Origin of the sequence: Candidatus Erwinia haradaeae (assembly GCF_900698855.1) — a bacterium.
Taxonomy (GTDB): domain Bacteria; phylum Pseudomonadota; class Gammaproteobacteria; order Enterobacterales; family Enterobacteriaceae; genus Erwinia_E; species Erwinia_E haradaeae_F.
This window is the reverse complement of sequence record NZ_LR217698.1, coordinates 1-57,671: the sequence shown is the minus strand read 5'-3', so window position 1 is coordinate 57,671 and position 57,671 is coordinate 1. Positions and strand designations below refer to the sequence as shown.

General features: G+C 31.2%; 37 protein-coding genes and 1 pseudogene (1 of these 38 running past the window's edge). 23 read left to right on the top strand and 15 right to left on the bottom strand.

The window, feature by feature from the left end; translation table 11 throughout:
* On the bottom strand, window positions 1-946 hold the 5' portion of the coding sequence (prmB, locus tag HACICURT3053_RS00190) for a 50S ribosomal protein L3 N(5)-glutamine methyltransferase (RefSeq protein WP_157991764.1). The gene continues 2 nt to the left of window position 1, outside the view; the window shows 946 of its 948 coding nt (coding positions 1-946); the start codon lies at window positions 944-946; only part of the stop codon is in view: it crosses the left edge, with 1 base visible at window position 1.
* 1,566 nt (window positions 947-2,512) lie between these two features.
* On the opposite strand from prmB, the gene rsxA reads away from it, so the two are divergent.
* The 5 genes and pseudogenes from rsxA (at window position 2,513) to rsxG (ending at window position 7,212) form a co-directional block, all read left to right on the top strand.
* Window positions 2,513-3,094, top strand: coding sequence for an electron transport complex subunit RsxA (gene rsxA, locus HACICURT3053_RS00185; protein WP_157991763.1), 582 nt, complete (start codon window positions 2,513-2,515; stop codon window positions 3,092-3,094).
* Window positions 3,094-3,618, top strand: coding sequence for an electron transport complex subunit RsxB (gene rsxB, locus HACICURT3053_RS00180; protein WP_157992281.1), 525 nt, complete (start codon window positions 3,094-3,096; stop codon window positions 3,616-3,618). The genes rsxA and rsxB overlap by 1 nt, the downstream gene beginning before the upstream one ends.
* 40 nt (window positions 3,619-3,658) lie before the next feature.
* A pseudogene (gene rsxC, locus HACICURT3053_RS00175) lies at window positions 3,659-5,074 on the top strand (electron transport complex subunit RsxC); the annotation flags it as partial.
* A gap of 436 nt (window positions 5,075-5,510) precedes the next feature.
* A complete protein-coding gene (gene rsxD, locus HACICURT3053_RS00170) occupies window positions 5,511-6,578 on the top strand; it encodes an electron transport complex subunit RsxD (protein WP_157991761.1) in 1,068 nt (355 codons plus the stop codon).
* Between the two features lie 4 nt (window positions 6,579-6,582).
* A complete protein-coding gene (gene rsxG / locus HACICURT3053_RS00165) occupies window positions 6,583-7,212 on the top strand; it encodes an electron transport complex subunit RsxG (protein WP_157991760.1) in 630 nt (209 codons plus the stop codon).
* 934 nt (window positions 7,213-8,146) lie between these two features.
* Here the strand turns inward: rsxG and gntU are convergent.
* Window positions 8,147-9,487 (bottom strand): gluconate transporter, encoded by a 1,341-nt coding sequence (gene gntU, locus HACICURT3053_RS00160; protein WP_157991759.1) that lies wholly within the window; start codon window positions 9,485-9,487, stop codon window positions 8,147-8,149.
* The gene (gene gntK, locus HACICURT3053_RS00155) at window positions 9,484-10,044 is read right to left on the bottom strand and encodes a gluconokinase (protein ID WP_157991758.1); all 561 of its coding nucleotides are present in this window, start codon (window positions 10,042-10,044) and stop codon (window positions 9,484-9,486) included. The genes gntU and gntK overlap by 4 nt, the downstream gene beginning before the upstream one ends.
* A 1,672-nt stretch (window positions 10,045-11,716) precedes the next feature.
* Here gntK and atpB point away from each other — a divergent pair.
* From atpB to groL, 10 genes are all read left to right on the top strand, one after another.
* Window positions 11,717-12,538: a F0F1 ATP synthase subunit A gene (gene atpB / locus HACICURT3053_RS00150; protein WP_157991757.1), complete on the top strand. Its 822-nt coding sequence runs from the start codon at window positions 11,717-11,719 to the stop codon at window positions 12,536-12,538.
* 110 nt (window positions 12,539-12,648) lie between these two features.
* Window positions 12,649-12,891, top strand: a complete 243-nt coding sequence (atpE, locus tag HACICURT3053_RS00145; protein WP_157991756.1) for a F0F1 ATP synthase subunit C — start codon at window positions 12,649-12,651, stop codon at window positions 12,889-12,891.
* A 106-nt stretch (window positions 12,892-12,997) separates the two neighbouring features.
* Window positions 12,998-13,471 (top strand): F0F1 ATP synthase subunit B, encoded by a 474-nt coding sequence (locus HACICURT3053_RS00140; RefSeq protein ID WP_157991755.1) that lies wholly within the window; start codon window positions 12,998-13,000, stop codon window positions 13,469-13,471.
* Between the two features lie 15 nt (window positions 13,472-13,486).
* A complete protein-coding gene (locus HACICURT3053_RS00135; protein WP_157991754.1) occupies window positions 13,487-14,032 on the top strand; it encodes a F0F1 ATP synthase subunit delta in 546 nt (181 codons plus the stop codon).
* 13 nt (window positions 14,033-14,045) lie between these two features.
* Window positions 14,046-15,587, top strand: coding sequence for a F0F1 ATP synthase subunit alpha (gene atpA / locus HACICURT3053_RS00130; RefSeq protein WP_157991753.1), 1,542 nt, complete (start codon window positions 14,046-14,048; stop codon window positions 15,585-15,587).
* A 54-nt stretch (window positions 15,588-15,641) separates the two neighbouring features.
* Entirely contained in the window at window positions 15,642-16,511 is an 870-nt protein-coding gene (gene atpG, locus HACICURT3053_RS00125; protein ID WP_157991752.1) for a F0F1 ATP synthase subunit gamma, read from the top strand.
* Window positions 16,512-16,684: 173 nt separating this feature from the next.
* Window positions 16,685-18,067 (top strand): F0F1 ATP synthase subunit beta, encoded by a 1,383-nt coding sequence (gene atpD / locus HACICURT3053_RS00120; protein ID WP_157991751.1) that lies wholly within the window; start codon window positions 16,685-16,687, stop codon window positions 18,065-18,067.
* Between the two features lie 85 nt (window positions 18,068-18,152).
* Window positions 18,153-18,605, top strand: a complete 453-nt coding sequence (locus HACICURT3053_RS00115) for a F0F1 ATP synthase subunit epsilon (protein ID WP_157991750.1) — start codon at window positions 18,153-18,155, stop codon at window positions 18,603-18,605.
* A 523-nt stretch (window positions 18,606-19,128) separates the two neighbouring features.
* Window positions 19,129-19,422 (top strand): co-chaperone GroES, encoded by a 294-nt coding sequence (locus HACICURT3053_RS00110; RefSeq protein WP_157991749.1) that lies wholly within the window; start codon window positions 19,129-19,131, stop codon window positions 19,420-19,422.
* Between the two features lie 43 nt (window positions 19,423-19,465).
* On the top strand, window positions 19,466-21,103 hold the full coding sequence (gene groL, locus HACICURT3053_RS00105; RefSeq protein WP_157991748.1) for a chaperonin GroEL: 1,638 nt from the start codon (window positions 19,466-19,468) through the stop codon (window positions 21,101-21,103).
* 339 nt (window positions 21,104-21,442) lie between these two features.
* Here groL and ansA read toward each other — a convergent pair whose 3' ends face one another.
* Both ansA and sppA read right to left on the bottom strand, forming a co-directional pair.
* Complete coding sequence (ansA, locus tag HACICURT3053_RS00100; protein WP_157991747.1) at window positions 21,443-22,480, bottom strand: asparaginase; 1,038 nt, start codon at window positions 22,478-22,480, stop codon at window positions 21,443-21,445.
* A gap of 108 nt (window positions 22,481-22,588) precedes the next feature.
* Window positions 22,589-24,457, bottom strand: a complete 1,869-nt coding sequence (gene sppA / locus HACICURT3053_RS00095; RefSeq protein WP_157991746.1) for a signal peptide peptidase SppA — start codon at window positions 24,455-24,457, stop codon at window positions 22,589-22,591.
* Between the two features lie 2,746 nt (window positions 24,458-27,203).
* Here sppA and tcdA point away from each other — a divergent pair.
* Complete coding sequence (gene tcdA, locus HACICURT3053_RS00090; protein WP_157991745.1) at window positions 27,204-28,007, top strand: tRNA cyclic N6-threonylcarbamoyladenosine(37) synthase TcdA; 804 nt, start codon at window positions 27,204-27,206, stop codon at window positions 28,005-28,007.
* Window positions 28,008-28,637: 630 nt separating this feature from the next.
* Here tcdA and purN read toward each other — a convergent pair.
* The 5 genes from purN to rpiA form a co-directional block, all read right to left on the bottom strand.
* Window positions 28,638-29,270 carry a phosphoribosylglycinamide formyltransferase gene (gene purN / locus HACICURT3053_RS00085; RefSeq protein ID WP_157991744.1) on the bottom strand — a complete coding sequence of 211 codons (633 nt, stop codon included), beginning with the start codon at window positions 29,268-29,270 and terminating at the stop codon, window positions 28,638-28,640.
* On the bottom strand, window positions 29,267-30,307 hold the full coding sequence (gene purM, locus HACICURT3053_RS00080; protein ID WP_157992280.1) for a phosphoribosylformylglycinamidine cyclo-ligase: 1,041 nt from the start codon (window positions 30,305-30,307) through the stop codon (window positions 29,267-29,269). The genes purN and purM overlap by 4 nt, the downstream gene beginning before the upstream one ends.
* A 282-nt stretch (window positions 30,308-30,589) precedes the next feature.
* Window positions 30,590-33,385, bottom strand: coding sequence for a DNA polymerase I (polA, locus tag HACICURT3053_RS00075; protein ID WP_157991743.1), 2,796 nt, complete (start codon window positions 33,383-33,385; stop codon window positions 30,590-30,592).
* Between the two features lie 967 nt (window positions 33,386-34,352).
* Window positions 34,353-35,207 carry a prolipoprotein diacylglyceryl transferase gene (gene lgt, locus HACICURT3053_RS00070; protein WP_157991742.1) on the bottom strand — a complete coding sequence of 285 codons (855 nt, stop codon included), beginning with the start codon at window positions 35,205-35,207 and terminating at the stop codon, window positions 34,353-34,355.
* A 220-nt stretch (window positions 35,208-35,427) separates the two neighbouring features.
* Complete coding sequence (gene rpiA / locus HACICURT3053_RS00065; RefSeq protein WP_157991741.1) at window positions 35,428-36,087, bottom strand: ribose-5-phosphate isomerase RpiA; 660 nt, start codon at window positions 36,085-36,087, stop codon at window positions 35,428-35,430.
* A 1,506-nt stretch (window positions 36,088-37,593) separates the two neighbouring features.
* Here rpiA and tadA point away from each other — a divergent pair.
* The 7 genes from tadA to apaH all read left to right on the top strand — a co-directional run bounded on the left by tadA (window position 37,594) and on the right by apaH (window position 47,931).
* Window positions 37,594-38,043, top strand: coding sequence for a tRNA adenosine(34) deaminase TadA (tadA, locus tag HACICURT3053_RS00060; protein ID WP_174233914.1), 450 nt, complete (start codon window positions 37,594-37,596; stop codon window positions 38,041-38,043).
* A gap of 1,876 nt (window positions 38,044-39,919) precedes the next feature.
* Entirely contained in the window at window positions 39,920-43,813 is a 3,894-nt protein-coding gene (gene purL, locus HACICURT3053_RS00055) for a phosphoribosylformylglycinamidine synthase (protein ID WP_157991740.1), read from the top strand.
* Between the two features lie 234 nt (window positions 43,814-44,047).
* The gene (gene rpsP, locus HACICURT3053_RS00050) at window positions 44,048-44,302 is read left to right on the top strand and encodes a 30S ribosomal protein S16 (RefSeq protein WP_157991739.1); all 255 of its coding nucleotides are present in this window, start codon (window positions 44,048-44,050) and stop codon (window positions 44,300-44,302) included.
* Window positions 44,303-44,305: 3 nt separating this feature from the next.
* Window positions 44,306-44,866 carry a ribosome maturation factor RimM gene (gene rimM / locus HACICURT3053_RS00045; protein WP_157991738.1) on the top strand — a complete coding sequence of 187 codons (561 nt, stop codon included), beginning with the start codon at window positions 44,306-44,308 and terminating at the stop codon, window positions 44,864-44,866.
* 38 nt (window positions 44,867-44,904) lie between these two features.
* The gene (gene trmD, locus HACICURT3053_RS00040; RefSeq protein WP_157992278.1) at window positions 44,905-45,657 is read left to right on the top strand and encodes a tRNA (guanosine(37)-N1)-methyltransferase TrmD; all 753 of its coding nucleotides are present in this window, start codon (window positions 44,905-44,907) and stop codon (window positions 45,655-45,657) included.
* A 58-nt stretch (window positions 45,658-45,715) separates the two neighbouring features.
* Window positions 45,716-46,063, top strand: a complete 348-nt coding sequence (gene rplS / locus HACICURT3053_RS00035) for a 50S ribosomal protein L19 (protein ID WP_157991737.1) — start codon at window positions 45,716-45,718, stop codon at window positions 46,061-46,063.
* Window positions 46,064-47,100: 1,037 nt separating this feature from the next.
* The gene (apaH, locus tag HACICURT3053_RS00030; RefSeq protein ID WP_157991736.1) at window positions 47,101-47,931 is read left to right on the top strand and encodes a bis(5'-nucleosyl)-tetraphosphatase (symmetrical) ApaH; all 831 of its coding nucleotides are present in this window, start codon (window positions 47,101-47,103) and stop codon (window positions 47,929-47,931) included.
* 717 nt (window positions 47,932-48,648) lie between these two features.
* Here apaH and rho read toward each other — a convergent pair.
* From rho to mnmG, 5 genes are all read right to left on the bottom strand, one after another.
* Window positions 48,649-49,908, bottom strand: a complete 1,260-nt coding sequence (gene rho, locus HACICURT3053_RS00025; RefSeq protein ID WP_157991735.1) for a transcription termination factor Rho — start codon at window positions 49,906-49,908, stop codon at window positions 48,649-48,651.
* 398 nt (window positions 49,909-50,306) lie between these two features.
* A complete protein-coding gene (trxA, locus tag HACICURT3053_RS00020) occupies window positions 50,307-50,636 on the bottom strand; it encodes a thioredoxin TrxA (protein WP_157991734.1) in 330 nt (109 codons plus the stop codon).
* A gap of 255 nt (window positions 50,637-50,891) precedes the next feature.
* A complete protein-coding gene (eno, locus tag HACICURT3053_RS00015; protein ID WP_157991733.1) occupies window positions 50,892-52,190 on the bottom strand; it encodes a phosphopyruvate hydratase in 1,299 nt (432 codons plus the stop codon).
* A gap of 56 nt (window positions 52,191-52,246) precedes the next feature.
* Complete coding sequence (locus tag HACICURT3053_RS00010; protein WP_157991732.1) at window positions 52,247-53,917, bottom strand: CTP synthase; 1,671 nt, start codon at window positions 53,915-53,917, stop codon at window positions 52,247-52,249.
* A 1,606-nt stretch (window positions 53,918-55,523) separates the two neighbouring features.
* The gene (mnmG, locus tag HACICURT3053_RS00005) at window positions 55,524-57,419 is read right to left on the bottom strand and encodes a tRNA uridine-5-carboxymethylaminomethyl(34) synthesis enzyme MnmG (RefSeq protein WP_157991731.1); all 1,896 of its coding nucleotides are present in this window, start codon (window positions 57,417-57,419) and stop codon (window positions 55,524-55,526) included.
* Window positions 57,420-57,671 lie beyond the last annotated feature (252 nt).

The window sequence follows — 57,671 nt, the reverse complement described above, 5'->3', positions numbered from 1 at the left end:
ATACTAAAAATGATTCATCTTGTAATATTGGGTATAAATTGATCAAATTAATAATTTGCTCCCTAGTCATCCTAAAGACACCGCCGCCACCCTGGTCAAAATCTATCCATGTACACGGTATATCTGGAAACAATATAATTAAATCGGACATACTACCACCAACTTCGCAAATAAAAACTCCATCATGCGCCAAATAATCTTTTACGTCACTTAAAATACGAAGAACTAATATTAAAGCATTATCTCCAGCAATTAAACCCAGTGTAGGTTCATGAAGATATTCATCCGGTAAACACTGAACATCATTCCTACTAACATACGGTGGATTTGTTATGATTAAATCATAATTTTTATGAGACACCTCAGAAAAAAGATCCGATAATATTGTCGTAACATGTTGTTTCAAACCATATTTGAAAATATTTTTTTTAGCAACAATTAACGCATCCTCTGAAATATCTACAGCATCAACCTCGGCATCAGGAAAAACTAAAGAACAAGAAATGGCTATACAACCACTACCTGTACACATATCAAGAATCTTTTTAGGTTGACAAGAAACAAGACCAGAAAACTTTTGACTAATCAACTCCGCAATAGGGGATCGTGGTATGACTACGCGTTTATCAACATAAAATTCTTGACCACAAAACCAAGACTTATTAGTAAGATAAGAAATCGGAATACGTTCATTGACTCGACGCTCTACAAGTTTAACAACCCGCTGCCTTTCGCTATAAGTAAGACGTCCATTAGACATATCCACATTACTATCTATCGGCAAAAAAAGAATAGGTAACACCAGCTGCACAGCTTCGTCCCAGGCATTATCTGTTCCGTGACCATACCAGAGATTAGCTTCCGAAAAACAACTTACTGACCAACGCAACAAATCATGAATAGTCTTAAGCTCTTGAATAGCCTCATTAAAAATAATTTTTTCCACTTACCTCTCCAGGTATCATTTAATTGATCCAAAATTGTTATATCATAGTGATCAAGGCAAAATATGAATACAACCACATTCAAATACAGTAAAATAATATTGTTAATATTCATAACTAATTCATTTATACTACGAATATGGCAGTTACACGATAAAAATGCAATTGCCTATGTATCTTGTCAAGATAATTAGAATATAATTCATTCTCTTTCATCAATAATATAAACCATGTATAAAAAAATTCAGAGTATATACTGTAATTAGATATAATATAGATGAACTGAACAATACAATTCTTTCTTTAAAAACAAACTTAAGAGGTTAAGATATAGATATACAACATTTAGCAGAGTTGATACATTAATTAACGATTATAAATAAAAAAACATGAAGTAACCCAACAAAAACAAAACTCTGATACAAAAAAAGCCTAATGAATCTCATTTTCATCTTAACGATTAATATAATATACCTACTTATTTAATAACATTAAAAATACCAGCATTCTATCTTTGTAAAACAATTTAATTGTCATTGCCATCTATATCGTGTTCTCAAAAAATCTACGAACAGGATTTAAAAAAACGAGACAAACGCTTTAATAAAGGAATATTATCTCAATAAAATTATAATCTCCAAAGTGAACATCCTAAATAAGTCCTGCCCACTTATTACCGCTTTAATTTCTATTACTCCAAGATAAAAAATATAAAAATAAACATAAATACTCCTTTAGATTCCGAAAAAGAAGCTCAAGGAATCATAGTTTAAAACTGATCATTTTTAGAAAAGATCAATGTAGTTAGTATTAAAGCACAACGCTTCTTATTATATCCTGAACCTTGGTCTCTATCAATAATAATCCAATACTATACAAACAAAATGACTTGATTCTATCAATCACTCATAATCTATACTATAATAAAAACATATTTTTATATAAAAATTAGATTTTTTATATATCGGAAGAAAATTAGATTTTAAAATAAAAATATTACTTATAGATAAATATTGTGATTTATATATCAAATCAATAACGAACAATTTTAACTAACAAGTTAATAATATAAATATAGAAATCAGAGGTATTATTAGTTTTTGCTTCTAAAAATTCATAACTAAGGTTATAGTTTAAAAAAACTGACTTAACCTGATATAAATCTCTATGTACCACATCTGTCTATAACAATCTATTGCAATATGCAATGACTATTATCAAATAATAATATAAAGAATATTACCAAGTTGTCTGTTAGAACAAGTCTACATAAATAGAATCACTTAATAACATAAATAGAACCAAGATAGTGTAATATACCATCCTATAATATCTATAATCATCACATCTATGCAATTTGATGCAAAATAACTCTCATCCATAAAAATATTTATAATTCTTCCCATTAAGTACAATAATACATAAAATATTAATTTTTAATCACAACTAAATTCAGCAACCTATTACTATTCTAATTTTAAGAATATGAAACCACTTAATTATAAAAAGGACATACCCTATATCTATAATATAGATAGCATAATATTGTGCTATATCAAGGTGTATATATGACTAAATACTTACTAATTTTTAGTAGTACAGTTTTAATGAATAATTTTGTATTAGTAAAATTTCTTGGCCTTTGCCCCTTCATGGGGGTTTCTAAAAAATTAGAAGCCGCGATTGGAATGGGACTAGCGACAACATTTGTTATTACGCTCTCTTCAATGTTATCTTGGATAGTTAATTATCTTATTTTGACACCACTTCATCTACACTACTTACGTACAATAACATATATTCTTCTTATTGCTAGCGTTGTTCAATTTACTGAACTTATGGTTCATAAAACTAGCCCCAATCTCTATCGAGTTCTAGGTATTTTTCTTCCGCTTATTACAACTAATTGTTCTGTGCTGGGTGTGCCATTATTAAGCATGAATCTCCGCTATAATTTTATAGAATCTGCTATCTACGGATTCAGTGGATCTATCAGCTTCTTATTAATTATAGTCTTATTTGCTGGAATGAGAGAACACTTAGTATGTGCAGACGTTCCAGAGCCATTTAAGGGATCATCTATTATCCTTATCACTGCTGGCTTGATGGCAGTGTCATTTATGGGCTTTACCGGTCTTGTCAAGTCATGATATATACACTGTGTATAGCAATAGGAGCGCTGAGCGCATTGAGCTTAATATGTGGTGCTCTACTCGGTTACGCATCCAGGTATTTTATAGTAAAAAAAGACCCAATTATCGATCAAATTGACAATTTACTACCACAAAGTCAATGTGGGCAATGTGGTTATCCCGGTTGTCTCCCTTATGCCAATGCTATTAGTGTTAATAATGCAAATATTAATAAATGTGTACCAGGTGGTACTGAGACTATGCTGAAAATAGCAGATATGCTTAATATTGAGCCACAACCTCTATCTAATAGCAACACAAAAAAATACCAAAATAGCGTTGCATGGATTAATGAGAATAACTGTATTGGATGTACTAAATGTATTCATGTCTGCCCAGTAGATGCCATCATTGGGTCTAAGAGAGTTATACACACAGTCTTTAGCGATATCTGCACCGGCTGTCAAAAATGTATATCTCATTGTCCGACCCAGTGTATTGAAATTCACCCGCGCATAACCAAACCTCATTATTGGCAATAAAACCCCCTTTCTACTTAAAAAAATTACTTTGGTATAAACAATGTGGAATATGTTTAAAAAAATTAAAAAAAATAAAATATGGGATTTTCCAGGAGGAATTCATCCACCAGCAATGAAAGAAAAATCTAGCAATATACCTCTCCGCCAAATACCACTACCAAAAGAATTTATTGTACCACTAAGACAACATCGCGGCCCTGAAGGTGAGCTTAGCGTTCGACCTGGAGATACAGTATTACGTGGCCAACCTCTGACAATCGGCCATTCTCAAGCTCTACCAGTACATGCTCCAACCTCTGGAACTATTATTAAAATACAAACACATACGACAGCATTTCCCTCTCCTCGATCAGAAATGTGTATATTTATAGAATCAGATGGTCAAGATCGCTGGTGTGCTATGCATTCACTTAATAACTATCAAAAATTTAAGAGAGAAGAAATAATAACACGCCTACATGAATCAGGCATAGCTGGACTAGGAGGAGCTGGTTTTCCAACGGATAGAAAACTACGAGATAATATCAAAAAAGTTCATACATTAATCATTAACGCTGCCGAATGTGAACCATATATTACTTCTGATGACCGTTTAATACAGGAACATGCACATGAAATTGTAGAAGGTATTCGTATATTAGCATGGATTTTACTTGCTAAAAGGGTCCTGATAGGAATAGAAGATAATAAATTAAAATCTATTACCTCCCTGAAAACCGCAATAAATAACAGTACCAATCTACATGTCTGCGTTATACCAACTAAATACCCATCAGGAGGAGCAAAACAAATTACAAAAATTCTAACCGGAAAAGAAGTTTCTCACACAAATCACACCTCTGATATTGGTGTATTAGTACAAAATGTTAGCACTGTGTTTGCAATAAAAAGAGCCATAATAAACGGAGAGCCTCTAACAGAACGCGTTGTAACTCTTAGTGGAAACTCTCTGAGAAACCCAGGGAATATCTGGGCACGACTTGGAACACCAATTAACCATCTACTAAAACATACTGGTTTTACCCCTGAAAATAAACAAATAATAATCATAGGCGGCCCACTCATGGGATTTACTATACCTATTGATAACATTCCACTAGTTAAGACAATAAATTGTATTTTTACTCCTTCTACTAACGAAATTGGTAAAGATAAAATAGAAAAAAACTGCATTCGTTGTGGAATTTGTGCTGATGCTTGCCCCGCTTTATTATTACCGCAGCAACTGTACTGGTTTAGTAAAGGGAAAGAACATGAGAAAGCCCGTCAATATCATATTAACGACTGTATTGAATGTGGTGCTTGTTCTTATGTATGTCCTAGCAAAATTCCATTAGTACGATACTTCCGTCAGGAAAAAGAAGCTATTGGCACCATGGAATCAGAAAAACAACGTGCTGCACTTGCTAAAATCCGTTTTATATCCCGAATAGAACGAATAGAAAAGGAAAATATAAAAAATAAAAAAAATCTATGTTAGGTGGTTTATGATACAAAAATTGATTAATGTCTCTTTATCCAAGAGATCTTGATACACTGCAGATCATTCGAGAAAATTTATTTTATAAAATATAAATATAGACTAAAATCAAATCATTACATACAAATTTATTAGATCTTTTACCTTTGAGCAATCCATCTGCTATCCCCATGATCGAGAACCCAAATAATCAACATATTATAGACCCAATATTACAGACCCAAAACAAAAAAACTAAGATATAATGTCTAAAATTATCAAAAATAAAAAACAATTTAAACACTAATACAACTAGAAAGATATCAATATAGAATCATCAATTTTTCTACAAATGAATAAATCAAACGAACTATCCATATCTAGAATACTTAAACAATACTTAAATTAAATATCCTCTAGGACAATAAATTACATGGCTTTTCGTATTGTTAGTCCCCCTTATACGCGTAACCAGAACAAAACTAGCCGAATAATGCTATTTGTTCTACTTGCTGCACTGCCTGGAATCATTACACAATACTACTTCTTCGGTTGGGGTAACCTTATACAAATATTGATTGCCAGTATTATTGCCACTATAGCAGAAACGGTTGTTCTTTACCTGCGTCAATATCCAATTATGGAGACATTAAAAGACAATTCAGCGCTCCTGACCGCTTTACTACTTGGTGTGAGCATCCCCCCTTTAGCCCCATGGTGGGTCATAACCATTGGTACTCTATGCGCTATAGTCATTGCTAAACACCTTTATGGAGGTCTTGGCCAGAATCCATTTAATCCTGCTATGGTTGGTTATGTCATACTATTGATTTCATTTCCTGTACAAATGACCAACTGGCTACCCTTTAAGAGTCCCAATCATATCACAGCCAGTTTGACTAAAAGTCTAGATATAATTTTTGATCTTGACACTATTGATATCCCAATTATCACACCAAAATTTCAGTTAAATATTGATGGTTTTAGTCAAGCGACACCATTAGACAACTTTAAAACCAATCTCCATTCTGAGCATATCCAAGAACAACTTTTAACACAGTCGATTAATAAAAAAAGAATGACAGTTAATTTAGAATATGGATGGATAAATGCTGCTTTTTTATGCGGAGGCCTTTTCTTATTAATAACACGCATAATCTACTGGCAAATTCCAGCGGGATTTATTGGATCACTAACCCTTTTTTCTGAACTAGGATACTTTTATGACCCAGAAATTTTACTGCCACCAATTACACACCTCTTTTCTGGCGCCACAATGTTAGGTGCATTCTTCATTGCCACGGATCCAGTGACTGCTTCTACTACTAATTATGGTCGCTTGATCTACGCTATATTAATTGGCTTGATCACATGGCTAATTCGAAGTTATGGAGGGTATCCAGATGGTGTAGCCTTTGCAGTATTATTAGCAAATATTTGCGTACCTTTACTTGATTATTACACAAAACCTCGCGCTTTCGGTCACTCTCGAAAAAAATAAAATCATGATAAATACTATAAGAAAAAACGGCCTCACATTAGCAATTTTTGCTGCAATCACTACAGGGTTTACAACCATAATTCATGAATTAACTTATCCTATTATTCAGAATCAAACAATTCTAAAAAAACAACACCTTCTAGATCAAGTTATTCCCCCTGGATTATACAATAATCATTTACAAAACGCCTGTTATTTTGTATCCAACCCCGCGTTAGGGAATAACGAATCACACCGTTTATATATAGCGCGCATGAATTCAATACCTGTTGCTGTAGCAATTGAAACCACCGCTCCAAACGGTTACTCAGGCAATATTAAAATGATTATAGGAGCTAATTTTGAGGGCGTTATATACGGAACTCGTGTGATAGAACATCATGAAACACCAGGACTAGGTGATAAAATTGAATTACGTCTTTCTAATTGGATTACCAGCTTCAATGGTAAAACAGTCTTTGATCATAAAAACAATCGGTTTGCAATAAAAAAAGACGGAGGTGATTTTGATCAATTCACTGGAGCTACAATTACCCCGCGCGCAGTCGTAAATTCAGTCAAAAAAACAGCTATTTACATTAAAACCTTACCACCCCAACTAAATTCACTTCCCAGATGTCCCGAGCCAAAATAGTAAAAAATCAAATAATTATATTATAGATATCCATCTGTTCTAACTAATTCTATTAATGCTTACACAATTGATAAAATTCACTAAAAGAAGGAGATTTTTATGAAACAATGATATCCTAATTATTTTTACATGATGCCAATAAAATGCACAATACTAATATAATTAGTCAATATAAAAGTTACTTATATTTCATATATCGATACTGTATTAATTATCAGTAATAACAATTTATTATTAATTTTAGCTATCTATTCTACACTAATTTAGTGATACTATCTTAGATGTAGTAAACAAGATGTATATTTTGTAAAAACAATTTGATCTATATTAAATTCATTTGATAATTATTATCTGTAATAACGATGTATTAAAAATAAATCTATTAATCTATCCTATAACCTATATCATAATATACTAAGTTAATTCATTAGTTGGTCTAGTCTATGAAATAGATGCCAAAAATATGAAGCCTGTGTTATTTTATACATAAAATTACTATTATTAATTCTAACAAACTTTTAATAAATATATTAGACTAGTACACCATCTGCATATCTAGTATGTATATCTAAATATATACACGTCACAATAAGACAAAATAGTAAAAATAAAAACCATTGTTCATTCAATATTAAAAAATAATTAAGATAATTAAAGTTATATATCGATCTTAGATATACAATCTCATTCATATGATTAAATATTTAAGAACACTGGCTTCTCTTGGAACTCATTATTGATCATTGTAAAATATTATAATCTATTAAAATAAGCAGATAATTGCAATCTAATGCCTTTTCGCCTAGATTAAGATTATTTTTTAAAAATAAATATTGAATACTAATACCTTCAAATTAATTCTAAACTAATACTCACAACGAATACCAAGAAGTCCTTCTCTAAAATACATCAATATTTTTACTGTCCAACTCCTTTATGAAAACAACGAAAAAGCAATCATACCAACCATCGACCCAACGAGTCCTAAGATAGTTTCCATGATAGTCCATGTGATTAATGTTTCTCCTTCAGTGGCACCAGTAAAACGAGAAAATAACCAAAAACCGGCATCATTTACATGACTACATACAATCGAGCCACCGGCTATACAAATAGCCAAAGCCGCCATTTGTGCACCAGAATAATGCAATAATTCAATTACTGGCATAAGCAGACCAACTGCAGTGAGACACGCAACTGTTGCAGAACCTTGAATAATTCGCACTGCACCAGCTAATAAAAAGCATGATATTGACACTGGTAACCCAATACCAGTTAATAAATTACCGAGTTCTGGACCAACACCAGAATCTATCAATATCTGCTTAAATACACCACCAGCCCCAATTACTAAAAGAATCACACCAGCAGGTTGTAGTGCTGTGGTGCAAATCTGCATGATCTCTTCTTTTTTGATCCCTTGATAAGGAGCTAATCCGTAAATGGCTACTAAACAAGAAAGTAAAATAGCTGCAAATGGATGACCAATGAGCTGAAACCACGCATACAGATTAGTACCAGAAGGAACCCAATATAAACCAAAAGTTTTAATAGCCACTAGAATAAGAGGAAATAAAAGTAATGCTATACTCCAGCCAAATGAAGGAAGTCTTCTAACATCTATCTGAGATTGGTTATCTAGATCTAACTGAATAAACTTAACACGATGACTAATATAATGACCAAATACAGGGCCTGCAATTAACATGCCTGGAATTGCTGCACACAAACCTAATAATAACATCCAACTCAAATCTACATGCATCTGTGATGCTAACAACATTGGAGCAGGACCCGGAACCAAAAAGGCAGCAGCAGCAGCAACTCCAGCAAACAAAGGAATCACTAACTTAACCAAATTTTCACCAGTACGGTTTGCTACTGCAAATGCAATACTAATTAATAATACCACCGCAACTTCAAAAAATAACGGAAGAGCGCAAATTAACCCAGCACAACCCATAGCATAAGGTGAGTGACGTGCACCAAATCTCTTTAATATATACAATGCAATTTGATTAACCACACCACATTCATATAATATTTTTCCAAAAATAGCGCCTAAGGCTACAACAATAGAAAGAAAACCAAGAGTACCACTCATACCTTTTTGCATAGTATTTCCAATCTGTTCTAACGGCATGCCAGACAGCACCCCTGCAAAAAACGATACAAGTATTAATGCTACAAAAGCATGCATACGTGCTCTCATAACTAAAAAAAATAAAAAAAACACTGAACCAGCTGCAGTTAATAGTAAACTAAATATATTCATGCAACCTCACTATGTATTGTATTATGATTTTTAATTATTTCTTCGATAGTTTTTAATGTAATAGAAATCACTTTATCTATAGGTGGATAAATATCAATAGAGAATACATCTTTTTCTTCAGCCTCAGGAGGCTCCAAAACGGCGAATTGAGTTCGGAGCATTTGTGGTTGAAAAAAGTGCCCTTTTCGTGTCTGAAGACGTGACTTTATGACATTAAAATCACCCCTAAGATAAATAAAAAAAAGATTGGAATGACCAAATCGTAAAATATTTCGATAACTTTTTTTTAATGCAGAACAGACAATCAATGAAATCTGATTAGTGCATTGCATAGCAAATGCAGCAGCATTTATGGATTCTAACCATGGACGTCGGTCATCATCGTTAAGCGGACAACCCGAAGCCATTTTTTTTATATTAGATCGAGGGTGAAGAAAATCACCATCAAGCACAGCGGCTTGTAACTTATAGGCAACTGTATTTGCAACAGTTGATTTACCACTTCCAGATACACCCATAAATACAAAAAGATAATGATCTAAAAAGACTGTATGCATTATTATTGCTCCGGTATGATTCTCGACTACATGCTCGAAGATACTACCGATTATAATGTTTAGGGTAAAGTTAAGAAGATAACTAAGGAGATAACTAAGAATTTACATATATCAAGAAAAATGCAATAAAACATATAATAAATTAAAATAACAAATAAGATGAAAAATTAAAAGATAAATTAAAATAATATAAAGTTATGTATCATTTTTAAAATAAACCATGAATCCATATCCGTATTTACTTATGATAAATGATCAATTAATAAACAAGAAGCATTTACCATCAACCCATGAAAGACATATTTTTCTAAACAACTATAATTATCATGTAGATAATTAATAATCCTCAACCAATGTTTAACAATTTTCTTTTTTTTAAGTTGTATAATATTTTGAATCCTAAATGCTAATGATGATTAAGCTTAAGTGTACTTTAAGATAAACGCGTTATCTAAATTAGAGATATCACATAATAAGGTTGTATCCTCATAACAAATTCAAGATAAATACATGTTATGTCTAATCCATGCCAAACATGCATACATGATTCATATTATACTGATTTTTAACTAAGTAATTTAGACCGTATATATGGAATCTTAAAGACAAATTAATGATTAAACAATAAAAAATTAAAAAATAATCTGATCGAGATTTTTCTCTTGACTCTTGATATTGATGAATACATGAATCTAAAATTGAGTTGAGATTCGTGAGTTAAGCTTAAAATATTGAAGTTTATTAGCCTAATACAATTCATTATAAAATACATAGAAAACAATCCTCTCAAATATGTGGACTATTATTAATGACCTTTGTTTACTGATTAAAAAGATTTTGAATCGAATTGATATAGTTAGATTACAATTATCAATATTAAAGACCACAGAAACAATATACAAATATTAGATCAAACCAAACATTATTCAATTAATACTTTAAAACAAACTATACAAATCCAATTGCTCTGTGCAAAAATACAGAAAAGAATAAATCATATATAAATAAGATGATAATAAAATTATCAATCCCGTTGGATAACGTAGACAAGTAATCTTTATATGAACTATGATCAAATAATAATAAACTTAATACTTAAAACGTCATAATAAACATTATGTTCTTGAATGAATCAACAATGTACTACTAATCATTATCTGAACCCCTAATCTAAATATAAAAATAATTAAGTAATTCCGCTAATCTAAACTCTAGTTTCTGTTGCAATATAATAACAGATTAAAAATCTTGATTTTATAAAACTTCACTTATTTTAAGTAAATCTACTTTAGAATCGATTCTAACTGTATTAAATTAAATCTCACTTAAAAAAACTAGAACACACTTTGTTCTACTTAAAAAATTTGTTATCCTTGAGTTTTCGTAAAATTATAGTAATAGTTTTTGAAAAAAAGAAACGATAATTGCTACACTAAATAAATAAATAAATAAATTATAAACTACTCGTTAATAGACTATTTAAGAATCTATGATTAAAAATAATTAATAATAATCCTTTAATGAGATGTAAAAAAAATAAAAATTAAAATCTGAATTAAAGATTATTAATGATTATTAATGATTGACTAAAATTCTATAAAAAGTATATTTATGTCTTATGAGTCTGCATGCTCAAATCAACTCACATCAATGACGCAGGGTAAGGTACATTATGTCTGTAGAAGAAATCTCTACATCACCGAAGGAATACATTACTCATCATCTAGAGCATCTTCGAATCAATCTGAATAATCTAAAGGTTATGCATTCAAATGATGAAATAACCACATTTTGGATCTTAAATATTGACTCTATATTTTTCTCTGTTATATTAGGTATATTTTTTTTGGCTTTATTTCGTTATGCAGCTAAATTCGCAACGACTGGCGTACCTGGAAAGCTGCAGGCTTGTATTGAATTAATAATTCATTTCATCGACAAAAACGTACGCGAAATGTACCATGGAAAAAGTACAATAATTGCTCCTCTATCTTTAACTATTTTTGTCTGGGTATTCCTAATGAATTTAATGGATATATTGCCAATAGACCTGCTACCGTCGATGGGAGAACATGTCTTATTTCACCTTCCAGCATTAAGAATAGTCCCTTCTGCAGATGTTAATGTTACCCTTTCTATGGCAATAGGAATATTTCTATTAATGTTATTTTATAGTTTAAAAATAAAAGGAATAAGAGGTTTTAGTACAGAACTAATACGCAAGCCATTTACCCACCCAATTTTTATTCCAATTAATCTTATTTTAGAAGGTGTTAGCCTTTTATCTAAACCTATATCTCTCGGTTTGAGACTTTTTGGTAACATGTATGCAGGAGAATTAATCTTTATCTTGATTGCAGGTTTACTTCCATGGTGGTCACAATGGCTACTCAGCGTGCCATGGGCAATCTTTCATATCCTCATTATTTCTCTTCAAGCATTTCTGTTTATGGTTCTAACGATTGTCTATCTTTCAATGGCGTCCGAAGAATAAGAATATTAATGTAATATTCTAAAAGAAATATAGCTCTATAATAATAAAAGAATATATGATTGAATCTTAGTTTAATTTATTTAAAAAAATATAAAAACATGGAGATTATGATGGCAAACTTCAATATGGATCTATTATACATGTCTGCTGCTATTATGATGGGTCTTGCAGCTATTGGTGCTGCAATTGGTATTGGCATGTTGGGAGGAAAATTTCTAGAAGGTGCTGCGCGTCAACCAGACTTAATACCACTCCTTCGTACACAATTTTTTGTGATTATGGGTTTGGTTGACGCTATCCCAATGATAGCAGTAGGATTGGGATTATACATGATGTTTGCCGTTGTATCATAAACATCAGTTTACGTAGTCTAATTCTCTAACCTTACCACGATTAATAATGCCACGACCCTAATACAGAAAAAAGGCAATAGTTGATTTTACTAGGAGGTGCCTTTCAATGGACATTAATGCCACTATCCTTGGCCAAGCTATCGCATTTATCATCTTTGTTGGATTCTGCATGAAATATGTATGGCCGCCACTAATAAACGCTATCGAACAACGCCAGAAGGAAGTTTCTGACGCCTTTAATTCCGTCGAGCATGCTAAAAAAGACTTAGAACTATCAAAACTTAACGTAGTTAACCAGATTCAAAAAGCAAAAGATAACGCGCGGCTTATTTTAGAAGAAGCATACGAAAACCGTTCACAACTTTTAAACGAAGCTAAAACCGCCGCTATGCAAGAACGTAAAAAAATACTTACTGAAGCACAAGCTATAATTCACAAAGAACATCAACTCATGCGTGAAGATTTACGCAAACAAGTTACAGAACTTATTATGTCAGCAGTTCAACAAATAATCGAACGATCATTAGATGAAGAAGAGCATGGGAATATCGTAAACAAAATAATCAATGAACTATCATAATGAAAAACCAGAATAATGAAAAACCAGACTCTCGACTTAATTACACTAGCTCGTCCTTATGCAAAAGCAGCATTTGATTTTTCTATCAGACAAAACTGTCTGGATCAATGGCAAAGAGCATTAACATTTACTACATTAGTGATATCCTACCCATCTGTTCAGATTCTAATATCAAAACCTTTAGCACCTTATATTCTATCGGATATTTTTATAAAAATATGTGGAGATCAGCTAGATCATCATGTTCAAAATTTCATAAGGATATTATCTGAAAATAAACGTCTATCGCTTCTTTCTAACATATTGGAGAAGTTTATTCAACTTCGTACTAGATATGAGGCCATTATTGAACTGGAAATATTATCTGCCAAAAAACTAAATGTTATTCAGATGAATAACATTCAAATAGCGATGGAAAAACATTTATCCAGTAAAGTTAAACTCAATTATACGATTGACACATCATTAATAGCCGGCCTTATCATACGAATGGGTGACATAGTCATTGATGGTAGCATACGAAATCGAATTGAACAATTAACTAAGGTCCTTAAGTCTTAAAAGGAAAGAGTAAATGCAATTAAATGCCACTGAAATTAGTACATTAATCAGAGAACGTATTGCTCAATTTAATATCGTCAGCACAACTCATAACCAAGGGACTATTATTTCTGTAAGTGATGGCATCATTCGCATACATGGCCTAACTGATGTCATGCAATCTGAAATGATCAGCCTTCCCAATGACTGTTATGCTATTGCACTCAACCTAGAACGAGACTCTGTCAGCGCAGTAGTGATGGGGATATATACCAATCTATCTGAGGGTATGATAGTTAAGTGCACAGGACGTATTCTCGAAGTGCCAGTTGGGTCTGGTTTATTAGGCCGTGTTGTTAACACTCTAGGAGAAGCTATTGACGGAAAAGGAATTATTAACAATGATGGTTTCTTACCAATAGAAACCATTGCACCTGGCGTAATTGACAGAAAAATGGTTGACCAACCTCTCCAGACAGGATATAAAGCAATTGATGCAATGATTCCTATTGGACGAGGGCAGCGCGAACTAATCATTGGTGATCGACAAACTGGTAAAACCACAATCGCCATTGATGCGATAATAAATCAACGCAATTCTGGCATAAAGTGTATTTATGTTGCGATCGGTCAAAAATCATCTACTATTGCCAATATAGTTCGAAAACTTGAAGAAAATAATGCGATATCTAATACAATTATAGTTGCAGCTACTGCGTCTGAACCTGCTGCTCTGCAATATTTAGCTCCATACGCTGGCTGTACGATGGGTGAATACTTTCGTGATCGTGGTGAAGACGTATTAGTGGTCTACGATGACTTATCCAAACAAGCTGTTGCTTATCGACAAATATCTCTATTACTTCACCGACCTCCAGGCCGAGAAGCTTTTCCTGGTGATATTTTTTACTTACATTCTCGTTTACTAGAACGAGCTTCCCGAGTAAATGAAAGTTATGTAGAACAAGCTACTAACGGTAAGGTAAAAGGCAGAACTGGCTCTCTAACGGTTCTACCAATTATTGAAACTCAGACAGGAGATGTATCTGCCTTTATACCTACTAATGTTATCTCCATTACTGATGGTCAGATTTTCTTAGAGACTAGCTTATTTAATTCTGGTATCCGGCCAGCAATTAATCCAGGAATCTCAGTTTCTCGAGTGGGTAGTGCAGCTCAGACTCCTATTATAAAGAAATTATCTAGCGGAATTCGTACTGCTTTAGCACAATATCGTGAACTAGAAGCCTTCTCACAATTTGCTTCAGATTTAGACGAGGTTACTCGTAAACAGCTAAATCATGGTCAAAAAATAACTGAATTACTAAAACAAAAACAACATCTACCGATGTCCGTGGCAGAGCAAAGCCTGATGCTTTTTGCGGCAGAGCATGGATTTTTACATAACGTGAACCTACGCAACATAGGTAGTTTTGAGAAATCACTTCTAGAATACGCTTATTGTAAATATAAGACGCTATTAACTAATATTAACGAATCTGGCAATTTTAATAATGAAATAAAAGAACAAATAAACCATCTATTAGAAAAATTTAAACAAACACAATCCTGGTAAGATCCTATATTTTTATTTCAAGAGTATATTAAATAGGACCTTGCGGAGAAGCTTATGTCTAACGCAAAAGAGATACGAAATAAAATCCTCTGTGTACAAAAGACACAAAAAATTACTAAAGCAATGGAAATGGTTGCAGCTTCGAAAATGCGTAAATCCCAAGAAAGAATGGCTATGAGTCGTCCTTACGCAGAATCTATACGAAAAGTAATTACCCATATTACTTCAGCAAATTTAGAATACAAACACCCTTACTTAAATATACGCAATGTTAAGCGAAGAGGATATATAGTCATATCTACCGATCGTGGATTATGTGGAAGTTTAAATTTTCATCTCTTTAAGAAATTACTAATCCACATGCAGAACTCATATGAGAAAAAAATAGAAAATGATCTAGCTATTGTAGGATTAAAAGGAGGGGCGTTTTTTAAATCAATTGACGTTCAGATAGTTGCTCAACTACATGGTATAAACGATCAGCCAACTCTATCTAATTTAATAGGCCCTGTTCAGGCAATGCTGCAATTGTATAATAAAGAACGCATAGATCAATTGTATCTCGTTAGCAATAAATTTATTAATACCATTTCTCAGTCCCCAGAAATAGTACAACTACTACCTTTATCTCCTGAAGACAAATCTACTAATTTAATTTCAAACAAAACATGGGACTATCTATACGAACCTGATCCAAAAACTTTATTAGAAACATTGTTACAACGTTATATTGAGTCTCAAGTATACCAATCTGTCGTAGAAAACTTGGCTAGCGAACAAGCAGCTCGCATGCTTGCAATGAAAACTGCCACCGATAACGGAGAGGCTCTCATTAAAGAATTACAACTAGTATACAATAAAGCACGACAAGCTGGTATTACTCAGGAATTAACCGAGATTATTGGAGGAGCCTCTGCCGTTTAAATCGTAATTAAAAAAACAAAAATATATAGAACAAGATTAAATGCATATCAAATTCTATGATAAACTTCTCAACTATTTGAATAACTAATCCTAATCTTCTCCTAAAATATAACTAAATCAGATAAAATAACATAAAATCATAATTAGAGGATTAATCAATAGAGGATTAATAAATGAGCATCGGGAAAATTATTCAAGTAATCGGCGCAGTGGTAGATGTAGAGTTTCCTCAAGAAACTATACCAAAAATATATAATGCACTTGAAGTCTATACTCGTCAAAAACGCCTAATCTTAGAGGTCCAGCAACAATTAGGTGGTGGAGTTGTTCGTGCGATAGCTATGGGTTCATCAGATGGATTAAAACGTGGTATTACAGTATTAGATCTTCAGCACCCAATTCAAGTTCCAGTAGGAAGCGCTACACTTGGTCGAATAATGAATGTACTTGGTGAGCCAATCGATATGAAAGGAAGTATTGATTCAAAAGAACGTTGGCCCATTCATCGACCTGCACCTGCTTATTCAGAACAAACTAGCTCTCAAGAACTACTAGAAACTGGAATTAAGGTGATTGACTTAATGTGCCCCTTTGCGAAAGGTGGTAAAGTAGGATTATTTGGTGGTGCGGGTGTAGGAAAAACTGTGAATATGATGGAGCTAATTCGAAATATTGCAGCTGAACATTCTGGTTTTGCCGTATTTACTGGCGTAGGTGAAAGAACCCGTGAAGGAAATGATTTTTATCATGAGATGATTGAATCAAAAGTAATTGATAAAGTTACGCTTGTTTATGGACAAATGAATGAGCCCCCAGGAAACCGTCTTCGAGTTGCTTTAACTGGTCTAACTATAGCTGAAAAATTTCGAGATGAAGGCAAAGAAGTACTATTGTTTATTGATAATATTTATCGCTACACTCTAGCTGGCACAGAAGTATCAGCTCTATTAGGACGAATGCCTTCTGCAGTAGGATATCAGCCCACTCTAGCAGAAGAAATGGGTATGCTACAGGAACGAATCACCTCAACGAGGACTGGCTCCATTACATCAATTCAGGCTGTTTACGTTCCTGCAGATGACTTGACTGATCCATCACCAGCTACAACTTTCTCTCATTTAGACGCTACTGTAGTACTCAGTCGTCAGATTTCTGCTCTAGGAATCTATCCAGCCGTAGATCCTCTAGAATCAACTAGTCGTCAACTAGACCCTCTTATTGTTGGACAAGAGCACTACGATACTGCATGCGGTATTCAATCCCTTTTACAGCGTTACAGAGAATTAAAAGATATTATTGCCATACTTGGTATGGATGAATTATCAGAAGAAGATAAGCTAGTCGTAACACGAGCTCGAAAGATACAACGTTTTCTTTCCCAACCGTTCTTTGTTGCAGAAATATTTACTGGCTCCCCTGGAAAATACGTATCGTTAACAGATACGATACGTGGATTTAAAGATATCATGGAGGGTAAATATGATCATCTTCCTGAGCAAGCTTTTTATATGGTAGGTGTAATTGACGAAGCATTAGAAAAGGCTAAAACGCTTTAATAAAATTAAATAAAGAACTGCGTTAGAGATATCCAAAATACCATACACAGTACTATTACATCAACTTTATAAATAGGAATTTTCTATGATCTCAGGTTTTCAGTTGGACGTTGTCAGCGCAGAACTACAAATATTTTCTGGCATTGTGCAAAGCATCCAAGTCTCAGGTAGCGAAGGCGAGATGGGTATTAGGTCCAACCATACACCAATTTTAACATCAATCAAACCAGGAATGGTTCAAATACTTAAAAAAAATGGTGCAAAAGAAATTATTTATCTCTCTGGTGGTATATTAGAAGTACATCGTAATATAGTTATGATTTTAGCTGATTCTGCCATTCGTGGAAATAACTTGGATGAAAAACGCGTGGCTTCTGCAAAAAAAGAAGCTATGGAAATCATAAAACAACATAATTGTGACAGCGATGTCATAGAAGCATCTATCAAATTAACAAAAGCATTAGCACAATTACGTGTAATTGATCTAATTAAAAAAGAAAACATATATATCAAAAACCTAACCAATATTGTGCATTAAAAATACCATTTAAGAATCTCTAAAGTGCACAATAACAAGCCTTCTTGTAAGTCCTCTCACAATTCCTAACTCAATCTGTATCAAGAAGATTGATGCCTTCATTTTAACGATTGATTATAGACTGCATATACAAAGCATGAATTATAAACGTCATTTTAGATAACATCTACTACTAATAGAAAAAATTCTAAAAATATCTAATAATCACCAACAATCTCACGATCATGACTAATTACTTTCCTTGTATTATAATAATTTAGAAAGTGATCTTCTTATTATGGTTATAAAAGAACGTCCGATTTAAACCAAAATATGATCCTCATATCTGAAGCACGCTATATCTTTTCTCAGAGTTCTATTTAATTATATTAATCTTTATTCTTCTCTAATCTAAACAAAAAAAATATTCATGACCCCTTGAAAGACTGAAAAAGTGACCATACTTATAATAATAAGAGAGTTATAAACCTATTTCATCCTAATTTCTAATTTTCATTAAATTGTACTAAGAGGAGAATTATAAATGAATATTCGCCCATTACACGATCGCGTAATAATCAAGCGTGAAGAAATTGAATCTAAATCAGCGGGAGGAATTGTATTAACTGGATCTGCAGCAGGAAAATCTACCCGAGGAAAAGTCTTAGCAGTTGGTAATGGACGTGTATTGGAAAATGGCAACATCAAACCATTAGATGTTAAAATAGGTGATATCGTTATTTTTAATGAAGGATATGCAGCAAAAACCGAAAAAATTGATAATGAAGAAGTTCTGATTCTTTCAGAGAATGAAATTCTCGCGATTATTGAGGCATAAAACACGCCATTGACGAAACTTAACTACATGGAGAAAACACAAAATGGCCGCTAAAGACGTCAAGTTTGGCAATGATGCTCGTGTAAAAATGTTGCGCGGTGTAAATATATTAGCCGATGCAGTTAAGGTTACACTAGGGCCTAAAGGTCGAAATGTAATACTAGATAAATCTTTTGGTGCCCCAACAATAACTAAAGATGGGGTATCTGTAGCTCGTGAAATCGAACTTGAAGATAAGTTTGAAAATATGGGCGCACAGATGGTAAAAGAGGTTGCATCTAAAGCTAATGACGCCGCAGGTGATGGGACCACTACAGCCGCTGTTCTAGCTCAATCCATTGTAAATGAAGGACTAAAAGCCGTTGCAGCCGGAATGAATCCAATGGATCTAAAACGCGGTATAGATAAAGCGGTAATTGCAGCTGTTGAATCACTTAAAAAACTATCATCACCGTGTTCTGATGCAAAAGCCATTGCTCAAGTCGGCACTATATCTGCAAACTCTGATGAGACTGTAGGAGCGTTAATTGCAAAAGCAATGGATAAAGTCGGCAAAGAAGGCGTTATTACTGTCGAAGAAGGAACTGGCCTACAAGACGAACTAGAAGTTGTTGAAGGTATGCAATTTGATAGGGGTTATTTATCTCCATATTTTATCAATAAACCTGCTACCGGTTCTGTAGAGTTGGAGTCTCCTTTTATACTTTTATCAGATAAAAAAATATCTAATGTAAGAGAAATGTTACCTCTCCTAGAATCAATAGCTAAAGCAAGCAAACCATTATTAATCATTGCAGAAGATATTGAGGGTGAAGCATTAACCACACTAGTGGTTAATAGTATGCGTGGAATTGTTAAAGTAGCAGCAGTTAAAGCACCTGGTTTTGGTGATCGCCGTAAAGCTATGTTACAAGATATTTCTGTTCTTACAGGTGGTTCTGTAATTTCAGAAGAAATTGGAATGGAGCTTAAAAATACAGTTCTAGAAGATCTAGGTCAGGCAAAGCGCGTTTTAATTAGCAAGGACACTACCACCATTATTGATGGTGCAGGAGATAAGCTATCTATTTCAGGTCGAGTAACTCAAATTAATCAACAAATCAAAGAAGCTACTTCAGATTATGATAGAGATAAACTAAAAGAGCGCATGGCTAAACTTGCAGGTGGTGTAGCTGTACTAAAAGTAGGCGCAGCAACTGAAATTGAAATGAAGGAAAAAAAGGCACGAGTAGAAGATGCTTTAAATGCTACTCGCGCTGCAGTAGAAGAGGGTGTGGTTGCTGGTGGTGGCGTAGCTCTAGTACGAGTCGCCTCAGAGCTTTCAAGTCTTCGTGGTCAAAACGAAGATCAGAATGTAGGTATTAAAGTTGCCCTTCGTGCAATGGAATCTCCAATGCGTCAAATTGTTGCCAATACAGGAGCAGAGTCATCTGTAGTCACTAATTCTGTAAAAGCAGGAGTAGGAAATTACGGTTATAATGCTCAAACAGAAGAGTATGGTGATATGATTGAACTAGGTATTCTCGATCCTACTAAAGTAACAAGATCCGCATTACAATACGCAGCTTCTATTGGGGGCTTGATGATTACCACTGAATGCATGATCACTGATCTACCTAAAGGTGAGACACCTGAAGCTGGACCAAGTGGTGGCATGGGTGGCATGGGCGGAATGATGTAATTGTAATTTTTATCAACCCCTTGAAAAAGGGGTTGATTTTTTATTCATCCTTAAAATGTCATAGATAAGAATTAATCAATATATCAGCATTACCAAATAAAACTGAAATAAGATTATGAAGATAGAAATTTACTGAACATCCACGTTGATAAGCTAGACTAAACACTTCTAGTTACTTTATCTCAACAAAACTAACACTAATAACGAAAGTGAAAAAATTTAAAACTAACAAGATTATCTTGTTTCTCTTCTAATCAGAAGATATAAACTATATAGTTTTACCATATTTGATAAAATCAATCCTATAGATTGATCACATGTAAATAATTCATCTAAATATCAAAAAAACTCACTACCTTCTGATGTCTCAACCGTCAATTCACCACGTAAATTCTTCTGCATAAGATCTCGAATCTCTTCACTAGTTAAATTTTTACTCAATAGATAATATAATTTAGCTAAAGCCGCTTCTACACTAAGATCAGCCCCCCCAACTACACCCGCGCATGCCAATCTGTGTCCAGACATGTATCCCTTCATGTTAACCTTACCAGAGATACACTGTGTTACATTAACAACAACTACACCACGCTGAGTAGCACCCTTTAATTCATCTAAAAACTCTTTATTCTGAGGTGCGTTACCCATTCCATATGAGCGAATGATCAAGGCTTTCATCGGTTCTCTAGTAAAAGAACGAACCACTTGAGCAGATATACCTGGATAAATTGTAATAATTCCAATAGACTGCGAGAAAATAGGATGAACCACTAGCTCTCCTTCTGATAAAGGTAGAGATTGAGTATTAAAAACCCTAATCCTCGGGCCTACTTCTAATAGTGGTGGAAAATTGGGCGAAGCAAAAGCATTAAAACGATCAGCATGTACTTTAGTTGCTCGGTTTCCACGGTATAAGGTATTGTTAAACAACAATGTTACTTCATGAATTGGATACTTCGCAGCAATAAATAACGCATTAATTAAATTATTTTTCCCGTCTGATCGGAACTGTTCCAGTGGAATTTGGGCTCCTGTTATAATTACTGGTTTTGTTAGATTCTCTAACATAAAAGAAAGTGCAGAGGCAGTAAATGCCATAGTATCTGTACCATGTACAATAACAAATCCATCATATAAGTGATAATTATGATAAATATCATTGGCAATCATTTGCCAATTTTTTGGTTTAATATCTGCAGAATCAATAAGAGGATGATATTCATTCATAGTAAAATTAGGCATAGTTACTTTATAAGAATCTAACATATTATCTAGCTGATTTTTCAAATAACCTGATACCGGAATGCAACCATTATGAGAATATTGCATACCAATAGTACCCCCTGTATATGCGACATAAATGGATTTCTTTTGCATTCGAGCTCTCAAAAATAACTGTCAAAAAATCTTAGCTATGAATGAACCCCTATCAGACACAATCAGAGCGGTCTGTATAATCTTGTTATTTTTTAAACAAATTAGTGTTTACTTTATATCACTACGACAACTGGTACAAAGAGCATAGCGATCTTTAGAATCATAAAGAAAATACCCTCCCAAACCAGATTTATTAGTTATCTCTTGGAGACTATCTAAGATTTCCGTTGATGAGCTTATTTGAAAAAAATGCATTAAAAGAGATAGATTGGCAGGAATCTCAACTTCACTAAAAAACATATCCAGTAATCCTGGCCTATCTTTATACCAACTAATCTGCGGATTAGTTAGTTTTGCTAACTCTGCAGCCTTCATCACTGCATCATCAAAATCACCTAATGCATCTACTAATCCATTATCTTTTGCTTCACGTCCAGTCCATATATGTCCCTGCGCTATCCTATCAACCTCAGTAATAGTTTTATGACGTGCTTTAGCTACTAAACTGATAAATCGTTGATAACCATTCTCTATACGCAATTGCATTATTTTCTGAACTTCTTTTGGTAAAGATTTAGTGTTCATTACTTCAGCTAAACCAGATGTTGCCACTCCGTCAACATGTACACCAATGGCACCTAATAAATTCTCTATAGTATTCAATACGCTGAAGATTCCAATAGAACCAGTAATAGTATTTGGATCAGCTATAATGTAGTTGGCTGGTATTGAAACCCAGTAACCACCTGATGCGGCTACACCCCCCATAGACACTACTACAGGTTTACCCGCATTCCGTGCAGCAGATAACTCTTCACGAATACCTTCAGATGCTGTTGCAGTGCCTCCAGGGCTGTTAACACGAAAGATAATAGCTTTTATTTTTGGATTAAGACGTGCTGATCGAATTTCCAATATACTGGCTTCACTAGAAACGCAGCCTGTCTTAGTATCACGATCCATAATAGCACCACTAACCATGATCACTGCTATGTTATTATTATCAGTACTGGTATTTTTAAGCTGGTAATCATAAATATTAATACCATGATAATTTTTTATCTCTTCATTCCATCCAAATACCTTTACCAAGGCTTTATCAACAAATGAGGACGAAGCTAATTCATCCACTAAATGCATATCTTTAGCATACTGAGCAGAGTCTCCGTGTAACTTTTCTAATCTATATACTTGCTCCTGCACGCTTGGAAAGATTTGTTGAATATCCAAATGTCTATTCTCAGCTAACGTACATAAATAATTATGCCATAGCTCACCCAGCCATATTCTATCGATCTCACGCACCTCTGATGACATATCATCGCGTAAAAAAGGTTCTACAGCAGATTTATATCTTCCTACACGGAATACATGAGAATTGATTTTTAATTTCTTTAATAAACTGTGATAATACATGCTGTTTGTAGCAAAACCATGCAAATCTACCTCCCCATCTGGAGACAAATAAATTTTATTAGCAAAACTTGCAAGATAGTATTGAGCTTGACTATAGCTAGATCCAGTAGCAAAAATTGGTTTTCCACTATTTCGAAACTCACGCAAGACTTTACCAACATATTGTAATGATGGCTGGTCACCACCAGAAAAATTATGTAAATCGAGTACCATTCCGGTAATCTTGGGGTCATCCTTAGCTTGACGAATAGTAGACACTAGATGAAATAATGAATGTTCCTTAATATTTTCACTATTATTGCCCAATATCTGGCGACCTACCTTATTGAAGAACTTATGACTATTAGTCGGCTTATCGACTAACATACCACTAAGATTAACAATAAGAGCCCCCTTACTTAACTGAGAAATTGTATTAATTTTTTCATATTGCATCCAGATTCCACAACATAAAAAAACTAACAAAATACAAACAACATTTAAAATCACTTCACGTATCAAAGTTAAAACTCGCCAAATCGAGTGAAAAACTTTAATGATAAATTTCCATACCATGTACATTAGCTCTCCACCAATAACCTATATTGCTCGATGCGATGAGAAATACGAGCTGCTAAGTAATTAAAATTCATCATGTATTATCCTACATTTATAGTGTATCTTTATAAGATACCTTTATCTTTGGAATCAATATTTTATTCAGAATGATAATAATAAGTTATATAACACTATATGATAAAAATCACTATAGCAACTCTCTATTGTTATCAATATATAATATTACCATTAATTTAAAGCAAAAATTAAAATATCAAGGAATGAGGGATCTAGAAAATACGTAATAATTCTAGAAAAAAATGAAATTTATAGACTAATTCATGATTTGTACGATTTTCGTTTAACAAAACATCAAGTCTATAATAAAAAATACAATAATAATTAAAGAAGAATCATTTATCTAGATTTCTATAATCAATCTAGCGATCTTATTGTCGCATTATAAACAGCATCATCTTTATCTAGTTCAATAAAACGACTACTCACTCTAATCATAGACTACAACTAAATAATTTTAATAATATAAACTAAATACAAATAAAGAATAAGAAATTAATTTTACATTCCATAAAATTCTTAATTTATATTTTATATATTCTCCATCATGGTGTATGCCAAAAAATGGCTCTTGTTTAAGATACCAACCGGTTTAATGACATAAATAAAATATTAATTCACTACTAGTCATATTACATAAAATAAAATTACGCATCATTAATCTCTCTCGTAATCTATATTGTCATATTATTGTCAACCCTATAACATTATAAAAATTTATATTATATGAATAAAAAATACAGAACTACTTATTTTTTAACATAAAAGAATAGAATTATCTTCATATGATAGATATCGTCATCTTATTCATCTGATAAAAAATGATACAAACTTTATCTTTTCCGTTTTTCTTACGAAAGTAACTTAAATTAAAATAATATATATAGCTTATTATAAATAATATATATTAATTCTAATAGCTATCAAAAATAGATATACAAATATTTTCTAACAGGACTATTTAATATTTAATAGAGATTTAAACTAATTTTAAAAAATAGATATTATGAAATAATCTGTGATATTTATCTAAAAATATCTAAGATATTGTAGTGTACAATTACACCATACTAATATTATCCACTCTCTATTGTCATTCTCTATTTCCTAGATCCTCTTAATCTCATAAAATCATAAAAAATCATATTACTGACTAATTAAATCTTATCTTAGTTCTAAACTAAGATAAGATGAACCTTTTCTTTCTATCGGAAGATACCTTAAATATACCAGATCTCTATAATTTTTATTCTATATGTATATAGCATGTGACATGCAATGTATATATAGACTGATACAACACTGATCTAAATTAGCTTATACATGCTAATATAAATATAAAAATTATTTTATACAATAATAAAATAATACATATATTAGATAATAATTAAAACTACCCTAATGTCTATATCGCTATTCATAGAAGTTTTCGATAATGATATATTATATTATATATTACTTTAAAAAAGTTTTACTTCTATTAATAAAATGTAGTCAATAGAAAAATATTCCATCATTCATTTATATTCAAAATATTTAAGTCAATATATTATCTCAAAATAAATACATACATAAATTAATACTTTAATTATATGCTAAATCATTGAACTTAATGATAATATTTTATTTTTTATCTATAAACGATCACAGTATTGATATGTGATACTTAGATGATCATCTAAATACAATAAACATCTATATTTCTAGTGATTCTCATAGAGACGATCACCCTAATACCTAGCCAATAGTATGTGCTGACAACAAATACTTTTGAACAAAAAATGAAATATACCACATTTAAACGATTAAAAAAACGATTAATGCCTATGGTTATGTAAATCATAACCATATATTATTAACCTCTTCAATATGAAATCGTAATAGAACAATATCTATAATACCATATGTATGATACATCATGAATTTATGATATATAATTTACTTATATAAACCATAACTATGATAGAAAAACCACTATATAAATAAGATATTTTCTTAATAACCTAACTAATTATAGAGCGTTTTATTATAAATTTTTATAGAAATTGCATATAATTATATTTATAATTATCAATTTTTATACATTTATTTTCTTTCAAGACTTAAGATAATTGTTTCTTCTTTATAAAAAAGAAGATCACGTCAATTATAACAAAATAGAAAATAATTTAATTCAAGGTTTTCATGAAGAAATTACAATCTGTAGAAGCTTTATAATTTTATCCCAAACGATTAAAACTTATATACCATAACAATATAGCATGTCAACTACATAGATGAAATGCATAGTAATCTAAACTTCTACATATTCTTCAAAAATATTAACAACCCATCTATCACAAACAAAATAATTATTATTTATGAATACATATCTCTCTTAAATTACTGAGTTCTATAAAAAATGAAACATAAGGAATCTATATCAAGCTAATTACAAAATAAAAGAACAAAATATAGGAATAGATAAAAAATTATATGAAAAATCTCTTCAAATCTAATCAAAAAAGAAGAAATATAATAAATTTTTATAGTTCTGATTATAATAGATACAAACTTAATTCTATTCCACTAATTATATAAAATAATATATCTCATTATAATAATACTTAATTCAATAAGTGAAATAAATATTGATATCATTGATAATAATTAATTAAACATTTCTATAATTAGTGTTTCTAAAGGAAGACTCATGAAGATCTTACCTCTTGCTTGGAAAGAACGTTTTTCTGGAATATCACGCCTATATGGACAAACTGCATTATCATTATTTTCTGAACAACATATCTGCATTATAGGAATCGGGGGAGTGGGGTCATGGGCGGCCGAGGCGTTAGCTCGAAGTGGTGTTGGTATGTTAACTTTAATCGACATGGATGATATATGCATTAGCAATACTAACAGACAAATTCATGCAATAGAAACAAACTTAGGCAAACCAAAAACGGAAGTCATGGCAAAACGTATCTCAAAAATAAATCCTGAATGCTGTGTAACCTGCATTGATGATTTTATTACTGTAAATAATACCTCTATCTTATTGAACTATAATTTTAGTTATGTTATTGATGCCATTGATAACGTGAAAGCAAAAGCAGCACTACTATCGTTATGTTATCGTTCTAACCTACCAGTCATAACTATTGGTGCCGCAGGTGGAAAAATTGACCCACTACAAATACAAGTTTCTGACTTAACAAAAACAATCCAAGATCCATTAGCAGCTAGTGTACGTGATCGACTTCAATATGATTTTCAAATCATACCTAATAGTAAAGGGAAACTTAACATTGATTGTGTATTTTCAAGTGAGCGCTTACGCTATTTTCAAGAGAATGGTTGTATATCCCATTCACGCAGAAATATTAAATTGCAAAAAAGAATGGATTGTGAAAAAGGACTAGGTACAGTAACCATGGTTACTGCCACTTTTGGATTTATTGCCGTATCACATGTTTTAAAAAAAATATTATATAAAAACCAAAACACTATCTGATCAACAGTCATCATCTCAATCTACTCTACCACTGAACAAAGAAGGACAAAAAATAATAATAAATCATTTAATAAATAAGTGTTATAATTAACAGGTCACAAATTCATATATATATGAATCTTAATGAAATTTTATAGTTTAAAATAATAAACTCTCAAAATAGGTCATCATTCTGTATTTTTTACAATCCGCATACCCAGTCAACTAACCATAAACCTGATACTTACTTAATATTAATTTAGAATTAATGTTGATTTTCTCTTTAAATATTATGAATTTAAAATGGATTATGTGAATCAATAAATTATATTAATTAATATAAACCCTATATCACAATGACCGATTTTTATCCTATTTTTATTATTTTTTACGTTGTAAAAAAATATTGACAATGCAAATAATTAACTAGTTACTACTTGTTAGACAAGTACCTTGAACTGTAAGATAAATCAAATAACATGATGTTATCAGTACAAATTTATTAAACATGACTAAAAATAATCTTAGAGATATCTAAAAGTAATTACATCACCGGACACAATCCTAACAAATCAAACGCTAATAATAAAAAAATTATTGTAACACATACAAAATATTATACTGATTGTTGAACATAACTCATATAAAAATTTATGAATATCCTGCTTTAGGTAACCGCTTGCCATCTAACCAAGCAGCACCATTATCCATGATTAATCGACCATCAATAAACCAACTAATTGCTTTAGGATAAATCAAATGCTCTACACATTGAACGCGTATAGACAAAGAAGATACAGTATCTCCTCTAAAAACTGGTACTTTAGCTTGTAATATAACCGGCCCTTGATCTAAGTTTTTAGTTACAAAGTGCACTGAAGCGCCGTGTTGATGATCTCCATTCTTAATAACTTTCTTATGAGTATGTAATCCCGGATAACGTGGAAGCAAAGACGGATGAATATTAAGTATTCGGCCATAATAATATTCAACAAATGCTATACTAAGAATACGCATATATCCAGCCAAAATAATGAGATGCGGTTGGTAATAACCTATTTCGTTTAGTAAGCAATCATCAAATTCATCTTTATTACAGTACCTGGATTCTAAAATGACATGAGCAGGAATTTTAGCTTTATGAGCGCGATTTAAAGCAGTTGATTCAGACTTGTTGCTAAAAACAGCAACTACCTTACCGGAAATTAGCATATTACAACATGCATCCAATATGACCTGCAAATTGCTTCCATAGCCAGAAGCCAAAACAACAATACGTTTCATATATTAATGACTACGCGCTCAGAAGAGCTAGATGATTTAACAAAACCTATTTTCCACGCTAATTCTCCAGAATTACTCATAATATGTAAAGTCTGGTCTAATGAAGAGGGATCTATTATGATGACCATCCCCACTCCACAATTAAAAGTATGATACATCTCAGAACGATTCATATCAGAAGACTGTTTAATCCAACGAAAAACAGGTGGCCAGTCCCAACTTGACGCCTCTATTACAGCTTGAAGATTAACTGGTAATACGCGAGGCAAATTATCTAATAAACCCCCACCAGTCACATGCACAATCGCATGAACATTAATCTGTTGAATTAAAGTTAAAATGCTTTTTACATAAATTCGTGTTGGTATCAACAAAAGCTCTGCTAATAATTGTCCATTAAAGATAGCAGTATCTATACTAATTTTAGTATGCTCTAAAAGTTGACGAACTAATGAATATCCATTAGAGTGTAAACCAGATGAACCAAGAGCAACAAGAATATCGCCATCTCTGACTTTATAACCATCAATAATACCTTCTCTTTCAACTATACCTAAAGAAAAACCTGCCAGATCACAATCTTCTCCACGATATATACCAGGCATTTCAGCAGTTTCACCACCAACTAAAGAACAACCAGACTCTAAACAACCTTGAGCTATACCGGTCATGATCTTAGAAGCAGTATCAATATTTAACTTACTCATAGCATAGTAATCTAAAAAAAATACTGGTTCTGCACCTAAAACAATTAAATCATTCACACACATAGCAACCAAATCAATCCCAATAGTATCATAAGACTGTAATTGCATAGCTAATTGAAGTTTAGTCCCAACTCCATCGGTACTAGAAACTAAAATTGGATCACGATATTTTTTTGGTAAAGAACATAAAGCCGCAAAACCACCTAGCTCACCTATCACCTCTGGACGACGAGTTTTTTTTACTATACCTTTGAGTCGACTAATTAACACATTACTAGCATCAATATCTACACCAGAATTTTTATAACTAAAAACAGTAGTATCACTCACCATGCCATCCCCATTTGATATTTATGAAATAAACAAAATTTCAGGGCACTCCACTCTAAATATAAACGAATCAAAAAAAAATTAAATCACAGTAACCTCTATAATATTAAAATTCATATACTTTAAATAAAATATTACTCGCACATTAAAATTATATAAAAATTTATCTTAAAACATTTGACTTAACTAATCTTATAGAAGATATTATATATATCCATGTCATTTAAAAAGTTATAAGTTATAAAATAATTAAACCAAAATCTTTAAAGAAAGTCACTGGAATTAATGAGTCTGATCCCAATTATAACCTACACCAATATTAACAGATAAAGGTACATCAAGTTTAATTACGCTTTCCATCAATTGGCGAATCTGTACAGAAGTCTCTTCTATAATATCTTTCCGTACTTCAAAAACCAATTCATCGTGTACTTGCATAATCATTTTAATTTTATAAGAATCTTGAGTTAATAACCATTTATCCACATCAATCATTGTTTTTTTAATAATATCTGCTGCAGTACCTTGAATTAAGGCATTAACGGCAGACCGTTCAGCTGCTTTACGACGAATCGTATTGGTAGATGTGATATCTGGAAAATAAATACGACGCCCATTTAAAGTTGATGCATACCCTTTTTCTACCACTTCTCTTTGCGTCTTTATTATAAAATCCAATATTCTTTGATATTGTGAAAAATAACGATCTCTATATATTTTAGCTTCCTTTATACTTATATTTAAATAACGTGCTAAACCAAAAGAACTCATACCATATATTAAACCAAAATTAATTGCTTTAGCAGTGCGACGTTGTTGTTGACTAACAGAATTGATCGCAACACCAAAAACTTCTGATGCCATAGAACAATGAATATCTTGTTCTTTAGAGAAAGCCAATAAAAGATTCTGATCTTGTGATAAATGGGCTATAATACGCAATTCAATTTGTGAATAATCAGATGATAAAATATAATAATTTTTTTCTGCAATAAATGCTTGTCGGATGCGACGACCTTCACGACTGCGTATCGGAATATTTTGTAAATTAGGGTGACTAGATGAAAGACGACCAGTAATCGTCAAGGCCTGATGATATGAAGTATGAATACGATTACTACTTGGAGTGATCATAAAGGGTAATTTATCAGTATAAGTTGATTTAAGCTTAAATAGACTTCGATATTCTAAAATAATTTCGTGTAAAAGATTTTTTTTTGTTACATCTATTAATATGTCTTTTGTACTAGAACAGAGAACATCTGATTTGTTTTTTATAGAGTTAGTATTTTGTAAATCATATATAATTTCTTGAATTTGTTTTGGTGACAAAAGGTTAAAGGATTTTCCTGCTAATCTATATGCTTCTTGTTTTAGGCTATGCAGCCGATCATTTAGTTCCTGTGAATGCACCTCCAATATGCTACAATCAATTAGAACTCCATTATTTTCTATTCGTGCAATTACAGGTACAAGAACTGTTTCAATATTTTCAAAAATATATCTAAGTTCTAGATTTTTTTCTAACTCGCTAAATAACTTAAAGTATAATTTTAGTATAATATCAGCACATTCTGCTGCATAATAAGTTGCTATATCTAATGGTATTTTATAAAAATTAAGTCTATTGCTTCCTGGTTTAGTAATCTCAGTTAATTTCACTGTTTTATGATTTAACCATGATTCTGCTAATTTTAATAAATCATTACTATGACATCTGCTATTTAATACATAAGATGCTAGCATCGTATCGAATAATGCGCCCTTGAGCACAATATTATGCTTCTTAAAAATCTTCTGTATATAATGAAAATTATGCCCAACCTTCATTATATTTTTATCCTCAAATAGAGGCTTTAAAGATGAGAGAACATAAGAACACTGTAACTGAACTGGTACGTTTAAGTAGTCATGTGATATTGGCAGATAAGCAGCATGACCCAAAGTAATTGCTAATGATAATCCAATAATATTGATGTGTAATTTGCTTGATGAATGAGTATGTAAGGCAAATGAAAAAAATTTTTTATTTTGTATAGTTTTTAGCCACAATGAAAACACTTGTTTATCTAAAATACTCGAATAATTAGATAACAATAATTCATGAACAGATTCTGGCAAATCTCTCTCTTTCAATATAGGAGCAGAATTTGGTATAGCTATTTTTTCTTTATGAAAAGAATCTAACCACCATTGATCTTCCTTTAAGTACACAACCCATCTTCTCAGATTATAAAATATCAAAAGTTTTATTAACTCTTGTATAGATGGAGACCTCTTAATTAACTGACCACTAGTCCATTCAAGTAATACATCAGTTTTAATGGTTGCTAATTTATAAGAAAGAAACGCTGTTTCTTTATTTATTTCTAGTTTAGTCATTATTGTTTGCGAGCCTCGAAAAGAAAGCGAGGCAACTTTTTCTAGGTCTGAATAAATTTTAATAATCCCACCAAACGTTCGTAACAAAAACTGAGCTGTCTTGATCCCAACACCAGGCACCCCTGGAATGTTATCAGATGAATCGCCCATTAAAGCAAGAAAATCTATGATAAGTTCTGGAGGAATTCCATATTGGTCTAAGACCTCTTTTGGTCCTATGATTTTATGACTTACTAAATGAATTAACTTGATATTGTCAGTAACCAACTGAGCCATATCTTTATCATTAGTACTAATTAATACATTAAAACCATCTTTTTCTGCTGCCAAAGCGAGAGTACCAATGACATCATCTGCTTCAACACCAGGAATAACTAGAAGAGGTATTCCCATTGCTTTAATAATCTTATGCAGTGGATCAATTTGTACTTTTAATTCCTGAGGTATAGGTGGACGATATATTTTGTATTCTACAAAAATATCATCACGAAAAGTTTTTCCTTTCGCATCAAAAATTACAGCAATATGACTAGGCTTATATTTTAAAAATAAACGACGAAACATGCTTAATACGCCATAAATGGCTCCAGTTGGAAAACCAGAGTTATTAGTAAAAGAAGGGAAAGCGTAATAAGCACGATATAGATAAGAAGAGCCATCTACTAAAATCAATAGATTTTTTTCAATCGTAATCATAAATAATTCACATTATCTTTTTAGTTAAATAGAATAAGTATGAAGAAAATCTATTCATATCTCCGTTAATTTAAGCTGTTGTAATATATTCACTTCTGGAATCATAATAGAATATATAGTGTATAAATTAAGACACATAACCCTCTATACTAACCAATCTCTAAACTAATTCCAAAGAACTGATATTCTTTCATATCAGGATAAAATACCAAATAAAATCTAATAAAAGTAAAAATATGATTTTATTTTAAATAATTTTACTTAAACCTACTTTATTGATATCTATATTATAGATACTTGTAATGGAGTTGAGTTATACTTTTAAAAATAAAAATTTATTTTAATATATAAAATTAATTCTTATTTTGAATCTTTCCTGTTTAAATTATAATATATTTCTAAACCTTTCTAATACTGATAGATACAATGATAATCTTACTAAATAAAAAATAATCATCTTAAACTTGTCTTTCTTTTATACGCAAAAACTTAATCATCTATCAAGTATGATGATCTTATAGTTATATAAATCATTCTACTGTATTCTAAAACAGATAGGGTATAGATATAATAATTAGAATTACAAAAATTTTGACAGCTATCGTTAACTTATAGTAACGAGCAATTGGTCTACTATACTATCTTAGTTAATTTTACACTCTAATATCAGATAAATGAATCAAGTATAACTGATATATCTAAACCAATAAATTTAGAGAAATTTATTAACAATCTTATTAATTTTCTAACAGATCTACTCCTTTTTGGAATGACTAAAAATTGATTATGCATATAAATTCAAAAATTGATTTGATGAGATAAATCAATAAATAAAATTTATAAAAATTGCATATACTATCAAATCCACAATAAAATTAGAGAAAACCTTGTTTCAATAAAGCGAAAATTAAATAAAATTCATAATAAATTTAGAATAAATTTAGAGAAGTCATATATTTTTTATGAATTAATAGTGACGGTATGCTCTCATCATCATAATCATCCCGACTACCATCATTGGAATAGATAATATTTGTCCCATACTTATTCCATAAAATAAACCTAACTGGACATCAGGCTCACGAAAATATTCAGAAATTATACGTAGAAAGCTATAACTAATTAAAAATAGTCCAGAAACAGACCCCAAAGGTCTATTTTTATTCATAATAAAAACATTAAGAATAATAAATAATAAGACTCCTTCTAAAATTAACTCATATAATTGAGAAGGATGTCTCGGTAAACTACCATAGGTCAACAATAAATCCTTCCATTCTGCATGTATTTCTGTCAAACTTATATCCATATTGCGCGAACCAGGAAACAACATCGACCAAGGTAAATCAAAGTTTACTCGCCCCCATAGCTCACCATTAATATAATTTCCAAAGCGTCCTGCCCCGAGACCAAATGGGATCGTTGGTGCTATAAAATCTGAAACTTGTAAAAAATGACGCTTAGTTCGATATGAAAAAATTAATATAGCTAGTATTACCCCAATTAACCCGCCATGGAATGACATACCACCATTCCATATTTTAAATATATCTAATGGATTATTAAGAAAAAACGGAAGATTATAAAATAAAACATAGCCTAGACGACCTCCAAGGAAAACTCCAAAAAAACTAATATATAAAAGGAGATCTATATCATCCTTTGCCCAAGAATAACCAAAATAAGAAACTCTCCGTATAGCCATCCATCGCACAAATATAAAACTAATTAAATACATTAACCCGTACCAATGTAAAGAAAATGGACCAAAAGACAACATCACTGGGTTAACATGCGGAAAAGATAAATAATGATTACTCATCAAACACCATGATAATAATTAATATAATTAACCATAATTCAATATACCAATAATTAATTTAAAAATAAAAAGGAGTATATAGAAATAAATCAGATTACTCTTAATAAGAGATGTATGTCATAAAAATTATCTTTATAAAAAATAATAATTATGCACAAAATCACAAAATTCAAAAAATAGAAATATATAAAACATAACAACTCTTTAAATGTTTTATAAATTATTTTGTAAATATTTTTACCCCATCAGTGGTACCGATCAAAGCCATATCTGCTCCACGATTCGCAAATAAACCAACAGTCACTACACCAGTCACAGCATTGATCTCTTTTTCTAACAAAGCTGGGTCACTTATATCAAGATGATATACATCAAGAATAATATTACCATTATCAGTAATAACATTTTGACGATATTTAGGTAATCCACCAAGTTTAATTAATTGACGTTCTACATATTTTCGTGCCATAGGAATTACTTCGATCGGCAAAGGAACATGCCCTAAAACGTTAACCTTCTTCGATTCATCAGCAACACAAATAAAATAATCAGAAACAGCTGCAATAATCTTTTCTCTCGTTAAAGCTGCTCCTTTTCCTTTAATCATTTGTAATTGATCATTAATCTCATCTGCACCATCAATATAAAGAGACAAGATCTTAATCTTATTAAGATCTAAAATAGGAATACCATAAGATGCTAATCTAGCGCTCGACACTTCTGAGCTTGATACCGTTCCAGCAATTTGATATTTTATTGATGCCAGAGCATCAATAAAATATGCAATTGTAGAACCAGTACCGACTCCAACAATCATTCCAGGCATAACATATTCTAATGCAGCCCACCCAGCAGCCTTTTTAAGCTTGTTCTTCATCATTATCAGGTTCCAGCTTTTTAGCACTAAATTGTAAAATATGTTGTTATTGAAAAACTGTTTATTATCACTAATTTTAGATCAAATTCTTACATAATTCACTTTATATCGTCTAAAGATTCTTTTGACTTTTTTCTTATAAAAGTACAATTTTATTCAATAAAATATTACTGATCGATTTTTTATTCATATATTTAAAAAATACTAAAATAAAAAATAAAACATTAAAACAAATAAATTTAAGAATATTTTAATGTTTAAATAAATTTAAAACATATATAATAATATTTTATTATTATATAATAATTTATTTAATCTTATTTCTCATTTGAATGTAGAGGTTTAGGAAATTCTCTAAAAATAAATGAATATAGTGAGTTTTATCTTATTTAATAATCAAGATCAATTTTGATGTTTTATCTTATATTGTATTTATAATAATTCTAATTATTATTGATAATAATATATTGATAATGTATATACACAATCATTGTGTATGCATAAAAATATGAATCTCGTTTATTAAATTTGACAAAACTAATATTTCTTCCTAATTAATATAAAATTAACGTTAATACTTATTTCAAATTTACTCTATTATTTTAGAAAAAACTGAAATATCCTATGGCATATCTATTATAATTTTGATTTTCTAAATAAATTAATCTATCATTTTTATACAATATTATATTTATTAATATAATCTTGATTACTTACTGTGATAATTGTTAACAAACTAAAATACCTAACACATAGATAAAATTATCTCTGTGATTTAATATTGCAAATAATAAAACTTAGTTTTAGTATAAAATTAATTATATTTAAAAAAAAATCAATATTGATTACATCAATATAATTTTATTATGCCTTGATTTGATTAATAAATAATCATAATATACATTATGATAATTCTTTATACTAGAAGATTTTAATTTAAAAAAACACAATACATATGAAAAATTTTACAGAACATTACTGAAAATTAAACACAATTATTCAATTTATACTAATATAGGATACTATGAGTATCCTATATGTCTTATTTAAAATAGTGATTTACTCAGTCTGAGTAAAAATTAATTATATGTAATATAATAAAATATTTTTAGAAATATCATTATAATTTCATTATACATAGTTTATGAGAGAATCTCTTTAAACATATATAGTATAGTGACATAATTAATACATGATATTAATTGTTTATTTTTTTAAAATAAAGAATTAAAAGATAACAATGCCATATAAAACTTTCTTATTATAAAGCAGATAGTACAATATATTCGCTACATCAAATGTTATTTAATTGTTTTATTCAAAATAAGCATAAAATTTAAGTAATTTTTGTTATATTTTATTACCGATAGGTTAAATTTAATCTTAAAGATGACCTAAAACCCTTGTTCTGTTGAAAAATCTATTTTTAGATTAATTATCAAAATTAATAAATTATGTTATTGCATAATACCGGAGACGACGCTGACTCATCCCTATGACCTATACTGGATGCATCATGCACTTTTGCTAGCATACCATGCTCAGTATCATGGAGAAATTCCTATCGGAGCGGTATTAGTGATTCGTGATCATCTAATTAGTAAAGGTTGGAATCAACCAATTCGACTGAATGATCCCACCGCACATGCTGAAATAACCTCTCTACGAGAGGCAGGGAGAGTTATACAAAACTATCGTCTAGTAAACTCAACTTTGTACGTCACAATGGAACCATGTCTTATGTGTTTTGGTGCTATTATACATAGCCGAGTAAAAAGATTAGTATATGGAACCTCTAATACGAAACATGAAACAATTAATACCTTAAAATACATCCAGAAAACACTAAAAATACATCATAATATCCAAATTGAGTCTGGAATTTTAGAGAAAGAATGTAAAACAGTGCTAAATCAGTTTTTTCGCTACCAACGAATAAAAAACAATCTCATTTCATAATTTATTAATTCCAATTTAGCCTTGTATTAAAAAACCACTATTTACATTATTATGAAAATTGTTTTTTTACTTAATATTTAATTTGTTAATATAAAAACCTTTCTTATCTTCTATAAATAAACAACTAACCTGAAAACTTATTTATTAACGCATTGTTAAAGATGCTAAATGATTACTATCACGCTCTCTAAAAACTCTATACCATATTCCATAAAACCTTAACCTAAAATTATATATATAAATATATATAAAAATAAAAAAAGATTATAAAATTAACAGATATTAATATTTCATATCCCTACCTTCTTTGATTAAAATATTTAATTAATTCTATATAATACATAATAAAAAATTATATAAATTGAGCAACATAAAAATTCTGATATATATTTATAATCTTTTAACTTTACAACCATTGCCAAAATATAAAATCAAAAAACTATTTCATTCTATTTTATCTCCGTATCATTAAACACAACATATGTAATTAATTTTTAATAAAAACCAATCTTCCTTCTAAAGGAAGATATCATATATTCTGTATATATCGAAATTTGAAAGTTTAAAAATGTTACTTTATAAAAAGTAATTGCTAAATAACTTTTTATTATACATCTCTCATACCAAATATGATTTTATTTATAGAAGTTCATTAAAATAAAAAAATATTTAATTTTATTATCTCATTATACCTGTTCAAACGTTAATTAACTTCAACACAAATCATTGCAATTACATATAAAATATCTTATTTAGATGAATTTATTTAAGTAATTGACATAGTCTCTAAATATGTAACTTAAAAATAAAAACCCTAATATCATAAAACTAATCTAATAAAAACTCAAAACTCTGATAAAATAAAACATACAATTTTTATAAAAAATTAAAAAAATAAAAAAATAAAATCACTAAGTTATTCAAATCATGAATATATTTTTCTGTATAAAATTAATGCTAATTACAATACGCTTATCCACTTATCTTTTGATGTAATCAAATAAAATATTAACTAAAATTTTTTAATTTTTCCTCTAAGATCAGCCCATCTAATAACTCTCACATAAAAATAAATTAATCATGTCAGACATAAAGGTATCAATAAAGTATTAGATAACCTTCATTACTTTGCTAATATAAATATAGTGTGCTATATGTAATATTCATTATAAATGAGCTATTTATTCAAAAAATAGATTATTATACAGCTATTCAATATTTTATGATTTTAATCTCTTTTTTCGGTATTCTCATATTTTAGGTAACTCTAAATATCTATGGATCTCAAATTCATCTCAAGATATAAAAAACGAAATTATGAAATTATTATTATATTCTTCTAATAAACTTCAGAATAAATCTTAAAAATCAATAATAAGCGCTAAACTATATTAAAACTGCACTGTTATAAAGTTAAAACTTATCAACTAAGGTTCATAAAAAATGACTTATTTTCCTTTAACAAAGCAATATTTATTATAAAGTAATTATGAAATATATAAACTTCAGTTTTTACTTATAAAATGCAACCACCCCTTATTACTACTAAAATTACAATCTTCTAAACCAATGAAAGAACAACAACCAATTTTACTTATCTAAAGTAAATTACAATATTACCAATAATAAAATCAGACAGGTCATAACCTAATAATGAAAAAAATAATTAAATAGTTACTAAATAATCATTTATAAGATTCTCGTAATAAAATAAAACATAGAACATTGCTGATTACAAGTGACTTACCTATAAGTAAACAACGTATCACAATAAATCCTGATCAAACAATTTTGTAAAAAATTTAAAAGATATATAATAATCCATCATTGAATCACCATAATTAAATATTCCTCTTTTGAATATAAGAGATCTTTTATGATAAAAATTTTACGCGGTCCACCCGCTTTATCTACAATGCTGGTTAAAAAATTACTAACATACTTTAAAGAAGAACATCTCTCTCTACAAAATATTTATGCTGAGTATGTCTATTTTGTTAAAATTCAAACACCCTTAAATATTTCAGAACAATTACGTTTAGAACACTTATTAGAAAGTAAGCCCTCATGTTTTAAAGAAAACTTACCGACTGGAAAGTTACTTCTAGTAACTCCTCGTCTGGGAACTATTTCTTCATGGTCTTCTAAAGCCACAGATCTAGTCAGAAGATGTTCGTTGACTAAAATCCTTCGCATAGAACGTGGTAAAGCTTTTTATATTAAATCTAAAAAACTGAATCATACAGAATGGAACTATTTAGCATCAAAATTATACGACCGAATGATGGAGGATTTTTTTACTAATTTTCAAAATATTAAACAATTATTCATTCAAAACCAACCCGCTCCAATGCAATATATCCAGATCCTAGAAAAGGGACGTGCAGCATTAGATGAAGCCAATATCTCTCTAAATCTCCTTTTATCTGAAGAAGAAATACAATATTTAATGACAGAATTTATAAATCTTCGCCGTAATCCAACAGATATTGAACTTTATATGTTTGCTCAAACTAATTCTGAACACTGTCGTCATAAAATCTTTAATGCTGATTGGTGTATTGATGGGAAAAAGAAATCAAAATCACTCTTTGATATGATACAGAATACTGTAAAAAAAAATCCAAATTATATACTTTCAGCATACAACGACAACTCAGCTGTAATGGAAGGTACTCCCTCAAATCTATTTTATTCTAACCAAAAGGGTTTTTATAATTTTAATCAAAAAAATGTACATATCTTAATGAAAGTAGAAACACATAATCACCCAACTGCCATTTCTCCAAGACCAGGAGCAGCAACTGGTTCTGGTGGTGAAATTCGCGATGAAGGAGCCACTGGAAGAGGAGCGCAACCTAAAGCTGCTTTATCAGGTTTTTCTGTATCGAATCTTCGTATTCCAGGATTTGAACAACCGTGGGAACAAGATTTTGGCAAACCGAATCATATTTGTAGTGCCTTAGAAATAATGATTGAAGCCCCATTAGGAGCAGCAGACTTTAATAATGAATTTGGACGCCCTGTATTAAGTGGTTATTTCCGTACTTATGAAGAAATGGTTAATAGTCATAATGGCAATGAACTACGTGGATATCATAAGCCTATCATGCTAGCAGGTGGTTTTGGTCACATTCTCGAAGAACATATTCAGAAAGGTAGAATTCATGATGGGGATAAATTTATTGTCTTAGGCGGCCCATCAATGAATATTGGACTAGGTGGCGGTTCTGCCTCTTCTTCATCTTCTAATAGATCTAATGTTGATTATGACTTTGCGTCTGTCCAGCGCGACAACCCAGAAATGGAGCGTCGATGTCAAGAAGTAATTAATCGTTGCTGGCAACTTGGATCTAATAATCCAATCATATTTATTCATGATGTTGGAGCTGGTGGTCTGTCTAACGCTTTACCAGAAATGATACATCACGGACCATGCGGTGGTCGTTTTTATCTACGTAATATCTTAAATCACGAACCTGGTATGAGCCCATTACAAATATGGTGTAATGAATCCCAAGAACGCTATGTCATAGCAATCTCTCCTAAAAATTTAAAGCTATTTGATACTATATGCCAACGTGAACGAACACCTTATGTAATTATTGGAGAGGCAATTATAGAAAAAAAATTGTCACTAATTGACAAATATTTTAATAACACTCCTATCGACATACCTCTTAGTCTTTTATTAGGAACTTTTCCTAAAATGACGCGTAATACAATTAGTTACAAAACAACAGGATCACCTTTAGAACGTGATCACATCTCTCTATCTGATGCCGTATATCGCGTTCTGCATTTGCCTGCTGTTGCAGAAAAGACTTTCTTAATTACAATCGGTGACCGCTCTATAGGCGGCATGGTTGCTCGTGATCAAATGATTGGTCCATGGCAAGTTCCTGTCGCAAATTGCGCAGTAACTAACGCAAGTTTAGATCATGATAGTTATCATGGAGAAGCAATGGCAATAGGCGAGCGCACCCCAGTATCTTTACTAAACTTTTCTGCATCCAGCCGACTAGCTATCGGGGAAGCCCTTACCAATATTGTAACTGCACAAATTGGTCCAATTACGCGTATTAAGTTATCCGCTAACTGGATGGTAGCATCTGGCCATCCTGGTGAAGATGCTGGCTTATATGCTGCAGTCAAAACTGTTTGCGAAGAATTATGTCCTGATCTTGGAATTGCAATTCCAGTCGGAAAAGACTCCATGTCTATGAAGATGCAGTGGAATCAAGATAATGAAAAACGAGAAGTCATTTCTCCTTTGTCACCAATTATTACTGCATTTTCTTACGTAGAAGATGTACGAAAAACTGTTACACCACAATTACAAACTAATGATAATACAATAATTTTTATTGATCTTGGTAATGGTGTAAACGCTCTTGGTGCAACTGCATTTGCTCAAGTTTATCGTCAATTAGGCGAAAATACTGCTGATGTACGTAATGTTCAACAACTCGTCAATTTTTGGAAAGCCATTCAAAAACTAGTTACTTTTAAAAAACTTCTAGCCTATCATGATCGATCAGATGGTGGATTACTAGTGACATTAGCGGAAATGGCTTTTGCTGGTCACTGTAGTGTCTTAATTGACATCAAAGACTTAAGTAACGATATTTTTGCAGCTCTATTTACTGAAGAGTTGGGAGCCGTAATTCAAGTAGCGAACAATGACTTAAGTGAAGTTAGACAAATTTTAAAAGATTATAACCTAAGTCATTGCAGTTATCTAATAGGTCAAGCAGCAAAAGGAAACGAATTTATAATTTCCAGAGGTCAATCAATTATATACAAAGAACGTCGCACGACTCTCCGCGCTTGGTGGGCAGAGACAACTTGGAAAATACAACGCTTACGCGATAACCCAGACTGCGCAGATCAAGAACATCAATCTAAATTAGATAACCATGATCCTGGGCTTAATGTAGTTTTAACTTTTGATCCTCAAAAAAATATTACTTCAGCATTAATAGCAACCGGAAAACGACCTAAAGCAGCAATTCTCCGTGAGCAAGGTATTAACTCACATACCGAAATGGCTGCTGCGTTCTATTATGCCGGATTTGAAGCAATTGATATACACATGAGTGATCTCATAGAAGGAAGATCTACATTAAACGATATAAAAATATTAGTTGCTTGCGGTGGTTTTTCTTATGGAGATGTCCTAGGTGCTGGCTCAGGATGGGCGAAATCTATTTTATATAATAACCATATGCGCGATTTATTTGAAGATTTTTTTCATCAATCAGACACGCTAGTACTCGGTGTTTGTAATGGCTGTCAAATGCTCTCCAACCTCCGCGAGCTTATTCCTGGAAGTAAAGAATGGCCTTATTTTATACGCAATGAATCCGATCGCTTTGAAGGACGACTTAGTTTAGTAGAAATTTTGAAAAGTAAATCCCTGTTATTTGATGGTATGACAGGATCAAAAATACCCATAGTCGTCGCACATGCCGAAGGTTATGCAGAAACTCGAAATAAAATAAATCTGATACAACTAGAAGAGAAAGATCTGATCCCCCTTAGATTTATTAATAATTTTGGTTATCCAACGCAAAAATATCCTGCTAACCCAAATGGTTCTCCCAATGGGATTGCTTCTGTAACTAATGAAAACGGACGTGTTACTATTATGATGCCACATCCAGAGCGAACATATCGCACAATTAATCATTCGTGGCACCCTGATACATGGGGACAATATAGTCCTTGGATGAGACTATTTCGTAATGCTCGCAAACAAGTAGGTTAAACGTATATTAAAATCACTCATCATTGAAGATGATGAAACATATAAGATTCTGAAAGCAAGATTCTAGTATAAAAAAACATATATTTTATGATTTAAATATCAATAATAAATAGATAATTTAGATTAATTAGAATTTTTTTACACCAAAATCATCAAAAAGCAATCTTTTATATTATAATAAGATCTTCATTCTTATCATGCAACAAACACTTTATTTTAGCTACCGAGGATATTATGGTAACAATTCGATTAGCTCGTCATGGGGCAAAAAAACGTCCGTTTTATCAAGTAGTAGTCACAAATAGTCGCTCTCCTCGTAATGGTCGCTTTATTGAAAAAGTGGGTTTCTTTAACCCAATCGCATCTGGTTGTGCTAAACCACTCGTTCTCAATATAGAACGAATTGATTATTGGATAAAACAGGGGGCATCAGTATCTGATCGTGTTAAAGTATTAATTAAGAAAATTAAAAAAATCTCATTAGATTAAACCATGACTGACGTCAACAAAAATTTAATCAAAAATATTCCATCTAATCCATTAATCATTGCGATCACAGGTTCTGCTTACGGAGTGCATGGCTGGATTAGAGTTTTTCCATTTACTGAAAATCCAATTAGTATATTTGATTATCAACCGTGGTTTATAAAACAAACACATCAATGGAGAATTCTAATTCTAGAAAAATGGCAATATCACCACAAAAATATTATCATGAAAGTAGAAGGTATTAATGATCGAAATACCGCAACAGAACAACTCAATTATTGTCAACTCATGATAGAAGCTAACAAACTTCCAAAATTAAAAGAAGGAGAATATTACTGGAAAGATCTTATCGGATGTCAAGTGATAAACCTGAGCAATAATATACTCGGAAAAGTAAATAGTATTATGGAAACTGGATCAAATGATGTTTTAGTTATTAAAATAAACGAGAAAAAAAAACAAAAACCAACAGAACGACTAATCCCCTTTTTATATCAAAAAGTAATAAAAGAAATCAATCTTCCTAACCGGACCATTTATGTAGATTGGGGGATAGAATTCTAATGAATTCTGTAGATAAACTTGTTGCTCAGAACATAAAAATATGGATTGGTGTTATTAGTCTATTCCCTCAAATGTTCCAAGTGATTACCCACTATGGAATAATTAACCGAGCAGTTAAAACTGGTCTACTGTCTATTAACACTTGGAATCCCCGTAATTTTACTAGTGACAAACGCCAGACCGTAGATAAGAGGATCTATGGTGGTGGACCAGGAATGTTAATGACCATAGAACCATTGAAAAGAGCCATTCATGCAGCCAAAAAATCTGGTGGGAAAGACGGAAAAGTAATATACCTATCTCCTCAAGGTCATAAGTTAAATCAAACAAAGGTTTATGAACTTGCAACTAGTAAAACATTAATTTTAGTCTGTGGACGTTATGAAGGCATTGATGAGCGTCTAATTCAAACAGAAATAGATGAAGAATGGTCTATTGGAGATTACATACTCAGCGGAGGCGAGTTACCTGCTATGGTTATGATTGACTCCATCTGCCGATGTTTGCCTGGAGCTTTAGGAAAGAAAGAATCCGCTGAGCAAGATTCTTTTTCAGATGGCTTTCTTGATTATCCACACTATACTCGTCCAGAAATATCAGAAGGAATCGAAGTCCCATCTATCTTGCTATCTGGAGACCATAGTAAAATTAAACGATGGCGCCTTAAACAAGCCATAGGATCTACATGGATTAAAAGACCTGAACTTTTGGAAAATAGAATACTAACTGCAGAACAAAAAATATTACTTTCTGAATTTAAAAATGAATATACCCAAAATAAAAAAAAATAAAGATATAAATCAATTTATTTTCTACAATAATCTATATAATTAAATAAGGTAGCTTACAATGACAGATGTTATTAAGCAAATTGAACAAGAACAAATAAAAAAGCATATACCAATATTTCGCCCAGGTGATTCTGTAGAAGTTATGGTTTGGGTGTTTGAAGGTACAAAAAAACGCCTTCAAGCATTTGAAGGTATAGTAATTGCAATTCGTAAGAAAGGACTAAATTCAGCCTTTACAATACGAAAAATATCTAATGGCGAAGGTATAGAGCGCGTATTCCAAACTCATTCTCCCATTATTGATCGTATTAATATTAAACGCCATGGTGCTGTGCGTAAAGCTAAACTTTACTACTTACGAAAACGAACTGGAAAATCCGCCCGAATTAAAGAACGTCTTAACTGAAGATGAAAAAATTTCTTTTAAAATACTAAAAATTAAGAACAGTTTTATCCATTCTATTTTAAATAAAACAACTTATCGATACTACTGAATATCTAGTAGTATCTACACCATAAGAATAGACCGATAGATGTTTAAGAAATCAAAGTTGTATTAAAAGTGATCTTTATAACATAAAAAACACTTACATAATAAAAAACCACTCTCAATCATAAAGTATATCAGGATATGAGATCCATAAGATATAGAAATAAATAATAAATTTTAGACGACTTATAATAAGTGATTTTTTTACGATTTTACTTAGACCTATAAACTAAGTTATAAATGATTATTTTATTTTATAGACATAACAAATGATATAATAAAAAATTATCTAAATTCTTTAATCAAAAAATTAAATCTTCACACTATGTTTAGTACCTGTTAAGTACAACACCTACTTCTCTATTAGTCTATATAACTTAGAATAATTTGAGCATTTACTGCTTATGCTTTGCGATAAAAATATTAAATGATCTTGAATCAAAGATATAAATAATTTTATAGATATGAACAGATCTTTACAATTCACACCTGTCCAAGCTATAGTAATTAAAATATATCACTCTAATAAAATTATATAACTCATCACGCAGAATTTAATACAATACAATATGTAAAAAAACTATGTTCTTATCTAGAAAATGAAATATTCCTTACATATATGAAGATAGATCCAAAGGTCTTATGAACTAATAACAATATCTAATAAATACTATTAGAGTAAATATAGAAATATATGCGCTTATTCTATGAATATAACAGACATTTATATATCTTAATGTCTAAGGTACTCAGTTAGTTTTTTACCCAAACCACATTATGGCCTAAAAATTGAATTAAATATTGAAAAAAACAGATTATATTTAATAATATATTTATCTGATTTTATCGAGATACAGTATTGTAGTATATACTAATAGATTAATACGATCTATAAAGCTCCGTGTACATAAATAAACATAGATCCCTTATTATTACGACTACGGTATCTTAGTATGAGCACTTACTTAATTGGTGATGTTCATGGCTGTTATCATGAACTAAAACTACTTCTTTCTCAAGTAAAATTTAAACCTCAAAAAGACCAAATATGGTTAACTGGTGACTTAGTTGCAAGAGGCCCTAATTCTCTCGACGTTTTACGTTTTCTCCGTAATCTAGATAACTGTGTAAAAGTCGTCCTAGGCAATCATGATCTACATCTTTTGGCAGTATATGAAGGACTTAGAAACACTAGAACTACAGATCATCTTCATGATCTACTCGAAGCCCACGACATAAAAGAAATAATAAACTGGCTTCGTTATCAACCTCTTTTGCAAATTGATGAAGAACGAAAAATTATCATGTCACATGCAGGTATTGCACCACAGTGGGACATAAAAACTGTTAAGTTATGCGCTAAAGAAACCTGGAAAGCACTTCAAGGTGATGACTACCTACCTCTCCTAGGTTCACTTAATAATAACCTATCCAATGACTGGTCACCTGTTCTAACCGATATTGAAAAGTTATGCTTTAATATTAATGTCTTCACCCGTATGCGATACTGTTATCCTACAGGTCAACTAGACCTTATCACTAAAAACATACAAGATCACTCATCTTCTATTCTTATACCATGGTTTAACATGTCTTTACCTGTTGCAACTAAGTATACTATAGTTTTTGGTCATTGGTCCACACTCAATGGAGCAGGAACACCGAATGGTATTATTTGTCTCGATACTGGTTGTTGTTGGGGAGGGTATCTTAGTATGTTAAGATGGGAAGATAAAAAATTTTTTAAACAAAAATCCCTTTCTTATAAAAATCATAAACTTTAACTTGATAAAGGTTTTTAATAATCAAAGTAAAGTTATCTATCTAGCTACACACTATTTATTAGTATACAATAGCCATACGTTAGATAGAAAAAAATTTTCTATATAAAACTACTATTAAATATTCTTTATTCTTAATAAAAAATAGTGTTATAAACACTACTATTTAACTTAAAATAAGTTATCCTGTAAACAGCTTTCATAAAGGAACCATATAAGTCAATGCATTATGTGATTATCTCTTTAGAGTTAGTTTGATTTATGCAGAGTGCTTATTGGTATAATTAAAACATGTAATAACATCCTAAGTTATCTCGAAGAGATAAATAAAAATAATTTTTCATTATTCAATTAATACATGTAAAACTATACAATCAAAAAATATAAAATAAAAATGATTTTTTATACAGTGACGCTTGGTATTCCTAAACAATTAGTAAACCACATTTTTATTCTTTAACATAACCGGCAACTAAGTTACTACTCTTAAAAGTATAGTAGATTTCTCTCTATTTTCATAATACATACCTTTAATAAAACATAGGATTATAAATCTTATATAATATAACACGACTAACTGAAATATAATAAATTCCTAGAATTTACAATACAAACCTATCATTTATCCACTAAAGTGATTTTATATAATTACGATATGTATGAAAATTTTTGGTGAATATAAAGATAAGATAACCATATACCCTTACTCATAATTTAAAATCATGAGCGCTTCATCATATCAAAAAATTCATCATTTGTTTTGCTCATGGCTAATTTATCAATTAAAAATTCCATTGCGTCTATTTCTCCCATAGGGTGAATGATTTTACGCAATATCCACATTTTCTGAAGCTCTTCTGATACAGTTAATAATTCTTCTTTTCTAGTTCCAGAACGATTATAATCAATAGCAGGAAATACACGTTTCTCAGCAATTTTTCGAGCTAAATGTAACTCCATATTCCCTGTTCCTTTAAACTCTTCATAAATCACCTCATCCATCTTGGAGCCAGTATCCACCAAAGACGTAGCAATAATCGTCAAACTACCCCCTTCTTCTACATTACGTGCAGCACCGAAGAAACGCTTTGGACGATGTAATGCATTAGCATCTACACCACCAGTTAAAATTTTTCCCGAAGCCGGGACAATAGTATTATAAGCACGGGCTAAACGAGTAATAGAGTCTAAAAGAATAATTACATCTTTTTTATGTTCAACTAACCTTTTAGCCTTTTCAATAACCATTTCAGAAACCTGCACGTGACGTGATGCAGGTTCATCAAAAGTTGAAGCTATCACTTCACCTTTTACTAAACGCTGCATTTCAGTTACTTCTTCAGGACGCTCATCAATTAACAAGACCATAAGAACGCACTCAGGGTGATTACAAGCAATACTTTGTGCGATATTTTGAAGTAACATAGTTTTACCAGCTTTCGGTGGAGCGACAATTAAACCACGTTGACCACGTCCAATAGGCGATGCCAGATCCAACACACGAGATGTCAGATCTTCAGTAGAACCGTTACCTATCTCCATTCGCAATCGAGAATTAGCATGTAATGGAGTTAGATTTTCAAAAAGAATTTTATTACGTGCATTTTCGGGTTTATCATAGTTAACTTCATTAACTTTTAATAAAGCAAAATATCGCTCCCCTTCTTTGGGAGGGCGAATTTTTCCTGAAATCGTATCTCCTGTACGTAAGTTAAATCTCCGAATCTGACTAGGTGAAACATAAATATCATCTGGTCCAGCAAGATAAGAGCTGTCACTAGATCGAAGAAAGCCAAATCCATCCTGAAGTATCTCCAAAACACCGTCACCAAAAATATCTTCGCCGCTTTTAGCATGCTGTTTAAGTATGGAAAAAATAATATCCTGTTTACGTATGCGCGCTAAATTTTCCAGCCCCATTCTTTCACCAAGAGTGATTAAGTCGGAAACCAGCGTATTTTTTAAGTTGGTAAGATTCATAATGGTGGGTTCTGAGTTTTTAAACTTGAGGACATATCTTGAATCATATGTAATAACTAGCAGGATTTTTATCTAAAACCTATTAATATAAGTTTTTGCTCTGATTATCCACTAATAATAGCTCCAAAAGTAACTATAAAATCAGAGGCAATAATAAAAAAAGAAAAATAATTATACCAATCTTTAGAATCAGATGATGAAAGATAAGCTATGATGAAATTGTCCCTATAATACTAAGATTTCTCTCTATCTGTAAATTCAGTATGGTTATATCTCATTTAAAGTATAAATCTAATACTAAAGAAACCATCACCATAGCATGCTTCATTCTGATCGTCCAGATTTCAGAAGAAAAATTGTATGATAATATTAAAAAATAGAATATTTCTCTTAACGTCTTAGTTTAAATGTAAATTTAAGAAGTCAGTTAGCTGTCCTTTAGATAATGAACCAACTTGAGTTGCAATAACTTGACCTTCTTTAAAAAGAAGCAAAGTAGGAATACTCCGAATACTGTATTGTGGAGCCGTGCACGGATTTTTATCAATGTTTATTTTTCCAATAGTTAATTTATCTTCGTACTCAATAGAAATTAAATCTAGAATAGGAGAAAGCATTTTACATGGACTACACCATTCTGCCCAAAAATCAACTAATATGAATCCTGTGGATTTTATAACATCCTTCTCAAAACTAGCATCGGTCAAGTTAATAATTTTATTGTTCATCTTTTCTCCAAAAAAACATTTGATTAGAATAATTATTGTTAATAAAACAATAAGATACACATAGAAATAATCATTGAAAATAAAATCATTCTTTTTATACGAATGATTTTATTTTCAATGATTACATGACTTTATTGCTATAAATTTCCATAAAACTCATTCCCACCCTAAGAAAATCATAAACTCATCCCGATGCCAAAGAATAGAAAATATTATTGCGACATATTTGTGTTCTTAATAATAAAAATGATCATATTAGATTTTTCCTTGAAGCTCTCTTTTACCATAGAAAATGGCCCGAGGCCCTAGAACTTCTTCAATACGAATCAGTTGATTATACTTAGCTACGCGATCAGAGCGACTCATAGAACCAGTTTTAATTTGACCAGCAGAAGTTCCAACCGCTAAATCAGCAATCGTTACATCTTCAGTCTCCCCAGAGCGATGAGAGATAATTGTCGTATACCCTGCATTTTTTGCTATCTGAATAGCAGATAACGTCTCGGTTAAAGAACCAATCTGGTTTAATTTAATTAACACAGAATTAACAAGACCTTTCTTAATTCCTTCCTTAAGGAAAATAGAGTTAGTTACAAATAAATCATCACCCACAAGCTGTATCTTATCGCCTAAAATTTGAGTTTGATATAAAAATCCCTCATGATCGGATTCATCTTGACCGTCCTCAATAGATATAATCGGGTATTGCTTGGTTAAACTCTCTAAAAAGTGTGTAAATTCTTTGGAAGAAAAAGATGTTTTTCTATCGCCAAACATTACATATTGACCATTTTGATAAAATTCAGATGCTGCACAATCTAGAGCTATTGTAATATCTTTTCCTAGTACATATCCTGCAGTTTTTACAGATTCTACAATAAGATCTAGTGCTGCAATCGTAGATTTGAGGTTAGGCGCATAACCTCCTTCGTCTCCCACAGAAGTAGATATGCCCTTGGATTTCAGTATTTGTTCTAATATATGAAAGATTTCAGATCCTATCCGAACTGCTTCTCTTAAAGAACGCGCACCAATAGGTTGAATCATAAACTCTTGTATATCTAGATTGTTATTAGCATGCTTACCGCCATTCAGAATATTAATCATTGGCAAAGGCATAGAGAATTTACCTGGATTATTTACAAGCTCAGCAATATGTGCATAAAGCGGCATTCCCTTAGAAGCGGATGCAGCTTTAGCATTAGCTAATGATACAGCTAAAATAGCATTCGCTCCAAGTCGTGATTTGTTCTTGGTTCCATCCAAATCTATCATTATTTGATCAATATGTGATTGATCTTTAGCATCATGCCCAATGATATGCTTAGTAATCAGTCCATTAATAGAATCGACTGCTTTCATGACACCTTTACCAAGAAAGCGTTTTTCATCATTATCACGCAACTCTAAAGCCTCTCGGGACCCAGTTGAGGCTCCAGATGGAACTGATGCGAGCCCAACAAATCCACCTTCTAAGTGCACCTCTGCTTCAACAGTTGGATTACCACGTGAATCAATAATTTCTCGGCTAATAACTTTTATAATTTTGGACATTGGTCTATCTCAGAAACTAGATAAATGAAAACGAGAAAATATCTCGACCTTTTATATTATGAACATGATGGTAATATACCTGCAATATCTTTATTTTTTATATTTTCCTGATATACACTAGCTGCATGAATAAATCCACTAAATAATGGATGAGCATCTCGAGGAGTAGAAGTAAATTCTGGATGAAATTGACAAGCCACAAACCAAGGATGGCTTGGAAGCTCAATGATTTCAACTAAATGATTCTCTCCGGAATAACCCGCTACAAGTAAACCAGCTTCTTCTATTTTTTTTAAAAATCTCTTATTTACTTCATAACGATGCCGATGACGTTCAGTGATAGTGCTAGAACCATACAGCTTACGCACTAAACTACAATCAGCTAACTGACATTCCTGATTACCTAATCGCATCATTCCACTGAAACTGCTTTGCGTTATTTTCTCGCCTGTAGAACCTTTTTCATCATACCATTCAGTAATAAGAGCGACTACTGGATATTGACAGTGAGGAAAAAATTCAGTTGAATGTGCGTTTTTCATGTTTGCCACATTGCGAGCAAATTCCATTAATGCTACCTGCATTCCTAAACAAATACCCAAATAAGGAATATTGTTTTCACGAGCATATTGCGTTGTAATAATTTTACCTTCTACACCTCTATAGCCAAAACCACCAGGAATTAAAATAGCATCTAAATCTTTTAATAAACCTACTCCATTAGCTTCAATATCTTCTGAATCAATCAACTTAATATGAACAGTAATGCGATTGCTTAAACCTCCATGCTTTAAAGCTTCAATGACTGATTTATAAGCATCGGGTAACGTAGTGTATTTTCCGACCATTCCTATATTTATAACGCTATTGGGATGAGATTCTTGATAGACAACCTGATCCCAGTCTCTTAGATTAGCTGGTGGTGTATTTAAATTAAAACTCTTACAAATATATTCATCTAGTCCCTGTGATTTTAAAATACCTGGAATTTTATAAATAGAACCAACATCTATTAATGAAATAACTGCTTTCTCTGGTACATTACAAAATAAAGCAATTTTAGAACGTTCATTATCAGGAACTGGGTAACTAGACCGACAGATCAATACATCTGGTTGAATACCAATCGATAAAAGCTCTTTAACTGAGTGCTGAGTTGGCTTTGTTTTTACCTCCCCTGCTGCCGCCATATAGGGAACCAGTGTTAAATGAATATATATTGTATTCGCACGACCAATATCACCTGCCATCTGACGAATAGCCTCAAGAAATGGTAACGACTCAATATCACCAACGGTACCTCCTACTTCAACTAAAACTATATTATACCCCTCCCCACCTGTGATTATTTTTTCTTTAATAGCATTAGTAATATGAGGAATAACTTGAACAGTTTCTCCCATATAATCTCCGTGTCTTTCTTTATAAAGGACATCAGAATAAACACGACCTGCAGTAAAATTATTACGACGACTCATGCGTGTACGAATAAATCGCTCGTAATGACCAAGATCTAAATCTGTTTCTGCGCCGTCACCAGTTACAAAAACTTCACCATGCTGAATAGGGCTCATGGTTCCTGGATCAACATTAATATAGGGATCCAGCTTTATAATAGTTACCGGAAGACCTCTGGCCTCCAGAGTGGCTGCTAATGAACCAGCGAAAATCCCTTTTCCCAAAGAAGAAACAACCCCACCTGTTACAAAGATATAATGTTTTGTCATACTCAACCTGAGAATATCGATTTTAAAAACAATGTAATAAATTCTTAAATATAGATAGTTAATATCCAAATTCTCATTATTAAAAAATGTGCATGTTGTCTGCCATATTTATAAACAATATTAATATAATTAAGTATTATATAAATTCAATCTATATATTTTGATTAGATTACAAATAATACGTAATGTAATTTAATAAAATATTTAATTCAAATGTGATAAAAAATTTTTAATTTAAACATATCTTAATTCTATTAAAACACATCAAATATCAAAAATAGAGATAGATGACTTTATCTCAAGTGGTTATCAACAATATATAATATTAATTTTTATATCATAGAATATCATTATTGTAATTTTTTCTTAAATTTTCTTAATGTATTAAAAAAATAATATCATATTAATAAAGTTATAAAATAATCTAATACATTTTCATCCTATATTAATAAGAAATCTCTGACATATTATATAAATGATAGATACAATCTTATCGATATAAGATTGTTAATCTTATATATTAAATCAATATGTTAATTTTAAAAATCATTTATTTTAAAAGATAAAATCAACTCAACTAACATTTCCATCAATAAATAATCTATAAATTTATTTACAACTCACTATGAATCTTTTTTATAAAAATACTATTTAAAATATTTAAACACTAAAAATTATAATCTATACACTGAGTATCAAAGTTTATAACTAAAATTATGATATATAAAATGCGGTTCTTACCTAATTCAATTTTTATATGTAATCAAAAAAACTTAAAAATTAAAGAATCAGGTTTTACTTGAAAAATAAACTCTCTATGTATTCTAAATATAACTGGTATACATAAATTTATTTATTAAAAATTGTATAAAATTATTATGAATCTAAAGATAAAAACTTTAATTAGTTTCTTAAAGAAAACTGAAACAAAAATACACACTATCAACTTTATATAAAGACTTGTACTGTTTACAACCCCTGAATTAAAAATAGAAAATTACTTTAAAATATTATGATATTTAATTAACCATTTTCCATAGATCATGAAAATTTCATGTTTTTTAAAATTTTAAATAACTTTTAAAAAATATAATTACTAAACATTATCATATATAGCTCACAAAGAAATTAATCTTATGTATCTTAAATATAAAAATATTAACAATAAAAAACTAAATTACTTCTTATCAATTATTAATATGCTATGATTTATTTTTACTGACCTAACTTAAATATAGAAAAACCCAAGACCTATTTTTATTTAGTAAAAATTTTAATTGTTATAAAAACATTTTTTGTTATAAACAACATTATTGTTAACTTATTATACACAGAAATTGAAATATATAATAACATTATAAAATATCAATTAACTTTTTATATAAAAAATACCACTCATATAAAAATAAAATATTTGTAACAAAATATATATTTTTTATATAATAAATTTATACTATCCCATAAGATTTTATACTATTAAACTAATGTTGACTATATATGAATATACAAGTAATGAATATATTAAAACTATTTCATCTTTATATATTTGATATATATACAATATTTTATTCATAAAATCATTTAAATATATTGTTTATCTAAGTAATTAACATTGCGATTCTCTAATAAACAATCCATTATTTTTTAAATAAATAATCAAACTTGAAATAGTTGATGGTGTAATACCAGGAATACGTGATGCTTCACCAATTGAGGATGGTTTATAATCTTGGAGCCTACATATTGCTTCAGTAGATAATCCATTAATTTTTTTATAATCCACATCAGTAGGCAACAAGGTTGATTCGTAACGGATGTGTCTATCAACCTCTCGTTGTTGTCGAACAATATAACCTTCGTATTTAATTTGAGCCTCTACTGATTCTACCACTTGGCGATCAGATATACCCGGTCCCAATCCTGTCAAATTCATTAATTGTTGGTAGGTGATTTCAGGGCGTCTTAATAAATCTTCACAGCTAGGATTATTTTTTAATTTTCCAGAAAACAAGTTATTCATAACAACCGATTCTATGTTACTAGACGATAGTTTAATTGAACGAAGACGTTGCCGTTCTCTCTCAATATTATCTATCTTCGTATTAAATCTTTTCCAACGTATATCATCAATTAATCCGAAATTTCGACCAATCTCAGTTAAACGTAAATCAGCATTATCTTCACGTAACATTAAACGATATTCCGCGCGAGAAGTAAACATACGATAAGGCTCAGTAACACCATGTGTACAAAGATCATCAACTAAGACACCTATATAAGCTTGATCACGTTTTGGTATCCATCCATCGTTTCCCATTAAAAATTGACTAGCATTTAATCCTGCCAAAAGACCCTGTGCAGCAGCTTCTTCATAACCGGTTGTTCCATTAATTTGACCAGCAAAAAATAATCCTTGAACATGCTTGCTTTCTAATGTTCTCTTTAAATCAGATGGATTGAAAAAATCATATTCAATAGCATAACCTGGTCTTGTGATATTTGCCTGCTCCATACCTTGTATAGAGCGAATAAGTTTTATTTGTATGTTAAATGGTAGGCTAGTAGATATGCCATTCGGATAGATTTCATTGCTAGTTAATCCTTCTGGCTCTAAAAATATTTGATGTGAATTTCGGTCAGTAAATCGCATGATTTTATCTTCGATTGAAGGACAATAGCGAGGACCAGTTCCTTTAATTTTCCCACTATATATGGGGCTATAATGAAGATTATCACGGATAATATCATGAGTTTTTTCATTAGTTTTTGTTATGTAACAAGGTACTTGTTTAGGAGGTTGATATAAGTCATCTAAAAATGAAAAAAAAGGTAATGGATTGTCGCCAAATTGAGGAGGTAATAAGCTAAAATTAATAGATCGTTTATCAATACGTGGAGGAGTACCAGTCTTTAATCGTCCAACACGCAATGGAAGTTCGTGTAATCGGCGCGCAAGAAGAGAAGATGACGGGTGAGCCGCACGACCGCCGATATTAGTTTTCATGCCAACATGAATCTTTCCATCTAAAAAAGTACCCACAGTTAAAATAACTACTTGAGAATGAAATTCTACTCCTATTTGAGTAATTACACCCATGACTTGATCATGATCTACTAATAAATCTTTTACATCTTGTTGCATTATTAATAAATTAGGTTGATTTTCTAGTGCATAACGTACTGCTTGACGATATAACATTCGATCAGCTTGCGCTCTAGTGGAGCGTACAGCAGGCCCTTTTCTTACATTAAGTGTTCTAAACTGTATTCCAGATTGATCAATGGCACGACCCATTACTCCACCTAATGCATCTATTTCTTTAACTAGATGTCCTTTTCCGATTCCTCCAATAGCCGGGTTACAAGACATCTCTCCTAAAGTATCAACATTATGAGTTAATAACAATGTTTTATGTCCTATACGAGCTGCAGCCATCGCTGCTTCGGTTCCAGCGTGGCCACCACCAATTACAATGATGTCAAAAGGTTCGGTATAAAACATAGCGAACTACCTCTTAAATATGCAAAGAATCTTTAATTAGTATTATAAGATCTTTCTAGATTGTTTTGCATCAAATATTTATATTTAATATCTATAAATAATAAATCTTTTAAAAAATATAATATAATAATAATTATTATTAATGACAGCTTTTTCTGTGGGTAAGTTCAATTTTACTTTATTAATCAATAATTTAACTGATTTATTAACTGTGTATTACCTGTGAATTATTATGATATAACCTGGGAATAA

Coding starts and splice junctions, on each gene's coding strand:
- gntU (WP_157991759.1), bottom strand. CDS start 9,487: ATGAATATATTTAGTTTACTATTAACTGCAGCTGGTTCAGTGTTTTTT.
- tadA (WP_174233914.1), top strand. CDS start 37,594: ATGCATCATGCACTTTTGCTAGCATACCATGCTCAGTATCATGGAGAA.
- eno (WP_157991733.1), bottom strand. CDS start 52,190: ATGTCCAAAATTATAAAAGTTATTAGCCGAGAAATTATTGATTCACGT.
- rsxD (WP_157991761.1), top strand. CDS start 5,511: ATGGCTTTTCGTATTGTTAGTCCCCCTTATACGCGTAACCAGAACAAA.
- lgt (WP_157991742.1), bottom strand. CDS start 35,207: ATGAGTAATCATTATTTATCTTTTCCGCATGTTAACCCAGTGATGTTG.
- atpA (WP_157991753.1), top strand. CDS start 14,046: ATGCAATTAAATGCCACTGAAATTAGTACATTAATCAGAGAACGTATT.
- groL (WP_157991748.1), top strand. CDS start 19,466: ATGGCCGCTAAAGACGTCAAGTTTGGCAATGATGCTCGTGTAAAAATG.
- rsxA (WP_157991763.1), top strand. CDS start 2,513: ATGACTAAATACTTACTAATTTTTAGTAGTACAGTTTTAATGAATAAT.
- HACICURT3053_RS00110 (WP_157991749.1), top strand. CDS start 19,129: ATGAATATTCGCCCATTACACGATCGCGTAATAATCAAGCGTGAAGAA.
- trxA (WP_157991734.1), bottom strand. CDS start 50,636: ATGAACAATAAAATTATTAACTTGACCGATGCTAGTTTTGAGAAGGAT.
- rpsP (WP_157991739.1), top strand. CDS start 44,048: ATGGTAACAATTCGATTAGCTCGTCATGGGGCAAAAAAACGTCCGTTT.
- rimM (WP_157991738.1), top strand. CDS start 44,306: ATGACTGACGTCAACAAAAATTTAATCAAAAATATTCCATCTAATCCA.
- rplS (WP_157991737.1), top strand. CDS start 45,716: ATGACAGATGTTATTAAGCAAATTGAACAAGAACAAATAAAAAAGCAT.
- mnmG (WP_157991731.1), bottom strand. CDS start 57,419: ATGTTTTATACCGAACCTTTTGACATCATTGTAATTGGTGGTGGCCAC.
- atpE (WP_157991756.1), top strand. CDS start 12,649: ATGGCAAACTTCAATATGGATCTATTATACATGTCTGCTGCTATTATG.
- HACICURT3053_RS00140 (WP_157991755.1), top strand. CDS start 12,998: ATGGACATTAATGCCACTATCCTTGGCCAAGCTATCGCATTTATCATC.
- ansA (WP_157991747.1), bottom strand. CDS start 22,480: ATGCAAAAGAAATCCATTTATGTCGCATATACAGGGGGTACTATTGGT.
- sppA (WP_157991746.1), bottom strand. CDS start 24,457: ATGTACATGGTATGGAAATTTATCATTAAAGTTTTTCACTCGATTTGG.
- polA (WP_157991743.1), bottom strand. CDS start 33,385: ATGATTACGATTGAAAAAAATCTATTGATTTTAGTAGATGGCTCTTCT.
- rsxG (WP_157991760.1), top strand. CDS start 6,583: ATGATAAATACTATAAGAAAAAACGGCCTCACATTAGCAATTTTTGCT.
- purN (WP_157991744.1), bottom strand. CDS start 29,270: ATGAAACGTATTGTTGTTTTGGCTTCTGGCTATGGAAGCAATTTGCAG.
- rpiA (WP_157991741.1), bottom strand. CDS start 36,087: ATGATGAAGAACAAGCTTAAAAAGGCTGCTGGGTGGGCTGCATTAGAA.
- HACICURT3053_RS00010 (WP_157991732.1), bottom strand. CDS start 53,917: ATGACAAAACATTATATCTTTGTAACAGGTGGGGTTGTTTCTTCTTTG.
- atpD (WP_157991751.1), top strand. CDS start 16,685: ATGAGCATCGGGAAAATTATTCAAGTAATCGGCGCAGTGGTAGATGTA.
- gntK (WP_157991758.1), bottom strand. CDS start 10,044: ATGCATACAGTCTTTTTAGATCATTATCTTTTTGTATTTATGGGTGTA.
- purL (WP_157991740.1), top strand. CDS start 39,920: ATGATAAAAATTTTACGCGGTCCACCCGCTTTATCTACAATGCTGGTT.
- atpG (WP_157991752.1), top strand. CDS start 15,642: ATGTCTAACGCAAAAGAGATACGAAATAAAATCCTCTGTGTACAAAAG.
- atpB (WP_157991757.1), top strand. CDS start 11,717: ATGTCTGTAGAAGAAATCTCTACATCACCGAAGGAATACATTACTCAT.
- rho (WP_157991735.1), bottom strand. CDS start 49,908: ATGAATCTTACCAACTTAAAAAATACGCTGGTTTCCGACTTAATCACT.
- HACICURT3053_RS00135 (WP_157991754.1), top strand. CDS start 13,487: ATGAAAAACCAGACTCTCGACTTAATTACACTAGCTCGTCCTTATGCA.
- apaH (WP_157991736.1), top strand. CDS start 47,101: ATGAGCACTTACTTAATTGGTGATGTTCATGGCTGTTATCATGAACTA.
- tcdA (WP_157991745.1), top strand. CDS start 27,204: ATGAAGATCTTACCTCTTGCTTGGAAAGAACGTTTTTCTGGAATATCA.
- HACICURT3053_RS00115 (WP_157991750.1), top strand. CDS start 18,153: ATGATCTCAGGTTTTCAGTTGGACGTTGTCAGCGCAGAACTACAAATA.